General features: G+C 73.0%; 46 protein-coding genes, 2 tRNA genes and 2 pseudogenes (2 of these 50 only partly in view). 36 read left to right on the plus strand and 14 right to left on the minus strand.

The window, feature by feature from the left end:
• A protein-coding gene (locus O7618_RS01575; RefSeq protein ID WP_278109873.1) for a beta-N-acetylhexosaminidase crosses the window boundary here: on the minus strand, positions 1-1,315 show its 5' portion. It extends 437 nt beyond the left edge of the window; 1,315 of the gene's 1,752 nt are visible here — the first part of the coding sequence; the start codon lies at positions 1,313-1,315; the stop codon falls past the left edge of the window.
• Between the two features lie 400 nt (positions 1,316-1,715).
• On the opposite strand from O7618_RS01575, the gene ppdK reads away from it, so the two are divergent.
• The 9 genes and pseudogenes from ppdK to rox all read left to right on the plus strand — a co-directional run.
• On the plus strand, positions 1,716-4,427 hold the full coding sequence (gene ppdK / locus O7618_RS01580; RefSeq protein WP_278104156.1) for a pyruvate, phosphate dikinase: 2,712 nt from the start codon (positions 1,716-1,718) through the stop codon (positions 4,425-4,427).
• A 111-nt stretch (positions 4,428-4,538) separates the two neighbouring features.
• On the plus strand, positions 4,539-4,892 hold the full coding sequence (locus O7618_RS01585; protein WP_278104157.1) for a VOC family protein: 354 nt from the start codon (positions 4,539-4,541) through the stop codon (positions 4,890-4,892).
• A gap of 57 nt (positions 4,893-4,949) precedes the next feature.
• The gene (locus O7618_RS01590; RefSeq protein ID WP_278104158.1) at positions 4,950-6,182 is read left to right on the plus strand and encodes a deoxyguanosinetriphosphate triphosphohydrolase; all 1,233 of its coding nucleotides are present in this window, start codon (positions 4,950-4,952) and stop codon (positions 6,180-6,182) included.
• A gap of 43 nt (positions 6,183-6,225) precedes the next feature.
• The gene (locus tag O7618_RS01595; RefSeq protein WP_278104159.1) at positions 6,226-7,062 is read left to right on the plus strand and encodes a siderophore-interacting protein; all 837 of its coding nucleotides are present in this window, start codon (positions 6,226-6,228) and stop codon (positions 7,060-7,062) included.
• A gap of 68 nt (positions 7,063-7,130) precedes the next feature.
• Positions 7,131-8,317: pseudogene (locus O7618_RS01600) on the plus strand (BCCT family transporter); the annotation flags it as partial.
• Between the two features lie 7 nt (positions 8,318-8,324).
• Complete coding sequence (locus O7618_RS01605; RefSeq protein ID WP_091071236.1) at positions 8,325-8,576, plus strand: helix-turn-helix transcriptional regulator; 252 nt, start codon at positions 8,325-8,327, stop codon at positions 8,574-8,576.
• A gap of 72 nt (positions 8,577-8,648) precedes the next feature.
• The gene (gene dnaG / locus O7618_RS01610) at positions 8,649-10,541 is read left to right on the plus strand and encodes a DNA primase (protein ID WP_278104160.1); all 1,893 of its coding nucleotides are present in this window, start codon (positions 8,649-8,651) and stop codon (positions 10,539-10,541) included.
• Positions 10,541-11,077: a hypothetical protein gene (locus tag O7618_RS01615; RefSeq protein WP_278104161.1), complete on the plus strand. Its 537-nt coding sequence runs from the start codon at positions 10,541-10,543 to the stop codon at positions 11,075-11,077. The genes dnaG and O7618_RS01615 overlap by 1 nt, the downstream gene beginning before the upstream one ends.
• Positions 11,078-11,410: 333 nt before the next feature.
• A pseudogene (gene rox, locus O7618_RS01620) lies at positions 11,411-12,835 on the plus strand (rifampin monooxygenase); the annotation flags it as partial.
• Positions 12,836-12,996: 161 nt separating this feature from the next.
• On the opposite strand, the gene O7618_RS01625 reads toward rox, so the two are convergent.
• From O7618_RS01625 to O7618_RS01645, 5 genes are all read right to left on the minus strand, one after another.
• Entirely contained in the window at positions 12,997-13,971 is a 975-nt protein-coding gene (locus tag O7618_RS01625; RefSeq protein ID WP_278104162.1) for a TAXI family TRAP transporter solute-binding subunit, read from the minus strand.
• Positions 13,968-14,360 carry a roadblock/LC7 domain-containing protein gene (locus O7618_RS01630; protein ID WP_269690432.1) on the minus strand — a complete coding sequence of 131 codons (393 nt, stop codon included), beginning with the start codon at positions 14,358-14,360 and terminating at the stop codon, positions 13,968-13,970. The genes O7618_RS01625 and O7618_RS01630 overlap by 4 nt, the downstream gene beginning before the upstream one ends.
• A complete protein-coding gene (locus tag O7618_RS01635; protein ID WP_278104163.1) occupies positions 14,357-16,747 on the minus strand; it encodes a sensor histidine kinase in 2,391 nt (796 codons plus the stop codon). The genes O7618_RS01630 and O7618_RS01635 overlap by 4 nt, the downstream gene beginning before the upstream one ends.
• Positions 16,748-16,814: 67 nt before the next feature.
• Entirely contained in the window at positions 16,815-17,834 is a 1,020-nt protein-coding gene (locus tag O7618_RS01640; RefSeq protein ID WP_278104164.1) for a TAXI family TRAP transporter solute-binding subunit, read from the minus strand.
• Positions 17,831-19,957 (minus strand): TRAP transporter fused permease subunit, encoded by a 2,127-nt coding sequence (locus O7618_RS01645; protein ID WP_278104165.1) that lies wholly within the window; start codon positions 19,955-19,957, stop codon positions 17,831-17,833. Before O7618_RS01645 ends, O7618_RS01640 begins: the two co-directional genes overlap by 4 nt.
• A gap of 352 nt (positions 19,958-20,309) precedes the next feature.
• Between O7618_RS01645 and O7618_RS01650 the strand changes: the two genes are divergently transcribed.
• Entirely contained in the window at positions 20,310-21,242 is a 933-nt protein-coding gene (locus O7618_RS01650) for an ABC transporter ATP-binding protein (protein WP_278104166.1), read from the plus strand.
• 16 nt (positions 21,243-21,258) lie between these two features.
• Here O7618_RS01650 and O7618_RS01655 read toward each other — a convergent pair whose 3' ends face one another.
• Positions 21,259-21,504: a flavin reductase gene (locus tag O7618_RS01655; RefSeq protein WP_278104167.1), complete on the minus strand. Its 246-nt coding sequence runs from the start codon at positions 21,502-21,504 to the stop codon at positions 21,259-21,261.
• Positions 21,505-21,773: 269 nt separating this feature from the next.
• On the opposite strand from O7618_RS01655, the gene O7618_RS01660 reads away from it, so the two are divergent.
• From O7618_RS01660 to O7618_RS01755, 20 genes are all read left to right on the plus strand, one after another.
• Positions 21,774-22,571, plus strand: a complete 798-nt coding sequence (locus O7618_RS01660) for a helix-turn-helix transcriptional regulator (protein WP_278109874.1) — start codon at positions 21,774-21,776, stop codon at positions 22,569-22,571.
• Positions 22,562-22,750, plus strand: a complete 189-nt coding sequence (locus tag O7618_RS01665) for a DUF397 domain-containing protein (protein ID WP_278104168.1) — start codon at positions 22,562-22,564, stop codon at positions 22,748-22,750. The genes O7618_RS01660 and O7618_RS01665 overlap by 10 nt, the downstream gene beginning before the upstream one ends.
• Positions 22,751-22,858: 108 nt before the next feature.
• Complete coding sequence (locus tag O7618_RS01670) at positions 22,859-23,641, plus strand: ABC transporter permease (protein ID WP_278104169.1); 783 nt, start codon at positions 22,859-22,861, stop codon at positions 23,639-23,641.
• Positions 23,642-23,653: 12 nt separating this feature from the next.
• Positions 23,654-24,460, plus strand: coding sequence for an ABC transporter permease (locus O7618_RS01675; protein WP_278104170.1), 807 nt, complete (start codon positions 23,654-23,656; stop codon positions 24,458-24,460).
• Between the two features lie 65 nt (positions 24,461-24,525).
• Positions 24,526-25,542 (plus strand): YihY/virulence factor BrkB family protein, encoded by a 1,017-nt coding sequence (locus tag O7618_RS01680; RefSeq protein WP_278104171.1) that lies wholly within the window; start codon positions 24,526-24,528, stop codon positions 25,540-25,542.
• 203 nt (positions 25,543-25,745) lie between these two features.
• Positions 25,746-26,924, plus strand: coding sequence for an ROK family protein (locus O7618_RS01685; protein WP_278104172.1), 1,179 nt, complete (start codon positions 25,746-25,748; stop codon positions 26,922-26,924).
• Between the two features lie 53 nt (positions 26,925-26,977).
• Positions 26,978-28,540 carry a sugar ABC transporter ATP-binding protein gene (locus O7618_RS01690; RefSeq protein WP_278109875.1) on the plus strand — a complete coding sequence of 521 codons (1,563 nt, stop codon included), beginning with the start codon at positions 26,978-26,980 and terminating at the stop codon, positions 28,538-28,540.
• Positions 28,537-29,622 (plus strand): ABC transporter permease, encoded by a 1,086-nt coding sequence (locus O7618_RS01695; RefSeq protein ID WP_278104173.1) that lies wholly within the window; start codon positions 28,537-28,539, stop codon positions 29,620-29,622. The genes O7618_RS01690 and O7618_RS01695 overlap by 4 nt, the downstream gene beginning before the upstream one ends.
• A gap of 92 nt (positions 29,623-29,714) precedes the next feature.
• Positions 29,715-30,758, plus strand: coding sequence for a substrate-binding domain-containing protein (locus tag O7618_RS01700; RefSeq protein WP_278104174.1), 1,044 nt, complete (start codon positions 29,715-29,717; stop codon positions 30,756-30,758).
• A 20-nt stretch (positions 30,759-30,778) separates the two neighbouring features.
• Complete coding sequence (locus O7618_RS01705; RefSeq protein WP_278104175.1) at positions 30,779-32,008, plus strand: Gfo/Idh/MocA family oxidoreductase; 1,230 nt, start codon at positions 30,779-30,781, stop codon at positions 32,006-32,008.
• A 226-nt stretch (positions 32,009-32,234) separates the two neighbouring features.
• Entirely contained in the window at positions 32,235-33,383 is a 1,149-nt protein-coding gene (locus O7618_RS01710) for an inositol-3-phosphate synthase (protein ID WP_278104176.1), read from the plus strand.
• A complete protein-coding gene (locus O7618_RS01715; RefSeq protein WP_278104177.1) occupies positions 33,380-34,387 on the plus strand; it encodes an SCO3242 family prenyltransferase in 1,008 nt (335 codons plus the stop codon). The genes O7618_RS01710 and O7618_RS01715 overlap by 4 nt, the downstream gene beginning before the upstream one ends.
• Positions 34,384-35,274, plus strand: coding sequence for a sugar phosphate isomerase/epimerase family protein (locus O7618_RS01720; RefSeq protein ID WP_278104178.1), 891 nt, complete (start codon positions 34,384-34,386; stop codon positions 35,272-35,274). The genes O7618_RS01715 and O7618_RS01720 overlap by 4 nt, the downstream gene beginning before the upstream one ends.
• 36 nt (positions 35,275-35,310) lie before the next feature.
• Positions 35,311-35,916: an EboA domain-containing protein gene (locus tag O7618_RS01725; RefSeq protein ID WP_278104179.1), complete on the plus strand. Its 606-nt coding sequence runs from the start codon at positions 35,311-35,313 to the stop codon at positions 35,914-35,916.
• 1 nt (position 35,917) lies between these two features.
• A complete protein-coding gene (locus O7618_RS01730) occupies positions 35,918-36,769 on the plus strand; it encodes a TatD family hydrolase (protein WP_278104180.1) in 852 nt (283 codons plus the stop codon).
• A complete protein-coding gene (gene eboE, locus O7618_RS01735; RefSeq protein WP_278104181.1) occupies positions 36,769-37,944 on the plus strand; it encodes a metabolite traffic protein EboE in 1,176 nt (391 codons plus the stop codon). Before O7618_RS01730 ends, eboE begins: the two co-directional genes overlap by 1 nt.
• Entirely contained in the window at positions 37,941-39,344 is a 1,404-nt protein-coding gene (locus O7618_RS01740) for a nucleotide pyrophosphatase/phosphodiesterase family protein (RefSeq protein WP_278104182.1), read from the plus strand. Before eboE ends, O7618_RS01740 begins: the two co-directional genes overlap by 4 nt.
• 136 nt (positions 39,345-39,480) lie before the next feature.
• On the plus strand, positions 39,481-42,318 hold the full coding sequence (locus O7618_RS01745) for an RICIN domain-containing protein (protein WP_278104183.1): 2,838 nt from the start codon (positions 39,481-39,483) through the stop codon (positions 42,316-42,318).
• 20 nt (positions 42,319-42,338) lie between these two features.
• On the plus strand, positions 42,339-44,438 hold the full coding sequence (locus O7618_RS01750; RefSeq protein ID WP_278104184.1) for a ThuA domain-containing protein: 2,100 nt from the start codon (positions 42,339-42,341) through the stop codon (positions 44,436-44,438).
• A 174-nt stretch (positions 44,439-44,612) separates the two neighbouring features.
• Complete coding sequence (locus O7618_RS01755) at positions 44,613-45,620, plus strand: sugar phosphate isomerase/epimerase family protein (RefSeq protein WP_278104185.1); 1,008 nt, start codon at positions 44,613-44,615, stop codon at positions 45,618-45,620.
• Positions 45,621-45,858: 238 nt separating this feature from the next.
• On the opposite strand, the gene O7618_RS01760 is transcribed toward O7618_RS01755, so the two are convergent.
• Positions 45,859-47,043, minus strand: a complete 1,185-nt coding sequence (locus O7618_RS01760) for an ROK family transcriptional regulator (protein WP_278104186.1) — start codon at positions 47,041-47,043, stop codon at positions 45,859-45,861.
• A gap of 123 nt (positions 47,044-47,166) precedes the next feature.
• Complete coding sequence (locus O7618_RS01765; protein ID WP_278104187.1) at positions 47,167-47,550, minus strand: hypothetical protein; 384 nt, start codon at positions 47,548-47,550, stop codon at positions 47,167-47,169.
• Between the two features lie 194 nt (positions 47,551-47,744).
• Here O7618_RS01765 and O7618_RS01770 point away from each other — a divergent pair.
• From O7618_RS01770 to O7618_RS01785, 4 genes are all read left to right on the plus strand, one after another.
• Positions 47,745-47,817: transfer RNA gene (locus O7618_RS01770), tRNA-Asn, on the plus strand.
• 160 nt (positions 47,818-47,977) lie between these two features.
• Positions 47,978-50,113: an MMPL family transporter gene (locus tag O7618_RS01775; protein WP_278104188.1), complete on the plus strand. Its 2,136-nt coding sequence runs from the start codon at positions 47,978-47,980 to the stop codon at positions 50,111-50,113.
• A complete protein-coding gene (locus O7618_RS01780; RefSeq protein WP_278104189.1) occupies positions 50,106-51,338 on the plus strand; it encodes an FAD-dependent oxidoreductase in 1,233 nt (410 codons plus the stop codon). Before O7618_RS01775 ends, O7618_RS01780 begins: the two co-directional genes overlap by 8 nt.
• Positions 51,339-51,470: 132 nt before the next feature.
• A tRNA-Ile gene (locus tag O7618_RS01785) sits at positions 51,471-51,547 on the plus strand.
• On the opposite strand, the gene O7618_RS01790 is transcribed toward O7618_RS01785, so the two are convergent.
• Positions 51,548-53,140 (minus strand): tyrosine-type recombinase/integrase, encoded by a 1,593-nt coding sequence (locus tag O7618_RS01790; protein WP_278104190.1) that lies wholly within the window; start codon positions 53,138-53,140, stop codon positions 51,548-51,550. It abuts the tRNA gene before it with no gap.
• 70 nt (positions 53,141-53,210) lie between these two features.
• On the opposite strand from O7618_RS01790, the gene O7618_RS01795 reads away from it, so the two are divergent.
• Complete coding sequence (locus O7618_RS01795; protein ID WP_278104191.1) at positions 53,211-53,429, plus strand: hypothetical protein; 219 nt, start codon at positions 53,211-53,213, stop codon at positions 53,427-53,429.
• On the opposite strand, the gene O7618_RS01800 is transcribed toward O7618_RS01795, so the two are convergent.
• From O7618_RS01800 to O7618_RS01810, 3 genes are all read right to left on the minus strand, one after another.
• The gene (locus O7618_RS01800; RefSeq protein WP_278104192.1) at positions 53,422-53,646 is read right to left on the minus strand and encodes a helix-turn-helix domain-containing protein; all 225 of its coding nucleotides are present in this window, start codon (positions 53,644-53,646) and stop codon (positions 53,422-53,424) included. The genes O7618_RS01795 and O7618_RS01800 overlap by 8 nt on opposite strands.
• Positions 53,647-54,951: 1,305 nt before the next feature.
• The gene (locus O7618_RS01805; protein ID WP_278104193.1) at positions 54,952-55,449 is read right to left on the minus strand and encodes a DUF5956 family protein; all 498 of its coding nucleotides are present in this window, start codon (positions 55,447-55,449) and stop codon (positions 54,952-54,954) included.
• A 113-nt stretch (positions 55,450-55,562) separates the two neighbouring features.
• On the minus strand, positions 55,563-55,700 hold the full coding sequence (locus O7618_RS01810) for a hypothetical protein (RefSeq protein ID WP_278104194.1): 138 nt from the start codon (positions 55,698-55,700) through the stop codon (positions 55,563-55,565).
• 139 nt (positions 55,701-55,839) lie between these two features.
• Here O7618_RS01810 and O7618_RS01815 point away from each other — a divergent pair, with 139 nt between their 5' ends.
• Positions 55,840-57,024, plus strand: coding sequence for an ISAs1 family transposase (locus tag O7618_RS01815; protein WP_278104195.1), 1,185 nt, complete (start codon positions 55,840-55,842; stop codon positions 57,022-57,024).
• On the opposite strand, the gene O7618_RS01820 is transcribed toward O7618_RS01815, so the two are convergent.
• Positions 57,017-57,671, minus strand: partial view of a hypothetical protein gene (locus O7618_RS01820; RefSeq protein WP_278104196.1) — the 3' portion only. Its footprint extends 50 nt past the window's final position; the window shows 655 of its 705 coding nt (coding positions 51-705); its start codon lies off the right edge, out of view; the stop codon is at positions 57,017-57,019. The two genes, O7618_RS01815 and O7618_RS01820, sit on opposite strands and share 8 nt — an antisense overlap.

The following is a 57,671-nucleotide window of genomic DNA, read 5'->3' on the forward strand; positions in this document are numbered from 1 at the left end:
GTGCGCCCCGGCGCACCGCGTCGGCGGTCTGGGGGTCGTCTCCGTCGGTGCCCCACCACTGCAGGACGCGCCCGTGGACGTGCCCGGCCGGGGCGAGCTGGTGCCAGCCCACGACTGTCTTACCGGTGGCCGTGACCAGCGCCTGGGCCCGTTCCACGAAGGCGCGGTAGCTCGCGGCCGGCACCTTGAACGCCTCGTCGCCGCCGAGGTGCAGCCACGGGCCGGGGGTCAGCGCGGCCACCTCGCCGAACACGTCGGCGACGAAGGCGTACGTCCGCTCGTCGGCCGGGTCGACGTAGCTGAACCCGACCTCGGTGCCGGTGTAGGGCGGCGGCGCGGTCTTGCCGGGCGCCAGCTCGGGGTAGGCGACGAGCGCCGCGTTGGTGTGCCCGGGCAGGTCGATCTCCGGCACCACGGTGACGTGGCGGCGGGCGGCGTACGCGACGATCCGCCGGTAGTCGTCCCGGGTGTACCAGCCGCCCGGCGCGCCGCCGACCGCGGTGACGCCGCCGACCTCGGCGAGCCGGGGCCAGGAGTCGACGGCGATCCGCCAGCCCTGGTCGTCGGTGAGGTGCAGGTGCAGGTGGTTGAGCTTGTAGCGGGCCAGGTGGTCGACCACCCGCAGCACGTCGTCCACGCCGAAGAAGTGCCGGGCGACGTCGAGCATGGCACCCCGGTAGGCGAAGCGCGGCCGGTCGACGACGGTGCCGCCGGGCACCGTCCAGCGCGCAGCGACCGGGGTGCCGCCCTCGATCGCCGCCGGCAGGAGCTGCCGCAGCGTCTGCGCGCCGTGGAACAGCCCGGCCGGCGTGGCGGCGGTGATCCGGACGCCGCCGCCGGTGACGTCGAGGCGGTAGCCCTCCTCGCCGAGCGCCGCGTCGGGCCGGGCCGGGCCGGCGGAGGCCGGGTGGTCGGCCGGCGGGCGCGGGGTCGACGCGCCCGGGGCGGGTGAGCCCTCCGGCAGCGTGGGCGCGGTGGCGTAGGTCGCCGCGACGGTGAGCGTCAGCGGGCCGCCCGGCCCCGGGTCGGCCGTGGCGGTCACCGGGAGCGGGAAGCCGGTGGCCGGGCGCAGCCAGCCGGCGAGCTGCTCGGCCACGTCGAGGCCGGCGGCGCTGACCCGGAGGGAAGCGTCCGGCGGCAGCGTGAAGTCGCCCGTCGGGTCGGGCCGGACCTGCTCCGGCGCGGGCACCACGTCGTGCAGGCGGGTCGGCGTGGGCGGGGCGAGCTGCCCGGCGGCCCGGTCGGCGGCGACGCGGGCCAACTCGCCGGCGGCGGCCGGAGTGGCGGGCAGCGCGGCGCCGGCGACGGGCGACAGGTCGGGCGCGTCGCCGGCGGGCGACGGGACGGTGGGGTGGGTCTCGGTCGGCTGCGGCCCGGTCTCGGGGGCTGCGGGGTTGGTCGGCACGGCGACGCTCCGAGGGGTGTATTCGTGCGGGATATGGCAAAGGTCAGGTTCGGCGATATCCGGTGCCGTCAAGGGTACGAGGGGAATCGGAATTGCGTGATCGTGCGCGTGGAAGCGTTCCCAAAAACCCGTACGGACGCGGGCAGTGGTGACTGTTGTGCCGATTGTCACCGAACGGTCCCAGGTCTCGCGAAGTTCGCTTAACCTTCGCCCACCGATCGCTGACGAGCCGGGATTACCGGTGGTCGCTCCCGGGGTATGTCCGAACTGAACCTTCGTTAAGTGTCAATGGCGCGCGTGGGAGGCTCTGGTGGCAGCGCAAGAAGAAACGGTCGAGCACAAGTACGTCTACGACTTCGCCGAGGGCAACAAGGACCTCAAGGACCTGCTCGGTGGCAAGGGCGCCAACCTGGCCGAGATGACCAACCTCGGCCTGCCCGTCCCGCCCGGTTTCACCATCACCACCGAGGCCTGCCAGGCGTACCTGACGACCGGGCGCGAGCCGGACGGCTTGGCCGCGCAGATCGAGGCGCACCTGGAGTCCCTGGAACGCGAGATGGGCCGCCGGCTCGGCGACCCGGGCGACCCGCTGCTGGTCTCGGTGCGCTCCGGCGCCAAGTTCTCCATGCCCGGCATGATGGAGACCGTCCTCAACGTCGGCCTCAACGACCGCAGCGTGATCGGCCTGAGCACCCAGGCGGGAGGGAACGACAGGTTCGCCTGGGACTCCTACCGCCGATTGATCCAGATGTTCGGCAAGACCGTCTGCGAGGTGCCCGGCGAGGAGTTCGAGCACGCGCTCGACGAGGCCAAGCACACCAAGGGCACCCGCGACGACCTCGACCTGGACGCCGACGACCTGCGCGCGCTCGTCGACGCGTACAAGAAGATCTTCGCCAAGCACACCGGGCGCGAGTTCCCGCAGGAGCCGCGGGAGCAGCTCGACCTGGCCATCCGCGCGGTCTTCGAGTCGTGGAACGCGGAGCGGGCCGTGCTCTACCGCCGGCAGGAACGCATCCCGGCCGACCTGGGCACCGCGGTCAACGTGGTCAGCATGGTGTTCGGCAACCTCGGGCCCGACTCCGGCACCGGCGTCGCGTTCACCCGCGACCCGGGCAGCGGCGCGCAGGGCATCTACGGCGACTACCTGGCCAACGCCCAGGGCGAGGACGTGGTGGCCGGCATCCGCAACACCGTGCCGTTGCAGGAGCTGGAGCAGCTCGACAAGACCTCCTACGACGAGTTGCTCGGCATCATGGCCCGGCTGGAGGAGCACTACCGGGACCTCTGCGACATCGAGTTCACCATCGAGCGCGGCAAGCTCTGGATGCTCCAGACCCGGGTCGGCAAGCGCACCGCCGCCGCCGCGTTCGTCATCGCCGGCCAGCTCGTCGACGAGGGCCTGATCGACCTGGACGAGGCGCTGCACCGGGTCAACGGCGCGCAGCTCGCCCAGTTGATGTTCCCGCGCTTCCAGCTCGACCACGACTTCGAGCCGGTGGCCAAGGGCATCGGCGCGTCGCCCGGCGCCGCGTCCGGAAAGGTGGTCTTCACCTCGGCCCGCGCCGTCGAGCTGGCCGCCGGGGGCGAGTCGGTGATCCTGGTCCGCCGGGAGACCAACCCGGACGACCTCAACGGCATGATCGCCGCCAGGGGCATCCTCACCTCGCGCGGCGGCAAGACCAGCCACGCCGCCGTGGTGGCCCGGGGCATGGGCAAGACCTGCGTCTCCGGCGCCGACGAGCTGGAGGTGAACGTCCCGGCGAAGAAGTTCACCGTCGGCGGGCACACCGTCGGCGAGGGCGACGTGGTCTCGATCGACGGCACCACCGGCAAGGTCTACCTCGGCGAGGTGCCGGTCACGCCGTCCGAGGTGGTGCAGTACTTCGAGGGTGAACTCGACCCGGAGGGCACCGAGGACGCGCTGGTCCGGGCCGTACACCGGATCATGACGCACGCCGACGCCGTGCGGCGGCTGCGGGTCCGGACGAACGCCGACACCGGCGCGGACGCGGCGCGGGCCCGGCGCTTCGGCGCCGAGGGCATCGGCCTCTGCCGCACCGAGCACATGTTCCTCGGCGAGCGCCGGGAGCTGGTCGAGCGGCTCATCCTCGCCGGAGGCGGGCAGGAGCGGGACGACGCGCTCGCCGCGCTGCTGCCGTTGCAGCGGGCCGACTTCGTGGAGATCTTCCGCCAGATGGACGGGCTGCCGGTCACCGTGCGGCTGATCGACCCGCCGCTGCACGAGTTCCTGCCCCCGCTGGAGCAGCTCGCGGTGAACGTCGCGGTCGCCCAGGAACGCGGCGAGGACGTGGCCAAGGAGGAGGCGCTGCTCTCCGCCGTGCGGCGGATGCACGAGGAGAACCCGATGCTGGGGCTGCGCGGGGTCCGGCTCGGCCTGGTCATCCCCGGCCTGTTCGCCATGCAGGTCCGGGCCATCGCCGAGGCCGCCGTGGCGGTCGCCCGCGACGGCGGGACGGCCTGCCCGGAGATCATGGTGCCGCTGGTCGGGGCCGTGCAGGAGCTGGAGACGGTACGCGCCGAGGCCGAGAAGATCATCGCCGAGGTGGTCGGGGACAGCGGCGTCGACGTGCTGATCGGCACGATGATCGAGGTGCCCCGGGCGGCGCTCACCGCCGGGCAGATCGCCGAGGCGGCCGAGTTCTTCTCCTTCGGCACCAACGACCTGACCCAGATGGGGTGGGGCTTCTCCCGGGACGACGTGGAGGGCGCGTTCTTCTGGCGCTACCTGGAACTGGGCATCTTCGGCATCTCGCCGTTCGAGTCGATCGACGCCGACGGCGTCGGCCGGCTGGTCCGGATCGCCGCCGAGGAGGGCCGGGCGGCCCGGCCCGGGCTGAAGCTCGGCGTCTGCGGCGAGCACGGCGGCGACCCGGAGTCGGTGCACTTCTTCCACTCCGTCGGGCTGGACTACGTCTCCTGCTCGCCGTTCCGGGTGCCGGTGGCCCGGCTGGAGGCCGGCCGCGCGGCGATCAGCACGACCGGCTCCGACTCCCGCTGAGCGTTCCGGGGCGGGCCGCCGGTGACCACCGGCGGCCCGCCTGGCGCGCCGTTCCGGTCACCCCGGCGTAACCTGAGCTTCCGCCACGTGTTGATCGGGAGGGATGGCCGCATGACCGCCGTCTGGGAGAACCTGGTTGTCGACGCCCGGGACCCGTCCCGGCTCGCCCGCTGGTGGGCCGAGGCGCTGGGCTATCAGGTGATCACCGACAAGCCGGACGAGGTGGAGATCCGCCGGACCCCTGACACGCTCCCCGGCCTGGTCTTCGTTCCGGTCTCCGGGCCGAAGCAGGGGAAGAACCGGCTGCACGTCGACCTGCGCCCGACCGACCAGGAGGCCGAGGTGGAGCGGCTGGTCGACATGGGCGCGCGGCACGTCGACATCGGGCAGGGGGACGTGGAGTGGACCGTGCTGGCCGACCCGGAGGGCAACGAGTTCTGCGTTCTCCGGGAGCGCGAGGAGTGAGCCGGTGTGGCGAGCCCCGCAGTCGCGACCTTCGGTCCCTGCGCCAGCGAAACCCCGTTGCACGCTGACGACGCGGCGCGGCTGGTCGCCGAGGCGCCCAAGGACACCGGGTACGGGCGGTCGCCGTTCGAGCGCGACCGGGCCCGGGTGCTGCACTCGGCGGCGTTCCGGCGGCTCGCCGCGAAGACCCAGGTGCACGTCGCCGGCACCGACGACTTCCTGCGCACCCGGCTGACCCACTCGCTCGAGGTGGCGCAGATCGCGCGCGAGATGGGCGCCCGGCTCGGCTGCGACCCCGACGTGGTGGACACCGCCGGGCTCGCCCACGACCTGGGCCACCCGCCGTTCGGCCACAACGGCGAGTACGCCCTGGACGAGCTGGCCGCCGCCGCCGGCGGCTTCGAGGGCAACGCGCAGACGCTGCGGGTGCTCACCCGGCTGGAGGCGAAGGTGCTCACCCCGGACGGGCGGTCCGCCGGGCTGAACCTGACCCGGGCCGCGCTCGACGCGGTCGGCAAATATCCCTGGGAGCGCCGCCCCGGCGAGCGCAAGTTCGGCGTGTACGCCGACGACCGCCCGGTCTTCGACTGGCTGCGCGCCGCTGCGCCGCCCGGCGACCGGCGCTGCCTGGAGGCCCAGGTGATGGACTGGGCCGACGACGTGGCCTACTCGGTGCACGACGTCGAGGACGGCATCCACGGCGGCTACGTCGACCTGCGCCCGCTGCTCGCCGACGAGGACGAGCGGCGGGCGCTCTGCGCCGACGTGGCGTCCGCCTACTCGGGCGAGGCCCCGGAGGAGCTGGGTGAGGTGCTGGCCGAGTTGCTCGCCGACCCGGTGCTCGCCCCGCTCGCCGCCTACGACGGCAGCCACCGGTCGCTGGCCGCGCTGAAGGCCACCACGAGCGTGCTCACCGGCCGCTTCGTGTCGACGGTGGTGGCCGCCACCGAGGCGCGGCACGGCGCCGGGCCGCACCGGCGCTACGCCGCCGACCTGGTGGTGCCGCGCCGGATCCGGGCGCAGTGCGCGCTGCTCAAGGGCATCGCCCTGCGCTACGTGATGCGGCGCCCGGGCGCGAGCGGGCGCTACGACCGGCAGCGGGAGGTCCTCGCCGAGCTGGTCGCCGCGCTGCTCGACCGGGCCCCGGACGCTCTCGACGAGGTCTTCGCGCCGCTCTGGCGGGACGCCCCGGACGACACCGCGCGGCTGCGCGTGGTGATCGACCAGGTGGCCTCGCTCACCGACCCGGCCGCGCTGGCCTGGCACGCCCGGCTGCTGTCGCCGAGCTGACCGCCCGCCCGGCCGGGCGGCAACTGAGGGTAGCCTAAGCCGCATGACGGAACGCCCGAAGAAGCTCACCGCCGCCACGGTCGTCCGGACCTCGCGGCCCACCCCGCACCTGATCCGGCTCGTGCTGGGCGGCGCGGAGCTGACCGGCCTGCCGGTGGGCGCCTACACCGACCACTACGTGAAGTTCGTCTTCCCGCCGGCCGGGGTCACCTATCCGCACCCCACCGACCTGGCCACCGTCAAGCGCGAGTTCCGCGCCGAGCAGTGGCCGCGGCTGCGGGCGTACACGGTGCGGGCCTGGGACGCGGCGGCCGGCGAGCTGACCGTCGAGGTGGTGCACCACGGCGACGAGGGGCTGGCCGGCCCGTGGGCGGCGGCGCTGCGCCCCGGCGACCGGGTGCTGTTCACCGGCCCCGGCGGCGCGTACGCGCCGGACCCGACCGCCGACTGGCACCTGCTGGCCGGCGACGAGAGCGCGCTGCCGGCGATCGCCGCCGCGCTGGAGCGGCTGCCGGCCGGCGCGCCGGCCCGGGTCTTCGTCGAGGTGGCGGGCCCCGCCGACGAGCTGCCGCTGGCCGGCGCCGGCGGGGTCGAGCTGCGCTGGCTGCACCGGGGCGGACGCCCGGCCGGCGCGGCGTTGGTCGAGGCGGTCCGGGCGCTCGAGTTCCCGCCCGGCCGGGTGCACGCGTTCGTGCACGGCGAGGCCGGCGCGGTGAAGGAGCTGCGCCGCCTGCTCCGGGTGGAGCGCGGTGTGCCCCGCGACGACCTGTCCATCTCCGGCTACTGGCGGCGCGGCCTGGACGACGAGGGCTGGCGCGCCACCAAGCGCACCTGGAACGCCGAGGTGGAGGCCGACGAGGCCACCGCCGCCCCGGCCTGACCCGCCCCGATCGGAGGGGGCGGGGCGTTTCCTCACCCGTGGGTCGGTGGTCCGCTGAGGATGGGGCCATGGCGGATGAACTGGGGGAGCGGGCCGGGACGCAGCGGCCCGACCGGGTGGTGCTCGGCTGGGTGTGGCCGGGGTGCTGGCCGTGGTGGCCTGGGGCGTGTTCGCGCGCGGTTCCCTGGCGTCGTTCGGGGCGGCCGGGCTGAGCTGGACGATCCACACGTTCGGTTGGTTCTTCGTGCTCGCGGCCGACGCGTTCCTGGTGCTGGCGGTGGTGCTCGCCGCCTCCCGGTTCGGGCGGATCCAGCTGGGCGCCGACGACGACGAGCCGGAGTTCGACGCGCTGGCCTGGGTCGCCATGATGTTCAGCGCCGGCATGGGCATCGGGCTGGTCTTCTTCGCGGTGGCCGAGCCGATCCAGCACTACGCGGCGCCGCCGCCCGCCTCCGGCGTCGAACCGCAGACCGGCGCGGCGGCGGCCGCGGCGATGCAGTACACCCTCTTCCACTGGACGCTGCACCCGTGGGGCATCTATGCCATCGCGGCGCTGGCGCTCGCCTACTCGACGTTCCGCAAGGGGCGCGGCAACCGGATCTCGTCGGCGTTCGCCCCGTTGCTGGGTGCCCGCACGGACGGCCCGATCGGGCGCGCCATCGACCTGCTGGCGGTCTTCGCCACCGTGTTCGGCTCGGCGACCAGCCTCGGCCTCGGCGCGCTCCAGGTGGCGGCCGGGCTGGACCTGGTCGGCGGCGTGCGGGACAGTCGGGGTGTCGAGGTGGTGATCATCGGCGCGCTCACCCTCGCGTTCGTGGTGTCGGCCTACTCCGGCCTGCACCGCGGGGTGAAGTGGCTGTCCACCACCAACGTGCTGATCGCCGTGGTGCTGATGCTGTTCGTGTTCGTGGTCGGCCCCACGGTCTACACGCTGGAGGTGCTGCCGGCCTCGGTCGGTGACTACCTGAGCGGCCTGGTGCGGATGTCGACCCCCACCGGGGCGTTCTCCGACCCGGCCTGGCGGGGCTCGTGGACGATCTTCTACTGGGCGTGGTGGATCTCCTGGGCACCGTTCGTGGGCACGTTCATCGCCCGCATCTCGCGGGGCCGTACGGTCCGGCAGTTCCTGGTCGGGGTGCTGCTGGTGCCCAGCGGCGCGAGCGCGGTGTGGTTCGCGGTGATGGGCGGCACCGCGCTGCGGACCCAGTCCACCGGCACCCGGGACCTGGTGGCCGACGTGGGTGCCGGCTCAGAGGGCGTCGATGAGCGAGACCGTGCACAACCGGATCGCGGTGCTGCGCGCCGAGCGGGGCGTCTCCCGTCGGCAGCTCGCCGACGCGCTCGGGGTGCACTACCAGACCGTCGGCTATCTGGAACGCGGTGAGTTCCGGCCCAGCCTGCACCTGGCGCTGCGGATCGCGGCCTACTTCGAGGTGCCGGTCGAGGTGGTCTTCTCCATCGAGCCCTTCCCGCGGATCGGCGACGCCGCGGCCGGGGCGGGCCGCTCGGCGTGAGCCGGGGGGACGGGCGGCGTCCGCCACACGCCCGTCCCCCCGGCCACCGGATCGTCGGTCCGGCAGGGCAGGATGTACGCCGAGGAGGTGGCGGTCATGGCGGGGCGGATCCGGGACGAGGACATCGCGCTGGTCCGCGAGCGCACCGCCATCGCGGACGTCATCTCCGAGGTGGTGACGCTCAAGTCGGCCGGGGGCGGCAACCTCAAGGGGCTCTGCCCGTTCCACGACGAGAAGAGCCCCTCGTTCAACGTCTCGCCCGCCCGCAACGTGTTCTACTGCTTCGGCTGCGGGGTCGGCGGCGACGCGATCAAGTTCCTGATGGACGCCGAGCACCTGGGTTTCGTCGAGTCCGTGGAGAGCCTCGCCGCCCGCGCCGGCATCCAACTGCGCTACGTCGAGGACGACCGGTCGACGCCGCGCGCCCGGCCGCAGCAGGGCCAGCGGCAGCGGCTGGTGGCCGCGCACGCCGCGGCCGTCGAGTTCTACCGCGCCCAGCTCACCACCGCCGGCGCCCGGCCGGCCCGGGAGTTCCTGGCCCGGCGCGGCTTCGACCGGGCCGCCGCCGAGCGCTACGGCTGCGGCTTCGCCCCGGACGGGTGGGACCTGCTCACCAAGCACCTGCGCCAGCAGGGCTTCAGCCACGACGAGCTGGTCACCGGCGGCCTGTCCCGCCCGGCCCGGTCCGGCTCGCTGATCGACCGGTTCCGCCGCCGGCTGATGTGGCCGATCCGGGACATCACCGGTGACGTGATCGGCTTCGGCGCCCGCAAGCTCTTCGACGACGACGACGGCCCGAAATACCTCAACACCCCCGAGACGCCGATCTACAAGAAGTCGCACGTCCTCTACGGCATCGACCAGGCCAAGCGGGAGATCGCCAAGCAGGGCAAGGTGGTGGTGGTCGAGGGCTACACCGACGTGATGGCCTGCCACCTCGCCGACGTCCCGACCGCGGTGGCGACCTGCGGCACCGCGTTCGGCTCGGACCACATCTCGGTGCTGCGCCGGGTGCTCTTCGACAGCGACGAGCGGGCCGGGGAGATCATCTTCACGTTCGACGGCGACGCCGCCGGCCAGAAGGCCGCGCTGCGCGCCTTCGAGGACGACCAGCGCTTCGTCGGGCGTACGTTCATCGCGGTCAGCCCGGACAACATGGACCCGTGCGACCTGCGGCTGGCCAAGGGCGACCTGGCCGTCCGCGACCTGGTGGCCCGCCGCGAGCCGCTCGTCGACTTCGCGCTCCGACACATGATCAACCGGTTCGACCTGGACACCGTCGACGGCCGGGTGGAGGCGATGCGCCGGGCCGCGCCCCTGGTCGCGAAGATCAAGGACCGGGAGAAGCGCCCGGAGTACGTCCGCAAGCTCGCCGGCGACCTCGGCATGGAGATCGAGCCGGTGCAGCGGGCCGTGCTGGGCGCCGCCAACGGGCAGCCCGCCGCCGGTCGCCCCGCGCCGTCGCGCCCGGGGCCTGGCACCCCGGCCGTGGACAGCCCACGGTCCATGGTGGAGCGTGAGGCGCTGAAGCTGGCGCTCCAGGAGCCGGTGCTGGCCGGCCCGATGTTCGACGCCGTCGAGGCCGGCGACTACCAGCACCCGGTGCACGCCGCGGTGCGTGTCGCGGTCGCCGCGGCCGGCGGGGCGGCCGGCGCCACCGGCGGCGCGGTCTGGATCGAGCGGGTCCGCGACGCCTGCGACGACCTGGCCGGCCAGGCCCTGGTGGGCGAGCTGGCGGTGGAGCCGTTGCGCATCGACGGCGAGGTCGACCCGCGGTATGTCTCGGTCACCATGGCCCGGCTCCAGTGGAGTTCGGTCACCGGCCGGATCCGGGACCTCAAGTCGAAGATCCAGCGGATCAACCCGGTGAGCCACAAGGACGAATACTTCGCCCTGTTCGGGGAGCTGCTCTCGTTGGAACAACACGCGCGCGCCCTGCGCGAGCAGGCCGCCGGAGGACTGTGATGGGGCTCTTCCGCCGCCGCCCGAAGCTGCCGCCGGCCGACCGGCCGCCGCTGGCCCCCGACGAGCGGGTGCTCGCCTGGGCCGCCGCCGGCAACGGCGAGGGTGACGGCGTGCTGGTCGCCAGCAACCGCGGGCTCTGGCTGCCCGGTCGCGGTGAGCGTCTCGGCTGGCACGACGTCCTCAAGGCGGTCTGGTCGGGCCGCGAACTCACCGTCACCCCCGCCGAGCCGGTCGCCGAGGGCGACGGCTACCTCGTGGTCGCCGACGCCCCGGCCGAGACCTACCTGCTACTCGACCCGGGTGACCTGCCGCACCAGGTCCGGGCCCGGGTCACCGGTTCGGTGGCGTACACCGCGCACCACCCGGTGCCCGGCGGCGCCGGCCGGATCGCGGCCCGGCGGGTGTCCGGGGTCGACGGTCTGACCTGGACGGTCCGCTACGACCCGGGCACGCCGGTCGACGAGGAGGCGGTGGCCGCCGAGACCGGCCGCCTGGTCGCCGAGGCCCGGGCCGCCACCACGCCCGCCGACGCCTGACCGCGACCGGGCCGGTGCCGCGTCGTGAGCGCACGCGGACCGCCGTACGGCTGTGGCCTCGGCGGCGGACGGTTCGCAGCCTTTCGCGAACCGCGTCATCAAGATCTCTGAGGCTGAGGGCTGCCACCGTGTGCTCCCATCGGAACGGATGAGAGCGATGCCTAGCACTGCGTGGCGGGCGGTCGGCGGCTGTTCATGAACAGCAAAGGCAGGGAGCTACGCTCCCTGCCACTCTCAACCTATATCGCACCCCGGCTCTTGCGGCAAGACCCCGGTGCTGCTGAAGAATCCCCCTCCGATGCCCTGACCTGGCGACATCGAACGGGGGATTTCATGATCGACGTGATTGTCGTGGGCGGCGGGCCGACCGGCCTGATGCTCGCCGCCGAGCTGCGGCTGCACGACGTACGGGTGGTCGTGCTGGAGCGGGATCCGGAGCCGACCACCGTGGTCCGCTCGCTCGGTCTGCACGTTCGCAGCATCGAGGTGATGGCTCAGCGCGGCCTGCTGGAGCGCTTTCTCACGGCTGGGCAGACGGTCCAGCGCGGTGGTTACTTCGCCGGCATCGCCAAGAATTGGCCGCGCCGGATGGACACCGTACACGGCTACATCCTCGCCATTCCGCAGCCGGTCACCGAGCGGCTGCTGGCCGACCACGCCGTCGCGGCCGGCGCCGAGATCCGGCGGGGGAGTGACCTCGTCGGGCTGAGCCAGGACGAGGGCGGGGTGACCGTCGAACTGGCCGACGGCACCCGGTTGCGCTCGCGTCATCTCGTCGGCTGCGACGGGGGCCGCAGCACGGTGCGCAAGCTGCTCGGCGTCGGTTTCCCCGGCGAACCCACCCGGAACGAGACGCTGCTGGGCGTGATGGAGCTGACCGCGCCGGCGGACGAGGTGGTCGCCGTGATGACGGAGGTGCGCCAGACGCAACTGCGCTTCGGCGCCGGGCCGGTCGGGGACGGCGACGGGCTGTACCGCGTCGTCGTACCCGCCGCCGAGGTCGCGGAGGACCGTGCGGTCCCGCCGACCATCGAGGAGTTCCGGCAGCAGTTGCGGGCCACCGCCGGCACCGACTTCGGGGTGCACTCGCCGCGCTGGCTGTCCCGCTTCGGTGACGCCACCCGACTCGCCGAGCGCTACCGGGTCGACCGGGTGCTGCTGGCCGGCGACGCGGCGCACGTCCACCCGCCGCTGGGCGGGCAGGGGCTCAACCTCGGGCTCCAGGACGCGTTCAACCTGGGCTGGAAGCTGGCCGCGCAGATCGTCGGGTGGGCGCCGGCGGACCTGCTGGACACCTATCAGGACGAGCGGCGGCCGGTGGCGGCGGACGTGCTGGACAACACCCGCGCGCAGACGGAGCTGATGTCGCTGGACCCGGGCCCGCAGGCGGTGCGACGGCTGCTGGCGGAGCTGATGGACTTCGAGGAGGTGAACCGCTACCTGATCGAGAAGATCACCGCGGTCTCGGTCCGGTACGACTTCGGCGCGGGCCACGAGCTGCTCGGCCGCCGGTTGCGCGACGTGCGGTTGACGCAGGGGAGCCTGTACGGGCTGATGCACGCCGGGCGGGGGCTGCTGCTGGACCGGACCGGCGGGCTCTCGGTGGCGGGCTGGGCGGACCGGGTCGACCACGTCGTCGACGCCGGCGCGGAGCTGGACGTGCCCGCGCTGCTGCTCCGGCCGGACGGGCACGTCGCGTGGGTCGGTGACGACCAGCGGGAGTTGACCGCTGGGCTGTCCCGGTGGTTCGGGTCCCCGATTGACGGCGCGGTAGCGGCAGCGGTGACCAGGCGTGCTCGAGCTGACGAGCAACCGACCCGGGAGCGATATGCCTGAGAGTCATCATCATGCCTCTCGGGCATGTCACTCAGAAGTGATGCTTCGTCCACCATGGTCACTCGCCGTGACCAGCGGCGTGGTCAGCCGCCGCTGCGGTAGAACCGCTGCGCGCCCGGGTGCAACGGGATCGGCTCGGTCAGCGACGCGCTGGCCCGGGAGAAGTTCGCCGCCTCCGGATGCACCTTGACCAGCTCGCCCTGCCCGGTGAACAGCACCCGGGTCAGGTCGTACGCGAGCTGTTCCGGCATGTCCGCGGCCACCAGGATCACGTTGGCCACCGTGATGGTCGGCGTGGGCGCGGGCGTGCCGTACGTCTCCTTGGGCAGCAGGGCGGTGGTGTAGACCGGGCCGTAGCGCGCACCGAGCGGCTCGATCAACTCGGTCAGCGGCAGCAGCCGGAACTTCCCGGGCGCCGCCGAGAGCAGGTCCTTGATGCCGGGGGTGGGCAGCCCGCCGGAGAAGAACATGGCGTCCAGGGTGTTCGCCCGCATCCGTTTGACGGTCTCCGGAAGCGACAGGTTGAACCGTTGGATGCCCCGGTTCGGGTCGATGCCGCCGGCGGTGAGCAGCCGCCCGGCGATGATGTCCGTGCCGGAGCGCGGCGAACCGGTGGAGACCCGCTTGCCGCGCAGGTCGGCGAAGCTGCCGATCTTGCCGTCGGCCCGGACGATGACGTGGGTGTAGTTGCTGTAGACGCGGGCCAGCGCCCGCACCGGCTGGGGCTGCCTGTCGAAGACCCCCCGCCCGTTGGCCGCGTCGGCGGCGGTGTCGGCCAGGCTGAACGCGATCTCCATGTCGCTGCTCGCCACCCGGGTGATGTTCTCCACCGACGCGCCGGTCGGCTCCGCCCGCGCCTCGTACCCGGGCAGGTGCCGGCTGATCAGGTCGGCGTACCCGCCGCCGAGCTGGTAGTAGACGCCTGTGGTGTTGCCGGTGGCCAGGAAGATCCGCCCGCCGTGCCATGCCGGCGCATCGGTGTCCCCGCCGCCGCAGCCGGTGACCAGCAGCGCGGCCGACAGCACCGCGGCCACCAGTCGCAGCGGGCGGCCGGTCACTGCCGGACCGCCGGCTCCAGCGCCTCCGCCACCCGCTGCACCAGCGTCGCCGTCTCGAAGCCGATCTGGCCCAGGTCGCAGCCGGGCGCGGCGAGCACGCCGAGCAACGCCCGCTCGCCGACCGCCATCACCAGCATCACCCCGCCGTCCATGTCCACGATCTGCTGGCGCACCCGGCCGGCCGACATCAGCCGGGCCGCGCCCACGGTGAGGCTGGCGAGCCCGCTGATCACCGCGGCGAGCTGGTCGACCTGGTCGGCGGAGAGATCGGGGGAGGAGGCCAGCCGGAGCCCGTCCTCGGAGACCGCGAGCGCGTGCGAGACGTCCGGGACCTGCTCGGCGAAGTTCGCCAGCAGCCAGTCGAGTCCGGCGGTGACGGGTGTGGTCATGACGTTCTCCCGGTGGGTGTGATGGGGTTCGGGGCACGGCGGGTCGCGCTGGCCACGCCCTCGGCGAGGGCGGACAGGCGGGCGCGTACCACCTCGGGGTCGAGCAGGTCCGCCGCCGGCGGCGGCGTGGTGGTGTCGGGCATCGGCGCGGGCAGGTGCCCGCCCCGGGTGCGGCGCGGCAGCCCCGCGCCGGTGGTCGCCACCGGCGCCGGGGGCGCGCTCGTCGGGCGGATGCGCGCCACGCTCGGCGCCAGCAGGGCGTTACCGGGTGGGCGTACCGCCGCGACGCCGCGCGCGCCGCGCGCGCCGGGCGGCCGGCCGGTCACCGGCGCGGCGGTGAGCAGGCCGTGCGGGCCGGCCGGGCCCGGCGGCGCCCCCGGCGCGGCGCCGGGCTTGAACCATGGCGCGGTCGGCGCGTGCGGCGACCGGCGGTCGGCAACGGGCCGGCGGGTCACCGACTCGACCCGGGTCAACGCCGACTCGGGCACCTCCACCTGCGCCACCGTCCCACCGCCGGCGTGGTGCAGCTGCACCCGGATGCCGTGCCGGGCGGCCAGGTGGGCCACCACGTGCAGGCCCATGCTCCCGGCCGCGGCGCTGGAGAGCGTGGCCGGCGCGGCGAGCCGTTGGTTGATCTCGGCCAGCCGGCTGTCGCTGATGCCGATGCCCTGGTCGTGCACGCGCAGCACCAGCCCGTCGACGGTCCGCCGCCCGTCCACCAGCACCCGGGAGTCCGGCGGCGAGTAGACGGTGGCGTTCTCCAGCAGCTCGGCCAGCAGGTGCACCAGATTGCCGGCCGCCGCGCCGTGCACCGCGGCGTCCGGCACGTCGATCTCCACCCGGGGGTAGTCCTCGATCTCCGAGGCCGCCGCCCGGGCCACGTCGTCGAGCACCAGCGCGCCCTCGTGTCCCCGGCCGGGCTCACCACCGGCGAGGACCAGCAGGTTCTCGCCGTTGCGGCGCAGCCGGGCGGCGAGGTGGTCGAGCGCGAACAGCCGGGCCAACGCGTCCGGGTCGGTCTCCTCGCGTTCGAAGTCGTCGAGCAGCCGGAGCTGCCGGGTGATCAGCGTCCGGATGCGCCGGGCCAGCGCCTCGGCCATCCGGGTGACGTCCAGCCGCAGCTCGGCCTGCTGGCCGGCCAGCCGCAGCGCCGCCCGGTTGACCGTGTCGAACGCCTCGGCCACCTGCGCCACCTCGTCCTGGCCGCGGCGGATCCCGTCGGTCATCCGGGTCGCCGGGCCCGCCACCGGCCCGCCCTCGCCCGACGCGATCGCGGTGATCCGTTCCGGCAGCTCCCGGTTCGCCATGGTGAGCGCCGCGACCCGCAGCCGGCGCAACCGGCGGCTGGTGCGGACCGCCAGCAGCACGGCGGTCACCAGCGAGCCGAGCGCCACGGCGCTCGTCGCCCCGGCGGTCGCCAGCGCGCGCAGCCGGGCCGAGCCGGCCAGCTCGGCGGCGTCGCGGTCCAGGTCGTCGGAGAGTTCCCGGCCCAGCAGGTTGTACCGGCGGATGGTGCCGCTCTGCGCCACGTACCAGGCGTCGCCGTCGGTGCGCAGCGACTCCGGGCCGCCGTCGGTGTCGAGCACCCCGTCGCGCATCCGCCGGGCCGTCGTCACGTCGGTGCCGTCGACCACCCGGTACCAGGCGTCGATGGCGGAGGCGGAGGCGATCCGGAGGAACTCGGCCTGGCGCTGCTCCCGGGCGCCCCGGAGCCGGCCCAGCCGGGCCAGTTCGCCGCGCTCCAGCGCGCCCCGGACGAAGACCGCGCGCAGCAGGTCGCGTTCCAGCGCGGACAGGTGCTCCTGGGCGGCCACCGCGGCGACCTCGCGAGCCTCGTTGGCCAGGCCCGCGTCGCGGAGCTGGCTGGGCAGCGCGTCCGCGACCGCGAGCAGCGACTCGACCAGGGATCCGTACGCCGGGTCGCCGCGCTCCCCGGCCACCGCGAGCGCGCGGGCCGGGGCGAGCTGGTCGAGGTGGCCGTTCGCGTCGTCGAGCACCCGGGCCAGGTCCGGCGCGGCACGGCGGGCGTCGCCGCCGGCCGAGCGGTACCTGTCGACAGCCGCGTCCACCCGGGCCCGCTGGGCGTCGACGAGCGGCCGGCCGGCGTTGCCGCCGCGCTGGCGCAACGCCGCCGTCTCGCCGAGTTCGCGTTCCAGCTCGTGCACCAGCCGCACGGTCGCGGTGGCGGTGCCGGCCAGCACCCGCGCCCGGTCGGCGTCCGCGGACGCGTCCAGCGCGGCGCCGGCCTGTGCCGCGCCGAGCACCACCAGGCCGGCGGTGGCCACCAGGATCGGCGCGAGCAACTGCACCCGGACCGACCGGAGTTGCCCGGCGCGGTCCGCGGAACGGTGGTGCCGGCGTACGCGGGTGGGGTGGGGCAGCGGCACGGGGCTCTCCGGGTCGGGTGTCGGTGGGCCGGGCCCGGACGGGGAGGTCCGGGCCCGGCCGGTCGGGTCAGCTCGCGCCGAGGTCGGTGAGCGCCCGGTCCGCGCCCCGGTGCAGCGGCACCGGATCGGTCTTGCGGGCGTTGCCCAGCTCGATGCCCTTGGCGGCCGGGTTCGCCTGGGCCAGCGCGTCCTTGCGGTCGAAGACGGTCCGGGTGATCGCGCAGGCCACGTCCGCGTCGAGGTTGTCGCGCACCAGCAGCACGTTGGGCACCACGATGGTGGGCACGTCGGCCGGCGTGCGGTAGACGTCCCTGCCGATGGTGCCGGCCTGGTACGCCGGGTTCAGCTCGGCCATCTTCGGCAGCAGCCCGCCGAGGTCGAGGAACGTCACCTTGCCTCCGGCGGTGGTGAACAGGTCGGTGACCCCGCCGGTCGGGAGGCCGCCGGACCAGAAGAACCCGTCGATGCTGCCGTCCTTCATGCCGTCGACGGTCTTGGTGAGGTCGAGCCGCTGCGCCTGGATGTCAGTGGCCGGGTCCAGCCCGGCGGCGGTGAGCAGCCGGTTGGCGATGACCTCGGTGCCGGACTTGGGGGAGCCGGTGGAGATCTTCTTGCCCTTCATGCCGGCGACCGAGGTGATCCCCGAGTCGGCCCGCACCACCACCTGGGTGTAGTTGTCGTAGATCCGGGCCAGCGCCTTGACCGGCTGCGGCGAGCCGAAGCTGCCCTTGCCCTGGACCGCGTTGACCGCGGTGTCGAACAGCGAGAACGCCACGTCGTACTGGCCGGCGACGAGCTGCTCGACGTTCTGCACGGAGGCGCCGGTCTCGGCGGCCGTCCCGGTGAGCTTGCCGTCGGTGGCCTTGCTCAGCTCACCGGCGAGCGCGTTGCCGACCACGTAGTAGACGCCCGTCGCGTTGCCGGTGGCGATGCCGACCCGGGTGTCCTTGGTGACCTTGCAGGTGATGTCCCGGGCGGCGTCGTCGGTAGCGGCGCCGTCCTGCCGGCCCCCGCATCCGCCGGCGCCGGCGGCGACCAGGGCCAACGCCCCGACGCCGGCGGCTATTCGCGTGTCGATCCTTCTCACTCTCTGTCCTCCCCAGGGTTGACGGACTCCACCACCGACGGGCGCCCGGCGCCGCGTCGGACGTACACGCCCGCGACAGCCAGCGCGGCCAGTGCCACGCCGATCGCCACGGGCATCGGTTCCAGCCAGAGCAGCACCAGCCCGGCGACGGCGCCGAGCAGTCGCTCCGGCACGCCGGCCGGCCCGACGCCGGGCAGCCAGCCGCCGGCCGCCACGGCCAGCACGGCGACGCCGAGCGCGGAGAGCAGCCCGGCCAGCGCGATCCGCCCGGGCCCGCCGATGCCGAGCAGGCCGAGGCCGGTCGGCGTCATCACGAAGGCGAGCGGGATGAGGTACGCCGGCAGCGCGTACCGCAGGGTCTGCCACATGGTCGGCACCAGCCGGCCGCCGGTGACCGCCGCGGCGGCGACCGCGGCCAGCGCGGTCGGCGGGGACACCTCGGACAGCACCGCGAAGTAGAAGACGAACATGGCCGCGGCGGGGGCGGCGACGCCCAGGTGCAGCAGCGCCGGCCCGATGATCACCCAGCCGATCACGAACGACGCGGTGACCGGCACCGCGAGGCCGAGCAGGCTGAGCGCGACGGCGGCGAGGACGGCGGTGAGCGCCAGCACCACGGCCGGTTCCGAGCTGACCGCCTGCGCGCCGCTCACCAGCAGCGCCGCCGCCTGCGGGCCGAGGCCGGTCTTGGTGGTGGTGGCGGTGATGATGCCGGCCGCGGCGCACACCACGCTGACCGCGAGCACTCCGCGTACCCCGTCGCGCAGCGCCGCCACCAGGCGGGCCGGGGTGAGCCGGTGCCGCCGGTCCAGGAAGGACAGCGCGGCGGCGAGCACGGTGGCGGTCACCACCGCCCGCATCGCCGAGGCGCCCAGCGCCAGCACCACCACGATCACCACGAGCGAGAGGAAGTGGTAGCCGAAGCGGGCCAGCAGCCGCCAGGCCGAGCCGGTGTCGACCACCACCGGGCGTACGCCCGAGCGCCGGGCGTCGATCTCGACGGAGAGCAGGATGCCCAGGTAGTAGAGGACGGTCGGCACGGTGGCCCAGCCGAGCACCTGAAGGTAGGACACGCCCAGGTACTCGGCGATGATGAAGGCCGCGGCGCCGAGCGTCGGCGGGGAGAGGATCGCGCCGACCCCGGCGGCGGCGAGCATGCCACCGGCCCGCTCGGCCGGGTAGCCGGCACGGCGCAGGATGGGCCAGGTCACCGCGCCGATGCTGACCGTGGTGGCGGCGCCGGAACCGGAGACCGTGCCGAGCAGGAAGCCGGAGGCGACGGCGGTGCGGCCGGCGGCGGTGCGGGAGCGGCGGAACGCGGCGGCGGAGAGCTCCACGAAGAACCGGCCGGCGCCGGAGAGGTCGAGCACCGCGCCGTAGATGGTGAACAGCACGATGTAGGTGGCGGCCACGTCGAGCGGGGTGCCGTAGAAGCCGCTGTCGGAGTTGTAGAACGCGTCGACGAGCTGCCCGAAGTCGAGGCCGGCGTGCGCCACCGGCCACGACTGCGGGAGCAGCCCGCCGTAGTAGCCGTAGCCGAGGAAGAGCAGGCAGACGGCGGGCAGGATCCAGCCGGTGGCGCGCCGGCACGCCTCCAGCAGCAGGAGGAGCAGCCCGGTGCCGAACGCGACGTCCAGCGGGTCGAGCAGGCCCTGCCGGTCGAGGAACGCGTCGTAGCCGCCGCCGCCCGCGCCGAGCGCGAACGGCAGCACCGGGTAGAGGCAGACGACGAGCGCGGCGGCGGCCAGCACCCAGTCGAGCACCGTCGGCCCGGCCCGCTCCGAGCGCCGCCGCACCCCCGAGGGGTACGCCAGGAAGACCGTCGGCAGCACGCCGGCGAGGAAGAGGACGAGGTAGTACTTGCTGCCCTGTGACAACGGGAAGAACACCTGCCGGAGCGCGAGCAGCGCGACCGCGACGGTGATTCCGGTGAATAGCATCCCGACCGGCCCGGAGAGCACCCGGCCCGGTTTCTCCTCCTCGAAACGCGCGGCGAGTTCGCGGGTGTCGGGGTGTGCCGGGTCCCGCATGTGGTGGTGCGTCTCGCCGGGTCCGTCGTCCGCCCACGCCGGGTCGGTGACGTCGCCCTCGTCCGGCGGGAGCGGCACCGCGTCGGAGTCCACTTCGGACCCGTCGGATCCGCCGGTGGGCGTGCGGGGTGACGGGGGAGTGGCGTCGGAGGGGCGAACGGGTGGCACGAGGGGGCACGATACGCGAATGGTGGACGCGTTGGGAACATTGCCTATCGTGATTGCCATGAGTGACGGAATGAGCCTCGCTCACTCACCGCACACGTTTTCTCTAATCAATTTCGCAATTTTCCGGCCACAAAGGCGAACCGTTCTTCGTCCATCGCTCCACTATGGCGAAGTAGGCCCGCTTCTAACGATGGAACGAGTCGGTCACGGAACGTAGTGGCAATCACGCACCGTGCAGGCCCGGAGGGGTGTCGGACGCTGCGGCTAGGGTCGGCGGGTGACCATCGGGCAACCACTCATCCAGGCCCGGGGGCTGGTGAAGCGGTTCGGCGACTTCACCGCCGTCGACGGCATCGACGTGCAGGTGCGACGCGGGGAGGCGTTCGGTTTTCTCGGTCCCAACGGCGCGGGCAAGTCCTCCACCATGCGCATGATCGGCTGCATCTCCCCACCGTCCGGCGGCGAGCTGCGCATCCTCGGTCTCGACCCGGTGCGCGACGGCCCGGCCGTGCGGGCCCGGCTCGGCGTGTGCCCGCAGCTCGACAGCCTCGACCCGGAGTTGACCGTCCGGGAGAACCTGACGACCTACGCGCGCTACTTCGGCATCCCGCGTCGGGTGGCCCGCGAGCGCGCCGCCGAGCTGCTCGACTTCGTCCAGCTGACCGAGCGGGCGGACAGCAAGGTCGACCCGCTGTCCGGCGGCATGAAGCGGCGGCTCACCATCGCCCGCGCGCTGGTCAACGAGCCGGAGATCGTGCTGCTCGACGAGCCCACCACCGGCCTCGACCCGCAGGCCCGGCACCTGGTCTGGGAACGGCTGTTCCGGCTCAAGCGGCAGGGCGTCACGCTGGTCCTCACCACCCACTACATGGACGAGGCGGAGCAGCTCTGCGACCGCCTGGTGGTGATGGACGGCGGCCGGATCGTAGCCGAGGGCTCGCCCCGGGCGCTGATCGAGCGGCACGCCACCCGCGAGGTGGTCGAGCTGCGGTTCGCCGGCGACTCCCAGGAGACGTTCGCCGGCAAGCTCGACGGGCTGGGCGAGCGGGTCGAGGTGCTGCCCGACCGCATCCTGCTCTACGTGTCCGACGGCGACGCCGCCGTGGCCGAGGTGTCCCGGCGCGGCCTGGACCCGGCCGGCGTGCTGGTCCGGCGGGGCAGCCTGGAGGACGTCTTCCTGCACCTGACCGGCCGCACCCTGGTCGACTGAGGCACGCGCCGGCCGTTCAGCGGCGCCGGGCCCAGAGGACGAAGCGTTCGGCCAGGTGCTGGGGCGCGGTGTCCGGCCGTCCGGCGGTCAGGTCGGCGGTGGCCTCGCACAGGAGCGTCCCGAGATGGATCAGCAACGCGGTCCGGTCCTCGCGAAACTCACCGAGCAGCGCCAGCCGGGCGGGCGAGCACGGCCACGCGGCGCCGCAGACCCGGCAGCGCCAGGACGGGCGTGCCGCGACGTGGGGGCGATACCGGGGCATCAGCGCGTGCCCTCCTCGCTCGGGGTTCGCCGGGGGAGCGTCGCCATGGGTGAGCCTCCGTGCTGGCTGGGATGGGGGCGTCGGCGGACCTCGTGGTGCGCCGACGCCCCCGGCCTGGTTCCGCCCGCCGTCCGATCCCGGGAGCGGTTCCGCTGCGTGACAGTCTGGTCACGGCGCGACTACGGTGGGAGGTCCGGCGCGGCGACGAGCAGCGCGTCCGGCGACCGGCGCACGGGTGTACCGAGGACGTACGGAGGCTGTCCGTGGAGATGTCGTCCATGCTGGAGCACTTCGCGGAGGAGCTGCGGCTGGCCCGCGCCGCCGGCGGCATGTCACAGACCGCGCTGGCCGAGGCGCTGACCTACTCGGGCGCGCTGGTGGCCAAGGTGGAGACCTGCGAGCGCCGCCCGAGCCTGGACTTCGCCCGCCGTTGCGACGCGGTGTTCGGCGCCGACGGGCGCTTCGAGCGCATCCAGCGGCGGATCGGCCGGGAGACCATGGTGCCGTGGTTCCGTGACTGGCCCGGCATCGAGGCGGAGGCCACCGCGCTGCGCTGGTTCGAGCCGATCTGCGTGCCGGGCCTGCTCCAGACCGAGGGCTACGCCCGCGCGCTGCTCCGCGGCGGCCGGCTGTTCGCGCCGGACGAGGTGGAGCAGCAGGTGGCGACCCGGCTGGACCGCCAACCGGTGCTGACCCGGGAGCGGCCCCCGCTGCTCACGTTCGTCGTCGACGAGCACGTGCTGCGCCGGCGCGTGGGCGGGCCGGAGGTCATGCGCGAGCAGGTGCGTCACCTGGTGAAGACCGGCACGTCGCTGCCCCGGGTGCGGATCCACGTTGTGCCGCTCGCCGTCGGTGCCTACCCTGGCGTCAGCGGCCCGTTCGTGATCGCCACGCCGCCGCACGGCGAGGACGTGGTCTACCAGGAGGGCCAGCTCCACGCGCAGGTGATCGACCGCGCCGACCACGTGCGGCAGATGGTCGAGGTGTGGGAGTCGATCCGCGGTGAGGCACTGTCGCACCAGCAGTCGCTGGAACTCATGACGGAGGTGGCGGAGACATGGACATGAGCAATGCCCGCTGGCGCAAGAGCAGCCGCAGCAACGCCCAGGGTGGAGCCTGCGTGGAGGTGGCGGGCGACCTGCCCGGAGTGGTCGCCGTGCGCGACTCCAAGGACCCGGCCGGCCCGGTGCTGGCCTTCAATCCCGACGCCTGGCGCGCGTTCGTCACCGGGGTCGCCCCGCGCTGACCGGAGCCGCTCGGCCGAGGAAGCGGCCCGCCACCTCGGCGGGCCGGCGCGGATCACGCTCGCGCCTGTCGTACCCGGGGAGTAGGACTGTCGACGGGGGTGGTGCGGGTGACGACCGTTCGGGCCGTGGCGCGGGTGCCGGCGACGGCGGTGCTGGCGCACTACCTGGTCGGCTACCGCCGCACCTGGCGGGCGGGCGTCTTCTCGTCGTTCCTGCTGCCGGTGCTGACCGTGGTCGGGTTCGGCTTCGGCGTCGGGGCCTATGTCGACCAGGGCGTCGACGGCGTGCGCTACCTGTGGTGGCTGGTGCCCGGCCTGATCGCCTCGACCGCCTTCCAGGTCGCCGTCGCCGAGTCGACCTGGCCGGTGCACAGCAACTTCAAGTGGATCCGCACCTACCACGCCCAGGTGGCCGCGCCGCTGCGCACCGACGACATCGTGGCCGGTCACCTGGCCTTCGTGCTGTTCCGGGTGGTCACCAGCGCGGTGGCGTTCCTGCTGGTGACCGCCGCGTTCGGGGCGCTGCGGTCGCCCTGGGCGGTGGCGGTGGCGCCGATCGCCCTGCTGCTCGGCCTGGCGGTCGCCGCGCCGGTCTTCGCGTTCAGCGCGCGGGTGCCCAGCGACAGCTACCTCGCCCTGCTGTTCCGGTTCGCGGTGATCCCGATGACGCTCTTCTCCGGGGTGTTCTTCCCGGTCGAGTCGATGCCGGCCGGGCTGCGTCCGGTCGCCTGGGCGGCCCCGCTCTGGCACGGCGTCGATCTGTGCCGGGCCGCCACCCTGGGCGTCGAGCCGCGATGGTCGGTCACCGGTCACGTGCTCTACCTGGTCGCCTGGGCCGGCGTCGGCTGGTGGCTGGCGTTACGGGCGTTCCGTCGTCAACTCGTCGTCTAGGGAAGGGGTGTCGTGGTCGCTCTCCTCCTGCCCCGGCTGGCCGGCGTCACCGGGGCGCGGCGCTCGGCGGCGGTGGCCGAACGCAACCTCACCGCGCTGCGCAGCGCCTACTGGCTGGTGCTGGTCTCCGGCTTCGTGGAGCCGGTGCTCTACCTGCTGTCGATCGGCATCGGGGTCGGCGCGCTGGTCGGCGACCTGACGCTGCCCGGCGGCCGGGTGGTGTCCTACGCGGCGTTCGTCGCCCCGGCCATGCTCGCCTCGTCGGCGATGAGCGGCGCGCTGTCCGAGACCACGTTCAACTTCTTCGGCAAGATGAAATACATGAAGCTGTACGACGGGGTGATCGCGACCCCGGTACGGCCGTTCGAGATCGCGCTGGGCGAGTTGGGCTGGGCGATGGCCCGTGGGTCGCTCTACTCCGCCGCGTTCCTGCTGATCATGGTGACGCTGGGCCTGACCACCGCGGCCCGGGCGCTCGTCGCGTTCCCGGCGGCGGTGCTCGTCGGGTTCGCGTTCGGCGCGCTCGGCATGACCGTCGCCACGCTGCTGCGGAGCTGGCAGGATTTCGACCTGATGGGCTCGGCCCAGTTCACGCTCTTCCTCTTCTCCGGCACCTTCGTGCCCGCCGAGGCCTACCCGGCGGTGCTGCGCTGGCTCGTCGAGCTGACCCCGCTCTACCGCTCGGTGCACCTGATCCGGGGCGTCTGCGTAGGCGGGTCCGGCTGGTCCTGGCTGCTTGATGTGGCCTACCTGGTGGCGCTCACCGGCGTGATGCTGGCGCTGGCGTCCCGGCGGATGGCCAGGTTGCTTTACCCCTAGCGGGGTTACCCGGCCCGGCCTCGGGGCAAGTCTTGCAGTGACGACACGACGACGAGGGAGGTGCGATGGCCGGCGACGAGTCTCCCGTCCGGGACGAGCACGACCGCACCGAGCCGGTGGGGCCGGACGACGGGCCGGACAGCCCGACCGAGCTGCCGGGTCCGGGCTGGGTGGCCACGCTGAAGCGGACCGTCCGGGAGTTCCAGGACGACAGCCTGACCGACTGGGCCGCCGCGCTCACCTACTACGGGGTGCTCTCCATCTTCCCGGGTGTCCTGGTGCTGATCTCCCTGCTCGGGCTGCTCGGCGAGCGGGCCACCAACGGGGTGCGGGACACGGTCAACCAGGTGGTGCCCGAGGACAACATCCAGAAGATCATCGAGAGCGCGATCACCCAGGCCAGCGACGCCGGGGGGTTGGCGAGCATCGCTGCGGTGATCGGTCTGGTCGCCGCGTTCTGGTCGGCGTCCGGCTATATCGCCGCGTTCATGCGCGCCTCGAACAGCATCTACGACGTGCCGGAGGGGCGGCCGATCTGGAAGACGCTGCCGATCCGGCTCGGCGTGACCGCGGTGATCGGCGTGCTGCTGCTGATCAGCGCCGTGATCGTGGTGTTCACCGGCGGGCTGGCCGAGCAGGCCGGCAACGCGATCGGGCTCGGCTCGACGGCGGTCACGGTGTGGAACATCGCCAAGTGGCCGGTGCTGCTGGTGATCGTCAGCCTGATGTTCGCGATTCTCTACTGGGCCTCGCCCAACGCCAAGCACGGCGGCTTCCGCTGGGTCAGCCCGGGCGGCGTGCTCGCGGTGGTGCTCTGGCTGGTGGTGTCCGGCCTGTTCGCGCTCTACGTCAGCAACTTCGGGTCCTACAACAAGACCTACGGCGCGGTGGCCGGCGTGATCATTTTCCTGGTCTGGCTCTGGCTGAGCAACATCGCCATCCTGCTCGGCGCGGAGTTCGACGCTGAGTTGGAGCGCAGTCGGGCGATCGCCGCCGGGCTCCCCGAGGACAAGGAGCCCTACGTCGAGCTGCGCGACGACCGCAAGCTGCGCAAGAAGCGCAACGTACCCAGCCCTCGCTGACCCGACCCGCGCCGCCCCGTCCGGAAACCCGGGCAGGGCGGCGCGTTTTCATGATCCGGGACCTGCTTTTGTTCGTATGGACAAAAGTTTCCATCAGATGTGCCGAAGCTATGGACACGTGACCCGGAAGGCTCCTACTGTGTCGGACACGACACATCGCCATTGCGTCGATGTGAACGACTTCGATGCGGAGGTGACTGCCGGTGCGGACGGTCGACCCCCTGCACGTGCGGCTCCTGCGGCTGCTCCGGGACGAGGGCGCGGTCTCCCGCGCCGAGCTGGGTGACCGGCTCCAGATGCCCCGTCCCCGGCTGCTCGCCGAGCTGGAGCGCCTGGTCGCGCTCGGCTACGTGGCCGAGGCCGGGCTGGCCGCCTCCCGAGGCGGGCGCCGCTCCACCCTGGTCGAGTTGAGCCCGCACCTGCGCTTCGCCTCGGTGGACCTGGGCGCCAGCTCGATAGACGTCGAGGTGGTCGACGGCCGCCTGGAGCCGGTGACCGCCTACACCGAACCGGCCGACATCCGCTCCGGCCCCAAGGTGACCCTGCAACGGGTCAACGACCTGCTGCACAAGGCCAAGGTCGACGGCGCGTACGAGCGGCTCGACGCGGTCGGCATCGGCGTCCCCGGCCCGGTGAGCTTCCGTGACGGGGTGCCGGTCTCCCCGCCGATCATGCCGGGGTGGGACCGCTTCCCGGTCCGCGAGCTGCTGACCCGCGAGCACGGCTGCCCGGCCGTGGTCGACAACGACGTCAACATCATGGCGATCGGCGAGCGGCACGGCGGCGTCGCCCACTCGGTCGACGACTTCCTGTTCATCAAGATCGGCACCGGCATCGGCTGCGGCATCTACCTGCACGGCGAGGTCTACCGGGGCACCGACGGCTGCGCCGGCGACATCGGCCACATCCAGGTCGACCCGAACGGTCCGATGTGCTCCTGCGGCAACGTCGGTTGCCTGGAGGCGGTGTTCAGCGGCGCGGCGCTGGCCCGGGAGGCGACCGCCGCCGCGCGCGCCGAGGTGTCGCCGGCCCTGGTCGAGCGGCTCGCCGCCCGGGGCGCGGTCACCGCGCTGGACGTGGCGCAGGGCGCGATCGAGGGGGACGTCACCTGCATCCAACTCATCCGCGACGGCGGCCGGCGGGTCGGCAGCGTCCTGGCCGGGCTGGTCAGCTTCACCAACCCGTCGATGATCGTGATCGGCGGCGGCCTGGCCCAGCTCGGCCACATCCTGCTCGCCGAGATCCGCAGCGTGGTCTACCGCCGCTCGCTGCCGCTGGCCACCGGCAACCTGCCGGTCGTCCTCTCCGAGCTGGGCCCACGCGCCGGCGTCGCCGGCGCGGCGGTGCTGGCCAGCGACGTCGCGTTCGGGGAAGCCGCATGACCGAACGCACCGAGCGCAGCGAGGGCCGTGAGGGCATGCCCGGTCGGCACAGCATGAAGGGGGTGGAGGTGACCGGGAAGGAAACGCCCGCCGTCGCGGGCGAGGTGGTGCTGCGCCTCACCGACGTGGTGAAGACGTTCCCCGGCGTACGCGCGCTGGACGGCGTGCAGCTTGAGGTGCGGGCCGGCGAGGTGCACTGCCTGCTCGGGCAGAACGGTGCCGGCAAGTCCACCCTGATCAAGGTGCTCGCCGGGGTGCACCGGCCGGATTCCGGCGAGGTGGTGTGGCGGGGCGAGCCGGCCGCGTTCGCCGACCCGCAGGCCGCCATGCGCGCCGGCATCGCCACCATCTACCAGGAACTCGACCTGGTCGACGACCTGTCGGTGGCGGAGAACGCGCTCCTCGGCCACGAGCCGCGCCGGCTCGGCTTCGTCCGGCGCGGGCTGATGGCCCGGCGTACCCGGCAGATCCTGGCCCGGCTCGGCCACCCGGAGATCCCGCCCGGGCGGCTGGTGCGGCACCTGCCGGCGGCCGGGAAGCAGATCGTCAGCATGGCCCGGGCGCTGTCCCACGAGGCCCGACTGATCATCATGGACGAGCCGAGCGCGGTGCTGGCCCACGACGAGGTGGGCAACCTGTTCCGGATCATCCGGGAACTCACCGCGCAGGGCATCGCGGTCATCTACATCTCGCACCGGATGGAGGAGATCCGTGAGATCGGCGACCGGGTCACCGTACTCAAGGACGGCCGGACCACGGCGGCGAGCCTGCCGGCGCGCGACACCCCGACCCGCGACCTGGTCGCCCGGATGACCGGGCGGACCATCGAGTACGTCTTCCCGCGGCGCCCGGCCGACGACGGCGCCGGCGCGGAGCTGCTGCGGGTGGACGGGCTGACCCGGCACGGCGAGTTCGCCGACGTGTCGCTCGGCGTGCGGGCCGGCGAGATCGTCGGCATCGCCGGGCTGGTCGGCTCCGGCCGCTCGGAGCTGCTGGAGACGATCTTCGGGGCCCGCCGGGCGCACGCCGGGACGGTCCGGCTGGACGGGAAGGCGCTGCGCCCCGGCAGCGTGGGCGCGGCAGTGCGGGCCGGCATGGGCATGGCGCCGGAGGAGCGCAAGAGCCAGGCGTTGCTGCTCGGCGAGCCGATCTACCGCAACGTCACGCTCGCCACCTTCGGCCGGTACGCCCGCCTCGGCTTCACCGACGCCGGGCGGGAACTCACCGAGGCGGACCGGGTCGCCGCGTCGCTGGAGCTGCGGCCGCGCGACGTGCGCCGGCCGGTGCGCACCCTCTCCGGCGGCAACCAGCAGAAGGTGGTGGTCGGCCGGTGGCTGCTCGGGGGCACCCGGCTGCTGCTGCTCGACGAGCCGACCCGGGGCGTGGACGTGGGCGCCCGGGCCGAGCTCTACCAGGTGATCCGCGACCTGGCCGCCCGGGGCGTCGGGGTGCTGCTGGTCTCCAGCGAGGTGCCCGAGGTGCTCGGCCTGGCCGACCGGGTGCTGGTGATGCGGGAGGGCCGGGTGGTCCGGGAGGCCCCGGCCGGCGAACTCGACGAGAACACCGTGCTCGACCTCGTCATGGCGGGGTCCCTCATGGAAGGCGCACCGGCATGAGTGATACCGATACCGCACTGCCCGCGCAGTCGCCGCCGGTGGACCGGGCGGAGACCGCCACGGCCGGCCCGGCGGCCCGGCTCTCCTGGTGGCGCGGCGACGGCGGGGAGGGCGCCAAGCGCAACCTCGGCCTGCTGGCCACGCTCGTGGTGCTGGTGGTCATCGGCGTCCTGACCCGTCCCGACCTCTACGGCGACCCGAACTGGGTGTGGGGCAACACGCTCACCATCCTCAAGCTCGCCTCGGTGGTCGGCGTGGTCACCGTCGGCATGACCTTCGTGATCATCGGCGGCGGCATCGACCTGTCGGTCGGCGCGATCGTGGCGCTGGCCGGCGTCTGGTGCACCACGGTCGCCACCCAGAGCTACGGCGCCGGCGGCATGATCTTCAGCGCGCTCACCGTCGGGCTGGCCGTCGGCGTGGTCAACGGGCTGCTCGTCTCGTACGGGCGACTGGTGCCGTTCATCGCCACCCTGGCCATGCTGGTCGCCGCCCGGGGGCTGGCCGCCGAGATCTCCGACAAGCAGACCCAGGTTTCCACCAGCTCGTTCATCAACGGCATCGCCACCACCAACGTGCTCGGCATCCCGCTGCTGGTCTACATCCTGGTCGCGGTGGTCGCGGCCGGTTGGGTGCTGCTCAACCGCACCACCTTCGGCCGTCGCACGGTGGCGGTCGGCGGCAACCCGGAGGCCGCCCGGCTCGCCGGCATCAACGTCCGCCGGCACACCGTGCTGCTCTACGCGCTGTCCGGCCTCTGCTGCGGCATCGCCGCGGTGATGCTGACCGCGCAGGCCACCTCCGCCCAGGCGGCGATGGCCAACCTCTACGAACTGGACGCGATCGCCGCCGCGATCATCGGCGGCACGCTGCTCAGCGGCGGGCGGGGCACCATCGTCGGCTCCCTGCTCGGCGTGATCATCTTCTCCACGATCACCAACCTGTTCGCCATCAACAACCTCTCCGCCGAGGCCCAGAACATGGTCAAGGGCGGCATCATCGTCGCCGCCGTCCTGGTCCAGCAGGTGCAGTTCCGCAGTCTGACCCAGTTCCTCGCCCGAAACCGGGCCACCACCGGCTGATCCCACCGCGCCACCAGGCCGCCGTCGATCCGACGCCGGCCCGGCCCACCACACCCGAAACCACCCCCACCACCTCATCCCAGGAGGTCGTCATGACAAGTGACCTGTCACGCCGCCGGTTGCTCCTCGGCGGGGCCGCAGTCTCCGCCGGGGTGCTGCTCGCCGGCTGCACGAGCAACGAGCAGTCCCCGACCGAGGCGCAGACCAAGGCCGCCGCGAACAACGCCAACACCGAGCCGGGCAAGAAGGTGACCATCGGCTTCTCCGCCCCGGCCGCCGACCACGGGTGGATCGCCGCCATCACCAACAACGCCAAGGCGCAGGCCGGGGCGTACGGCGACGTGGAGCTCAAGTCGGTGGAGGCCGGCGCGGACGCGGCGGCCCAGCGGGCGGCGCTGTCCACGCTGATCTCGCAGAAGCCGGACGTGATCGTGCTGCTGCCGCACGACGGCAAGGAACTCAACGCGTTCGGCCTGGAGGCGATGAAGGCCGGCATCCCGGTGGTCAACCTGGACCGGGCGTTCCCGGACGCGCGCGCCTACCGGCTCCAGATCAAGGGCGACAACTACGGCATGGGGGTGGCCGCCGCCACCTACATCGCCGAGCAGCTCAAGGCCAAGGGCGTGAGCAACGCGGTGATCGGCGAGATCCCCGGCATCGAGTCGCTGGAGCTGACCCAGGAACGTTCCAAGGGCTTCGCCGACACGCTCGCCTCGTACGGGCTGAAGGTGGCCAACCGGCGGCCCGCCGAGTTCACCGTGGACTCCGGCCAGCAGGCCGCCACCGGGCTGTTCCAGGCCCTGCCGAAGATCGACGCGGTCTGGAACCACGACGACGACCAGGGCATCGGCGTGCTGGCCGCGGTCAACCAGGCCAACCGCAAGGAGTTCTTCATGGTCGGCGGCGCCGGCTCGAAGAAGGCCATGGAGGACATCGCGGCCGACAACACGGTGCTCAAGGCCACCGTCACCTACAGCCCGTCGATGGCCTCCTCGGCCATCTCCCTGGCCCGGCTGATCGGGCAGGGCAAGGGCATGTCCGATCTGGTGGAACTCCAGGTGCCGAAGGAGATCGTGCTCTCCTCCGAGACGATCACCAAGCAGAACTCGGGCGACTACCTGAAGCTCGGGTTCTGACACACGGGGGGAGACCCAGCTTGTCCAGTCACGACAGCATCCTGCGGGTCGGCATGGTCGGCTACGCGTTCATGGGCGCCGCGCACTCACAGGCGTGGCGCACCGTGAACCGGGTGTTCGACCTGCCGGCGAAGGTGCGGATGTCGCTCGTCTGCGGCCGGGACGAGCCGAAGGTGGCCGAGGCCGCCGACCGGCTCGGCTGGGACGGGCACACCACCGACTGGCGCCGGCTCGTCGAGTCCGACGAGATCGACGTGGTCGACATCTGCACGCCGGGGGACAGCCACCGCGAGATCGCCCTCGCCGCGTTGGCCGCGGGCAAGCACGTGCTGTGCGAGAAGCCGCTGGCCAACACCGTCGCGGAGGCGCGGGAGATGACCGCCGCCGCCGCGCGGGCCCGGGAGTCCGGGGTCCGTGCGATGTGCGGCTTCAACTACCGGCGGGTGCCGGCGGTGGCCCTGATGCGGCAACTCGTCGCCGACGGGCGGCTCGGCGAGATCCGGCACGTCCGGGCGGTCTACCTCCAGGACTGGATCGTCGACCCGCAGTTCCCGCTGGTCTGGCGGTTGCAGAAGGACCGGGCGGGCTCCGGCGCGCTGGGCGACATCGGCGCGCACATCATCGACCTCACCCAGCACGTCACCGGGCAGTCGATCACCGGCGTCAGCGCGCTCACCGAGACGTTCGTGAAGCAGCGGCCGTTGCCGGCCGGGTCGAGCGGCCTGGCCGCGCAGGCCGGCGGCAACGGCCGGGGCACGGGCGAGGTCACCGTGGACGACGCGGCGGTCTTCGTGGCCCGGCTCGACGGCGGCGGGCTCGCCACCTACGAGGCGACCCGGTTCGCGACCGGCCGCAAGAACGCCCTGCGCGTCGAGATCAACGGCTCGCGTGGCAGCGTCGTGTTCGACCTGGAACGCCTCAACGAACTGGAGTTCCTGGACGCCACCCGACCCGCCGCCGAGCAGGGCTTCAACCGGATCCTGGTGACCGAGCCGGAGCACCCCTACCTGGACGCGTGGTGGCCGCCGGGCCACATCATCGGCTACGAGCACTCCTTCACCCACCAGATGCGCGACTTCGTCGAGGCGGTCGCCACCGGCGCCGACCCGAGGCCGTCGTTCGCCGACGCGTTGCAGGTGCAGTTGGTGCTGGACGCGGTGGCGCGGTCCGCCGCCGCCGCCGCGTGGGTCGAGGTGGAGAAGGAGGGGGCCCCGCTTAACGCCTCCGGTAGAGGAGGGGGCCCCGCTTAACAACCCGCCCACACCGTGCGGCGTGCGAGCGCCGCCGACACCCTTCCGGCGCCGGCCGGCGAGGGCCCGCCACGGTTGCGCCCCGTGGCGGGGACGAGGCCGGCGTCGGGGGAGCGTGCCGCCGGGATCCTCCGGTCGGCACGACCAGCACGGCCCTCCGGTGCGGCCGGACCGGGATTCCCCGGCCGCACCGGCGGGGCCGGCATCGACCTGGGGAGGTAACGCGATGCGTACGGGTGTCTGGCTGGTGGGGGCGCGCGGCTCGGTCGCCACCACCAGCGTGGTCGGGGCGCTGGCCCTGCGGGCCGGGCTCACCCCGTCGACCGGGTGCGTGACCGAGCTGCCCGAGCTGCGCGGTCCGGCGCTGCCCGGCCTCGGCGACCTCGTCTTCGGCGGTCACGACGTGGCCGCCACCCCGCTGACCAAACGCGCCGAGGCGCTCGCCGCCGCCGGGGTGCTGCCCGGCCGGCTGGTCGACGCCGTCGCGCCGGAGCTGGCCGGTGTCGAGGCGGCGCTACGGCCCGCGCCGACCGAGGGCACTCCGGCGGACCGGATCGCCGCCGTGGTCGACGACCTGACCGCGTTCCGCCGACGGCACGACCTGGACCGGGTGGTGGTGGTCAACGTCGCCGCCACCGAGCCGGCGGCCGAACCGCACCCGGCCCACCACGACCTGGCCGCGCTGCGGGCCGCGCTGACCGGCCCCGCCGACGTGCTGCCGGCCAGCTCCCGGTACGCGTACGCGGCGTTCACCGCCGGCTGCCCGTACGTCGACTTCACCCCGTCCACCGGCGCCCGACTGCCGGCGCTGGCCGCGCTGGCCGACGCGCGCGGGCTGCCGTACGCCGGGCACGACGGCAAGACCGGCGAGACGCTGCTCAAGTCGGTGCTCGCGCCGATGTTCGCGATGCGGCACCTGGCGGTGCGTTCCTGGTCCGGCACGAACCTGCTCGGCGGCGGCGACGGCGCGACGCTCGCCGAGCCGGCCGCCAACGCCGCCAAGGTGGGCAGCAAGCAACGGGTGCTCGCCGAGACGCTCGGCTACCTGCCGCAGGGCAGTACCCGGATCGACTACGTCGAGGAGCTGGGCGACTTCAAGACCGCCTGGGACCTGGTCACCTTCGCCGGTTTCCTGGGCACCGGGATGCGGATGGAGTTCACCTGGCACGGCTGCGACTCGGCGTTGGCCGCCCCGCTGGTGCTCGACCTGGCCCGGCTCACCGCCGCCGCGCACGCCGCCGGCCGTCGGGGGCCCCTGGCCGAGCTGGCGTTCTTCTTCAAGGATCCGCTCGGTGCCACCGGCCACGGGCTCGGTGAGCAGTGGGCGGTGCTGCGCGACTTCGCCGCCGGCCTGCACGCCGGGGTGGACCGGTGACCCGGCTGGCCGACCTGGCCGAGCTGGTGCGCGCGCCCGCCGCGCTGTCCGTGCCCGGCGACGTGCTGGCCGGGGCGGCGGCCGTCGGCGCGCTCGGCCGGCGTACCCCCGCCCTGGCCGCCGCGTCGGTGCTGCTCTACTGGGCCGGGATGGCCGCCAACGACTGGGCCGACCGGCGGCTCGACGCGGTCGAGCGTCCGCAGCGGCCGATCCCGTCCGGGCGGGTCCGCCCCGCCGTCGCGCTCGGCCTGGCCGGCGGCCTGACCGCCGCCGGCCTGGCCGTCGCCACCGCCGCCGGGGGCCGGCGCGCGGCGACCGTCGCGGTCGGTCTGGCCGCCACCATCTGGGGGTACGACCTGAGCGCGAAGAACACCGCCGCCGGTCCCGCCGTGATGGCCGCGTGCCGAGGGCTGGACGTGCTGCTCGGCGCAACCACGACCCCGGCGGCCCGGGGATGCGCCCCCGGCGGCGGCCGTTGGCCCGGCGGCGGATCGTCCGGCACGGGCTGCGGTCGGGGTGCCGGCGGATCGGGCGGGGGCGTCGGATCGGCGTTGTCGCGGGCGCTGCCGACGGCGCTGACCGTCGCGGCGCACACCTGGACGGTCACCGCGCTGTCCCGCCGCGAGGTGACCGGCGCGGCCGACCGTCGGCTGCCCGCCTTCACGCTCGCCGGCACCGCGCTGATCGCGCTCGCCGCCCCGCGCCGGCCGACCTTGTTAAGCGGGGCCCCCTCCTCTACCGAATGCGTTAAGAAGGGGCCCTTCCTTCGCCTGCCGGTGGTGCTCGCGGCCGGGTACGCCGTGCGCTACGGGCGGGCGCAGGTTCGGGTGCTCGTCGACCCGTCGCCGGCCCGGGTGCGCGCCGCGGTCGGCGCCGGCATCACCGGGCTGCCCGCGTTGCAGGGCGCGCTGACCGCGCGGGCCGGCGCGGGGCTGCTCGGCCTCGCGGTGGCCGCCGCCGCCCCGCTCGGCCGCCGCCTGGCCCGACTGATCTCCCCGACATGACCGCCGTGACGCCGGCCGCCGCGCCCCGCCGGCCCGCGCCCGCTCCGGGCCGGCTGCGATTCGGGTACGGCACCAACGGCTTCGCCAACCACCGCCTCGACGACGCGCTCGGGGTGCTCGCCGACCTCGGCTACGCGGGGGTCGCGCTCACCCTGGACCACGACCACCTGGACCCGTTCGCGCCCGGGCTGGCCCGCCGGGTGGACGCCGTGCGCCGCCGGCTGGGCGCGCTGGGGCTGGCCGTGGTGGTCGAGACCGGGGCCCGCTACCTGCTCGACCCGTGGCACAAGCACGCCCCGACGCTGCTGCACGACGATCCGTCCCGCCGGATCGAACTCCTCCGCCGGGCCGTGCGGATCGGGGCGGACCTGGGCGCCGAGGCGGTCTCCTTCTGGGCCGGCGTCCGCCCGCCCGAGGTGCCGCCCCGGGTGGCGTGGGAGCGCCTGGTCGCCGGGTGCGCGACGGTCTGCGCCGGGGCGGGCGGCGTGCCGCTGGGCTTCGAGCCGGAGCCGGGCATGCTGGTCGAGGACATCGCCGGCTGGCGGCGGCTGCGCGCGGCGCTCGGTGAACCGCCCGGTTTCGGCATCACCCTGGACATCGGGCACTGCCGCTGCCTGGAGCCGCTGCCGGTGCCCGAGTGCGTGACGGCGGTCGCCGACCACCTGGTCAACGTGCAGATCGACGACATGCGCCGGGGCGTGCACGAGCACCTGGAGTTCGGCGCTGGCGAGATCGACTTCCCGCCGGTGCTGGCCGCCCTCGCCGACGCCGGCTACCCCGGCCTGGTGGCGGTGGAGCTGCCCCGACACTCGCACGCCGCCCCGACCGTCGCCGCCCGCTCGCTGGACTTCCTGCGCGTCGCCGCCCGGCGCGGCGAGGGGCGGTGACCGACCACCTTCCACCACCGGCAGAGGGGAGACGGCATGACACCCGACCGACTGCGCGCCGCGCTGCGGGGCGTACCCGATCCGCAGTGGCTGGACGCGGCGCTGCGCCGCGTCGCGAGCGAACCCGCGGCGATCCCGCGCTACTTCGCCCCCGCCGCCCGGCGGTGCGGACGCGGGCCGGTGCCCGACCCGCCCGGCTGGACCGTCGACGAGGCCGCCCGGGCGCTGCTGCTGACCGCGCTGCCCGGCGGGCACGCCACCGCCGCCGAGACGCTCTACCGGGAGGGCGACGCCGCCGAGAAGCGGGCCGTGCTGCGGGCGCTGCCGCTGCTGCCGATCGGGGCGGAGTGCGTGCCGCTGCTGCACGACGCGATCCGCACCAACGACACCCGGCTGGTCGCCGCCGCGCTCGGCCCCTACGCCCGGCACCTGGAGCAGCCGGCCTGGCGGCAGGCGGTGCTGAAGTGCGTCTTCGCCGGCGTGCCGCTGGCCGTGGTGGACGGCCTGACCGAGCGGGCCGACGGCGAGCTGGCGCAGATGCTCGCCGCGTACACCGCCGAGCGGCACGCCGCCGGACGGACCATGCCCGCCGACGCCACCGAGCTGCTCGACCGGCTCACCATCACCACCACGGAGGCGTGACATGCGCATCTTCGACCCGCACATCCACATGACGTCGCGGACCACCGACGACTACGAGCGGATGGCCGCCGCCGGGGTGCGGGCGGTGGTCGAACCGGCGTTCTGGCTGGGCCAGCCGCGCACCAGCGTGCAGAGCTTCGTCGACTACTTCGACTCGCTGGTCGGCTGGGAGCCGTTCCGGGCCGGGCAGTTCGGTGTCCGGCACCACGCCACGGTGGCGCTGAACCCGAAGGAGGCCAACGACCCGCGCTGCCGCCCGGTGCTCGACGTGCTGCCCCGCTATCTGGACAAGGACGGCGTGGTGGCGGTCGGCGAGATCGGCTACGACGCGATGACCCCGGCCGAGGACGCCGCGCTGGCCGGGCAGCTCGCGCTGGCCGTCGCGCACGACCTGCCCGCCCTGGTGCACACCCCGCACCGGGACAAGGCGCGCGGCGTCGAGCGCACCCTGGCGGTGGTCGCCGAGTCGGGCATCGCACCCGGGCGGGTGCTGATCGACCACCTCAACGAGGTGACCGTGGAGCTGGTCCGGGACACCGGCTGCTGGCTCGGCTTCTCGATCTATCCGGAGACCAAGATGTCGCCGCCGCGGATGGTCGAGCTGCTGAAGGCGTACGGGACGGAGCGGATGCTGGTCAACTCGGCCGCCGACTGGGGGCGCTCCGACCCGCTGCTGACCCGGGCCACCGGGGAGGCGATGCTGGCCGCCGGGTTCGACGCCGACGACGTGGACCGGGTGCTGTGGCGCAACCCGGTGGAGTTCTACGGCCAGTCCGGCCGGCTGGACCTCACCGACCTGGAGGACCCGGCCGCCACGTTCGCCGGCAACTCGATCCTGCGTGGGGGCGCGTGATGCGGCTGCGCCACGCCGACGGCACCACCGTCCACCTCGGCTACTGCACGAACGTCCACCCGGCGGAGGACCTGCCGGGCATCCTCGCCCAGCTCGACACCTACGCGGTCGCGGTGCGCCGGCGACTCGACGCCGACCTGCTCGGGCTGGGGCTGTGGCTGGCCGCGCCGGTGGCCGCCGCGCTCGCCGCCGACCCGGCGGCCCGCCGCCGGCTGCGCCACGAGCTGACCGTACGCGGGTTGGAGGTGGTCACGCTCAACGGCTTCCCGTACGCGGCGTTCCAGGCGCCGGTGGTCAAGGGCGCGGTCTACCGGCCGGACTGGACCACGCCGGAGCGCCTCGCGTACACCCTGGACCTGGCCCGGGTGCTCGCCGACCTGCTGCCCGACGACGCGGCCCGGGGGTCGATCTCGACGCTGCCGCTGGCCTGGCGCACGCCGTGGGGCCCGGACCGGGCCGACACCGCCCGGCGTCGGCTCGACGCGCTCGCCGCCGGGCTGGCCGCGGTGCGCCTCGACACCGGCCGGACGGTCCGGGTCGGGTTCGAGCCGGAGCCCGGCTGCCTGGTCGAGTCGACCGGGCAGGCCGCCACCGCCCTGTCCGGCGTGGACCCGGAGTGGCTCGGGATCTGCCTGGACCTGGCGCACCTGGCGTGCGCCTGGGAGGAGCCGGTCGAGGCGCTGGCCCGGCTGCGCGACGCCGGGCTGCCGGTGGTCAAGGTGCAGGTGTCGGCCGCCGTCGAGGCGCCCGACCCGGCCGGCGCGACCGAGGCGCTGCGCCGCTTCGTCGAGCCGAGGTTCCTGCACCAGACCCGGGCGGCCGGCTGTGCCGGCGCCGCCGACCCGGCCGACCCGGCGTGGGCGGCCGACGACCTGGAGGCGGCGCTGGACGCGCGGCTGCCGGGGGCGTGGCGGGTGCACTACCACGTGCCGCTGCACGCCCCGCCGGAGGAACCGTTGCGCTCGACCGTGCCGGTGCTGCGGGCCACCCTCGCCGCGCTGTACGCCGGACCGGCCGCCGGCTGCGACCACCTCGACGTGGAGACGTACACCTGGGGTGTGCTGCCGGAGGCGCGGCGGCCGCGCGGCGACGCGGAGCTGGCCGCCGGCATCGCCGCCGAACTGGCCTTCGCCCGCGACGAGCTGGGCGCTGTCGGGGTGGGGGTGTCCTCATGAGCCGGCGGCTGGTGGTGCTCGACGTGGTCGGGCTGACGCCGCGGCTGCTGGCGCACATGCCGCGGCTGCGCGCGGTGGCCGATGCCGGTTTCGCCGCCGAGCTGGGCACCGTGCTGCCGGCGGTGACCTGCTCGGCGCAGGCCACCTTCCTCACCGGCGAGCCGCCCGCCGGGCACGGCGTGGTGGGCAACGGCTGGTACTTCCGGGACCTCGGCGAGGTGCTGCTCTGGCGGCAGCACCACGCGCTCGTCGGCGGCGAGAAGGTGTGGCAGGCGGCCCGCCGCGTCGAGCCGGGCTACCGGGTGGCGAACGTCTGCTGGTGGTACGCGATGGGCGCGGACGTCGACTGGACGGTCACGCCGCGTCCGGTCTACCACGCCGACGGGCGCAAGGAGCCGGACTGCTGGACCGACCCGCCGGAGCTGCACGACACGCTCACCGACGCGCTCGGGGTGTTCCCGCTGTTCAGCTACTGGGGGCCGGGCGCGGGGCTGCCGTCCTCGGCGTGGATCAGCCGGGCCGCGCAGCGGATCCTCGCCGACCACGCCCCCGACCTGACCCTGGTCTACCTGCCGCACCTCGACTACGACCTGCAACGCTTCGGCCCGTCCGCGCCGCGGGCCGCCGTCGCGGCGGCGGAGCTGGACGCGGTGCTCGGGCCGCTGCTGGACGCGGCGCGCGAGCGCGACGCCACGGTGGTGGCGTTGTCGGAGTACGGCATCACCGACGTGTCCCGCCCGGTGGACGTCAACCGGATGCTGCGCGCCGAGGGGCTGCTGCGGGTGCACACCCAGGCCGGGATGGAATACCTGGAACCGTGGACGTCGCGGGCCTTCGCGGTGGCCGACCACCAGGTCGCGCACGTCTACGTGCGGGACCCGGCGGACGTGCCGGCGGTGGCGAAGCTCTGCGCCGCGCTGCCCGGTGTGGCCGAGGTGCTGGACGCGGCCGGGCAGGCCGGGTACGGGCTGGACCACGCCCGCTCCGGTGAGCTGGTGCTGGTGGCCGAGCCGGACGCCTGGTTCACCTACTACTACTGGCTGGACGACGCGCGGGCGCCCGACTTCGCCCGGCTGGTCGAGATCCACCGCAAGCCGGGCTACGACCCGGCCGAGCTGTTCTTCGACCCGGCCGCGCCGGGCGCGGCGAAGCGCCGGGCGGCGGTGGCGCTGGCCCGCAAGAAGCTCGGGATGCGCTACCTGATGAGCGTGGTGGGGCTGGACGCGGGCGCGCGGGCGGTGCGTGGTTCGCACGGGCGGCTGCCGGCCGACCCGGCGGACGGGCCGGTGCTGCTCTGTTCCGACCCGGCGGCGGCCCGGGAGCGGGTCGAGGCGACCGAGGTGAAGGCGCTGCTGCTCCACCTCGCCGGCCTAACTTTTGTCGATCCGCGTCAAAAGTAGCTTCCGATCGATCAGAAGCTATGGACATGCCGATCGAAAGGTTTTAATGTCGTGCCCAGCACCAGCTCCCCCCTTTCGGCATCCGGCGCGACGCGCGCCCGATCCTGGCTGCGCGCGTCAGGAAGGACTGCACGGCATGTCCAGCCACCCCCACCACCCACCCGCCCGACGACGACTGGCCGCCGGCGCGGCGCTGCTGCTCGCCGCCACCGCCGGCACGGTCGCCCTGGCCGCGACGCCCGTCCCGGCGTCCGCCCACCCCATCCCGGCGAGCGACTTCCAGCAGGTCGAGCTGGCCCGCGGCGTCGCCGAGACCGGCGAGCCGATGTCGCTCGCGGTGCTGCCCGACCGCTCGGTCCTGCACACCGCCCGCAACGGCACACTGCGCCGCACCGACGCGGCCGGCGTCACCACGGTCGTCGGCACCCTCGCCGTCTACACCCACGACGAGGAGGGGTTGCAGGGCGTCGGCGTCGACCCCGGCTTCGCCGCCAACCGGCACATCTACCTCTACTACGCGCCGCCGCTCTCCACCCCGGCCGGGGACGCGCCGGCCACCGGCACCGACTTCTCCGCCTGGCAGGGCGTCAACCGGCTCTCCCGGTTCACGCTCAACGCCGACTTCACGCTCAACCAGGCGAGCAAGGTCGACGTGCTCGACGTGCCGGCCGACCGAGGACTCTGCTGCCACGTCGGCGGCGACATCGACTTCGACGCGGCCGGCAACCTCTACCTCTCCACCGGCGACGACACCAACCCGTTCGACTCCGCCGGTTACGCCCCGATCGACGAGCGCGCCAACCGCAACCCCGGATACGACGCGCAGCGCAGCGCCGGCAACACCAACGACCTGCGCGGCAAGATCCTCCGGATCAAGGTCAACGCCAACGGCACCTACTCGATCCCCAGCGGCAACCTCTTCGCGCCCGGCACCGCGAAGACCCGCCCGGAGATCTACGCGATGGGCTTCCGCAACCCGTTCCGGATGAGCGTCGACAAGGCCACCGGCATCGTCTACGTCGGCGACTACGGGCCGGACGCCGGGACCACCTCGGCGCGCGGCCCGTCCGGGCAGGTCGAGTTCGACCGGGTCACCGGGCCCGGCAACTACGGCTGGCCGTACTGCACCGGCACCAACACGGCCACCGAGACGTACGCCGAGTGGGACTTCGCCACCGGCACGGCCGGCGCGAAGTTCAACTGCACCGGCGGGCCGACCAACAACTCGTTCCGCAACACCGGCCTGGCGACGCTGCCGGCCGCCAAGCCGGCCTGGATCCGCTACGGCGGCGACGCCGGCACCCCGAGCGAGTTCGGCGGCGGCTCCGAGTCGCCGATGGGCGGGCCGGTCTACCGCTACGACGCGGCCAACCCGTCCACCACCAAGTTCCCGCAGTCCTTCGACGGGCAGTTCTTCGCCACCGAGTTCGGGCGCGGCTGGATCAAGCCGATCCACCTCAACGCCGACGGCTCGCCCGGCACCATCGACGCGTTTCCGTGGACCGGCAAGCAGGTGATGGACTCCGCGTTCGGCCCGGACGGCGCCTACTACGTGCTCGACTACGGCACCGGCTACTTCAACGGCGACGCCAACTCGGCGCTCTACCGCTTCGACTACCTGGGCGGCGGCAACCGCGCCCCGGTGGCCCGGGCCGCCGCCGACCGGACCTCCGGCGCCGCGCCGCTGGCGGTGGCGTTCTCCTCGGCCGGCTCGTCCGACCCGGAGGGGGGCGCGCTCACCTACTCCTGGGCGTTCGGCGACGGCGGCACCTCCACCGCGGCCAACCCGTCGCACACCTACACCGCCAACGGCCGCTACACCGCCACGCTGACCGTCCGCGACCCGCAGGGCGCCACCGGCACCGCGAGCGTGGTGATCACCGTCGGCAACACCGCGCCGACAGTGGTCATCGAGACGCCCGGCAACGGCAAGCTCTTCTCCTTCGGCGACACGGTCCCGTTCCGGATCACCGTCACCGACCCGGAGGACGCCACCATCGACTGCACCAAGGTCAAGATGACCTACGTGCTCGGCCACGACCAGCACGGCCACCAGATCACCTCGGCGACCGGCTGCACCGGCACGATAGCCATCCCGGTGGACGGCGAGCACGACGACGCGGCGAACATCTTCGCCATCTTCGACGCCGAGTACACCGACTCCGGCGGCCTCACCACCCACACCCAGCACACGCTCCAGCCCCGGCACCGGCAGGCCGAGCACTTCAAGACCTCGTCCGGGATCAACACGTTCGACAAGGGCACCGCCGAGGGCGGCAAGACCGTCGGCGACATCCACAACGGCGACTGGATCGCGTTCCAGCCGTACCTGCTCGCCGACGCCACCGGGTTCAGCGCCCGGGTCTCCTCGGCCGGCGCGGGCGGCACGCTCCAGGTGCGGGCCGGCTCGGCCACCGGCACCGTGCTCGGCTCGGCCACCGTCCCGGTCACCGGCGCCTGGGACTCGTTCACCACGGTCACCGGCGCCCTCACCAACCCGCCGGCCGGCACCACCACGCTCTACCTCACGTTCGCCGGCGGCACCGGGGCGCTCTACGACCTGGACGCGTTCACGTTCACCACCTCGGCCGTGCGGACCGGGCCGGTGAAGGGACTGGCCGGCAAGTGCCTCGACGTGCGCAACGCGGCGACCGCCGACGGCACCCAGATCCAGATCTACACCTGCAACGGCACCGCCGCGCAGACGTGGACCGTGACGCCCAACTCGACAGTGCAGGCGTACGGCAAGTGCCTGGACGTGTCCGGCGGGGCGAGCGCGGACGGCACGAAGATCCAGCTCTGGACGTGCAACGGCACCGGCGCGCAGAACTGGTCGGCGCAGGCCGACGGCACGGTGCGCAACCCGCAGTCCGGCAAGTGCCTCGACGTCAGCGGCAACAACTCCGCCGACAGCACGCCGGTGCACCTGTGGACCTGCACGGCCGCCGCCAACCAGAAGTGGACGCTGCCGTGAGGTGGGAAGGAAGAACGACGATGAGACTCCTCCGTATCGCGCTGGTGGCGATGACAGCCGTCGCCGCCACCAGCGCCGCCACCCCGGCGAGCGCCGCCGACGCCCCGTACGACGTGCTGGTCTTCTCGAAGACCGTCGGCTTCCGGCACGACTCCATCGCGGTCGGCACGCAGACCGTCCGCGACCTCGGCGCGGCGAACAACTTCACCGTCACCGCCACCGAGGACGCCGCCCAGTTCACCACCGCCAACCTGGCCCGCTTCGAGGCGGTGATCTTCCTCAACACCACCGGCGACGTGCTGAACGCGACCCAGCAGACCGCGTTCGAGTCGTACATCGGCGCCGGCGGCGGATACGTGGGCGTGCACTCCGCCGCCGACACCGAGTACGACTGGCCGTTCTACGGCAACCTGGTCGGCGCCTGGTTCGCGTCCCACCCGGCGATCCAGCCGGCCACCGTCAAGGTGGAGGACCGGGCGCACGCGGCCACCGCGCACCTGCCACAACGCTGGAACCGCACCGACGAGTGGTACGACTACCGCACCAACGCCCGCTCCACCGCACACGTGCTGGCGAGCCTCGACGAGTCTTCGTACAGCGGGGGTTCGATGGGTGGCGACCACCCGCACGCCTGGTGCAAGTCCTACGGCGGCGGCCGGTCCTTCTACACCGGCGGCGGGCACACCCAGGCGTCGTACGCCGAGCCCGCGTTCCGCGCCCACCTGCTCGGCGGCATCCGCTACGCCGCCGGGCGCACCAGGGCCGACTGCCGGCCGGAGACCGGCTACACCGCGCTCTACGACGGCGGCACCACCGGCTGGTCCCAGGCCGGGCCGGGCAGCTTCACCAACGCCGACGCCACGCTGACCTCGGTCGGCGGCATGGGCCTCTACTGGTACAGCGCGAAGCAGTTCACCAACTACTCGCTCAAGCTGGACTGGCGGCTCGCCGGCGACGACAACTCCGGCGTGTTCGTCGGCTTCCCGCCGTCGAGCGACCCGAACTCGGCCGTGAACAACGGCTACGAGGTGCAGATCGACCCCACCGACTCGGCGGACAAGACCACCGGGGCGATCTACGGGTTCAAGTCCGCCGACCTGGCCGCCCGGGACGCGGCGCTGAACCCGGCGGGGGAGTGGAACACCTACGAGATCCTGGTCGAGGGCGAACGGCTCCAGGTCTTCCTCAACGGCGTGCGGATCAACGACTTCACCAACACCGACCCGGTCCGGTCGCTCGCCGGGCACGTCGGCATCCAGAACCACGGCACCGGCGACGACGCGTCGTTCCGCAACATCCGGATCAAGGAACTGGGCGGCACCCCGCCGCCGAGCGGCAACACCACCGTGCAGGCCGAGTCGTTCAGCGCGGCCAGCGGCGTCAGCGCGTTCACCAAGGCCGGGGCCAACGGCGGGCAGACCCTGGGGTACGTCGACCCGGGCGACTGGGCCGCGTACCAGGGCCTGGACCTGACCGGGGTGACGTCGGTGCGGGCCCGGGTGGTCTCGGGCGGACCGGGCGGCACGATCCAGGTGCGCACGGGTTCGCCGACCGGCCCGGTGCTCGGCCAGGTGGCGGTGCCCAACACCGGCGGCTGGACCACGTTCGCCGACGTCACCACCGCGCTGAGCGGCGTGCCGTCGGGGATCCAGACGGTATACCTGACGTTCACCGGCAGCGGGTCCGGGCTCTTCGACGTGGACGACTTCACGCTGGTCCGTGGTGGTGGCGGCACCGGCGGGACCGGCCCGGTGCGGGGCCTGGCCGGCAAGTGCCTCGACGTGCGCAACGCGGCGACCGCCGACGGCACCCAGATCCAGCTCTACACCTGCAACTCGTCGACGGCGCAGACCTGGACGGTGACGCCGAACGGGCCGGTGAAGGCGCTCGGCAAGTGCCTGGACGTCTCCGGCGGGGCGAGCGCGGACGGCACGAAGATCCAGCTCTGGACGTGCAACGGCACGGGTGCGCAGAACTGGTCGGCGCAGGCCGACGGCACGGTGCGCAACCCGCAGTCCGGCAAGTGCCTGGACGTGTCCGGTAACAACTCCGCCGACGGCACGGCGGTGCACCTGTGGACCTGCACGGGCGCCGCCAACCAGCGCTGGACCCTGCCGTGAGGTAGGCCATAGAGTGGGGACGGCGACCGCGAGGTGGCCGGTGGCCCGTCGGGAGGCGCAACCCGTCGGGCGCAGACGCTCCGGCGTCCACCGGTGCCGAGCCGTCGCCGTCCCCCGGTCACCCTCGCCCCGGTCCGCAACGGAATCCCCCCACCATGACAGGGGAGAAGGACAATGGCGCGACCGATCACGCTCTTCACCGGCCAGTGGGCCGATCTTCCGTTCGACGAGGTCTGCCGGCTCGCCGCCGAGTGGGGGTACGACGGCCTGGAGATCGCCTGCTGGGGCGACCACTTCGAGGTCGACAAGGCGCTCGCCGACGACTCCTACGTCGAGCGCAGGCGGGAGACCCTGGCCAAGCACAACCTCCAGGTCTTCACGATCTCCAACCACCTGGTCGGGCAGGCGGTCTGCGACCACCCGATCGACGAGCGGCACCAGGACATCCTGCCCGCCCGGATCTGGGGCGACGGCGAGCCGGAGGGGGTGCGCCACCGGGCCGCCGAGGAGATGAAGGACACCGCGCTGGCGGCGGCGAAGCTCGGCGTACGCACCGTGGTCGGCTTCACCGGGTCGTCGATCTGGCACACGCTGGCGATGTTCCCGCCGGTGCCGCCCGCCATGATCGAGCGCGGCTACCAGGACTTCGCCGACCGGTGGAACCCGATCCTGGACGTCTTCGACGAGGTGGGCGTGCGCTTCGCGCACGAGGTGCACCCCAGCGAGATCGCCTACGACTACTGGACCACGAAGCGCACGCTGGAGGCGATCGGCCACCGGGAGGCGTTCGGGCTCAACTGGGACCCGTCGCACTTCGTCTGGCAGGAACTGGACCCGGTCAACTTCATCTTCGACTTCGCCGACCGGATCTACCACGTGGACTGCAAGGACGCGAAGGTCCGCACCGGCGACGGCCGGCGCGGCCGGCTCTCCTCCCACCTGCCCTGGGCCGACCTGCGACGCGGCTGGGACTTCGTCTCCACCGGCCACGGCGACGTGCCGTGGGAGGACTGCTTCCGGGCGTTGAACGCGATCGGCTACGCCGGCCCGATCTCGATCGAGTGGGAGGACGCCGGCATGGACCGCCTGGTCGGCGCGCCCGAGGCGCTCCAGTTCGTCCGCCGCCTGGCCTTCGACGCCCCGAGCGCGGCGTTCGACGCCGCCTTCAGCAGCCGCGACTGACGCCTGCCCGTGCCGCTCCCTGCCCGGCGCCGATCGGGCTGATGTCGGTCGGCGGGCGGCGGTCGGCTGGCGTTGGTCGGTCTGACGCCGCTCGGGCGACACGGGTCTCCGGTGGTCGCCTGCAACCTTGATGGCGTAAACGGGTCACCAACCGACCGGCGTGGAGGGCGTCAACGTCCGGTTCAGCGCGGGTGCTGCCGGCGACGCGGGTGCTGCCGGCGGGGCCCCTGCGGCGCGGTCAGCGGGTGGTGAAGACCTGGTCGCTGGTCAGGCGGGCCGCGCCGATCAGGGCGGCCTGGTCGTCCAGGTCGGACAGGACGATCGGCATGCTGCCGGTGGCCAGTGGCGTGGACCGCCGGTAGACCACGCCCCGGATCTCGGCGAGCAGGACCGGCCCGATGCCGGGCGCCGCGCCGCCGATGATGACGATGGCCGGGTTGACGAAGCTGACCAGATTGACGAGCACCTGGCCGAGCCGGCGGGCGGCGTCGCGGACCAGCGTCTGCGCCGCCGGATCGCCCTCGGCCGCCGCCGTGGCCACGTCGGCGACGGTCAGCGCACCGGCCGCCGCGAGCCGGTCCGCCAGCGCCGTCGAGTGCCCGGCCCGCGCGGCCGTCGCCGCCTCCCGCACCAGGGCGGCGTCGCCGCAGTACGCCTCGACGCAGCCGGTGTTGCCGCAGCCGCAGAGCGGCCCGTCCTCGGTGAGCTGGAGGTGCCCGATGTCGCCGGCCCCGCTGGCCGCGCCCCGGTAGAGCGAACCGCCGAGCACCAGCCCGCACCCGACGGCGTCGCCGAGCTTGACGTAGAGGAAGTCGTCGAACGGGCGGCCGGTGCCGGCGTGCCGCTCGCCGAGCGCCATGGCGTTCGCGTCGTTGTCGACGTGCACCGGGCAGCCCAGCTCGGCGGCGAGCGTGTCGCGTACCGGAAACCGGTGCCAGCCGGGCAGCGCGGGCGGGGACACGGGGAAGCCGTCGCGGACCGCGACCGGTGCGGGCAGCGCCACGCCGACGCCGGTCAGCCGGGCCAGCCCGGCCTCGGCCCGCAGCTTGCCGAGCAGCTCGACCGCGCGGCCGACCACCGGCTCCGGACCGAGTCGCACGTCGACCGGCTCGTCGAGGCGGGCGAGCGGGTTCAGCTCACCGTCGGTGAGCGCGACCCGCAGCCGGCCGGCGCCGAGCGCGACCGCGCCGAAGCGCACCTGCGCGCCGATCCGCAGCAGCGACGAGCGGCGCCCGCCCCGGGACGCGGCCGGTCCGGCGGTCTCCACCAGGCCCAGCTCGGTCAAGCGGTCCGCCTCGGCGGCGAACCGGGCCCGGGGCAGCCCGAGGACGTCCACCAGCTCCACCCGTGACCGGGGGCCGTCGTCGCGCAGCAGCCGCAGCAGCCGCGCCTGATCCTCGGTCTCCGGTCCGACCATCGCCATGTGATCGTCCACCTCCCCACCGGAGAATGTGCCACACCGCCGTCACGGCGGCGTGAACGCGTGGGGTGGGCACACGGGAGCGGGCCGGTCACCCGAGGGTGTCCGGCCCGCTGTCCGCTGACGTCAGAGGGTGCTGCTGGTGCCGTTCGGCTTGGTGCTGGTGCCGGTGGTGGTCGAGCCGGTCGCGCTCGTACCGGTGGTGCCGGTCTTGCTGCCGACGGCCGCCGGCGTGCCGGCGAACGGCTTGTCGGCGTCGGTCAGCCCTGACTTGCTGCCGTTGCCGGTGGAGATCTTCTCGCCGAGCTTGCTCTGCCCGAGCTTGTCCTTGCCCTCGGAGTAGAGCCGGGTCGCCTGGGCCTGCGCGACGCCGGCCGCCTCCTGGACGGTCGGGTGGTCGAGCACCTTACGCCCGCGGACCACCAGCTCCTCGTACTTCTCCCGGCCGGCACGGGCGCCCAGGACGAATCCCGCTGCCAGCCCGCCAAGAAACATGATCTTTCCGCGCATGGCGGCTCCTTCCGTACCTGAACTCTGTTGGTGGCTAACTACCCATCCTCCTCTCGGCTCATACCTCCCTGTGCCGAGATGACGATTTGTCCCGATTCTGGGGGGCCGGCAACCCACTGGCGCACCACCCCCCGATGTCCTGTATTCTTTTCCCCGTCGCACGGCACGGAGTGATCGAGCCGGGCGGTGCACGGTCCCCTGTAGCTCAATTGGCAGAGCAGCCGGCTGTTAACCGGCAGGTTATTGGTTCGAGTCCAATCGGGGGAGCTTCGCTCCACCTCACGCCCGCCGGCCCCACCGGCGGGCGTTCCTCGCCGCCGGTCCCGCCCGATTTCCGCCCGCGACCGCCGTTTCGGACGGCAGGATGGTGCGGGTCGACTTAGACTCCCGCTGCGTCGATTGATGCGTCGATTCGAGGGTGGTGGAGATGGCCGCAGGACGCAGCCGCTGGACCGCGACGCTGATCGCGGTGGCGGTGGTGCTCGGCTGGCTGATCGTCGGCGGCGTCGCCGGCCCGTACGCCGGCAAGCTCGGTGACGTCGCCACCAACGACAACGCCTCCTTCCTCCCCGCCGACGCCGAGGCCACCCGCGCGCAGGATCTCTCCGCCGGCTTCGTCGACCGGGAGACCACCCCGGCGCTCGTGGTCTACGAGCGCGCCGGCGGCATCACGCCCGCCGACCAGCAGCGGATCCAGGGCGACGCCGCCCGCTTCGCCCAGGTGCCAGGCGTGATCGGCCCGCTGCCCCCACCGATCGTCAGCCAGGACAAGCAGGCCGCCCAGATCATCGTGCCGATCGACAGCGCGGAGGGCGAACAGATCCGCAGCGTCGTCGACCAACTGCGCGGCATCGCCGGCCCGGACCGCGACGGGCTCAGCGTCGACGTGGCCGGCCCGGCCGGCCTGCTCGGCGACCTGATCGAGGTGTTCTCCGCCATCGACGGGCCGCTGCTGCTGGTCACCCTGGTCGTGGTGCTCGTCATCCTGCTGATCGTCTACCGCAGCCCGGTGCTCTGGGTCTTCCCGCTGCTGGCCGCCGGGATGTCATACTCGCTGGCCGCCGTCGCCGTCTACCTGCTGGCCAAGCACGACGTGGTCAAGCTCAACGGGCAGGCCCAGGGCATCCTCACCGTGCTCGTCTTCGGCGCCGGCACCGACTACGCGCTGCTGCTCATCGCCCGCTACCGGGAGGAACTGCACCGGCACGAGCGCCCCTGGCACGCCATGAGGGCGGCCTGGAAGGGCGCCGCCCCGGCCATCATCGCCTCCGGCGCCACCGTCATCGTCAGCCTGCTCTGCCTGCTGCTCTCCAGCCTCAACTCCAACCGCGCGCTCGGCCCGGTCAGCGCCGTCGGCATCGCCGCCACGCTGCTGGTGATGCTGACGTTCCTGCCCGCGCTGCTGGTGCTCGGTGGCCGGTGGGCTTTCTGGCCCCGGCGGCCCCGGCACGACGACGCCGACCCGCGCACCGAGCACGGCATCTGGGGGCGCATCGCCGGCTTCGTGGCGCGCCGCGCGCGTACCGTCTGGATCGTCACCGCGGTGGTGCTGGCCGCCCTCGCGATCGGGGTGACCCAGCTCGGCGCCACCACCCTCGGCCAGTCCCAGCTCTTCACCCAGCGCACCGACTCGGTGGCCGGCCAGGAGGTCATCGACAGGCACTTCCCGGCCGGCACCGGCAGCCCGGCCACCATCTTGACCGCGCAGGCCACCGCCCAGCGGGTCGCCCAGGTGGCGCAGGGCGTCAAGGGCGTCTCCTCGGTGGCGCCGCTCGGCCAGCAGGGCCAGAACGCGCCGCCCGACCCCAACGTGCCGCCGAAGGTGGTCGACGGCCGGGTGCAGCTCAACGTCACGCTCGCCGACCCGCCCGACAGCAACGGCGCCGAACAGACCATCCGCGACCTGCGCGAGGCGGTGCACGCGGTGCCCGGCGCGGACGCCGTGGTCGGCGGCTTCACCGCCATCAACGTCGACACCGCCGACGCGTCCGTGCGCGACCGCAACGTCATCATCCCGGTGGTGCTGCTGGTCATCGCGATCATCCTGGCGCTGCTGCTGCGCGCCCTGGTCGCCCCGGTGCTGCTGATCGCCACCGTGGTGCTGTCGTTCCTGGCCACGCTCGGCCTCTGCGCGCTGCTCTTCACGTACGTCTTCGACTTCCCCGGCGTCGACCAGTCCTTCCCGCTGTTCGCGTTCGTGTTCCTGGTCGCGCTCGGCATCGACTACAACATCTTCCTGATGAGCCGGGTCCGCGAGGAGTCGGTGCGCCGGGGCACCCGGGCCGGGGTGCTCGCCGGCCTGGCCGTCACCGGCGGCGTCATCACCTCCGCCGGCATCGTGCTCGCCGCCACGTTCTCCGCGCTCGCCGTCCTGCCGCTGGTGGTGCTGGTGGAGCTGGGCGTGGCGGTCGCCGCCGGAGTGCTGCTCGACACCATCGTGGTCCGTTCGCTGCTGGTGCCCGCGCTCGCGTACGACATCGGGCCCAAGGTGTGGTGGCCGAGCCGGCTGTCGAAGTCGCACCGCGACGGCGACCGCGCCGGAGCGGGGGCGGACGGTGCCTGACACCGACGTGGTGATCGTCGGCGGCGGCCTGGCCGGGCTCGCCGCCGCCCGCCGGCTGCACCGCGCCGGCGTGCCGTGGCGGCTGCTGGAGGCCGGCGACCGGCTCGGCGGGCGGGTCGCCACCGACGAGGTCGACGGATTCCTGCTGGACCGGGGCTTCCAGGTGCTCAACACCGCCTACCCCCGGCTCGGCGCGCTGCTCGACCTCGACACCCTCGACCTGGGCTGGTTCACCTCAGGCGTGCTGGTGCGCCGCGGCGACCGGCTGGCACGGCTGGTCAACCCGCTGCGCGAACCCACCGGAGCGCCCGGCGCGCTGACCGCCGGCGTCGGGTCGCTGCGCGACCGGCTGCGCCTGGCCGCGCTCGCCACCGCCTGCGCCACAGTGCCCGTCGGACGGCTGCTCAGCGCGCCGGAGACCAGCACCGAGACGGCGCTGCGCCGGGCCGGGCTCTCCGCCGCGATCACCGAGGAACTGCTCCGGCCGTTCCTGAGCGGCGTGCTGCTCGACCGCGAGCTGGCCACCTCAAGCCACGTGTTCGCGGTCATCCTGCGCTCGTTCGCCCGGGGCCGGATCGGCCTGCCCGCGCGGGGGATGGGCGCGCTGCCCCGGGCCGTCGCCGCGCCGCTGCCCGCCGAGCTGATCGCCCTGCGCACGCCGGTCACCGCTGTCGCGCCCGGCCGGGTCCGCACCGAGGCCGGCGAGATCACCTGCCGCGCCGTCGTGGTCGCCGCCGACCCGCCGGCGGCGGCCACGCTGCTGCCGACGATCGACCGGGTACGCATGCACGCCTACACCACCTACTACCACCGCACCGACTCGGCGCCGCTCGACGAGCCGATCCTGCTGCTCGACGGCGACCGGCGGGAACTGGTCGCCAACACGGTGGTGATCAGCAAGGCCGCGCCCACGTACGCGCCGGACGGCCAGCACCTGGTGGCCACCTCCGTGGTCGGCCCGCAGGCCCCGCCCGAGCCGGTGATCCGGCGCGAGCTGGACCGCCTCTACGGCCGCTCCACCGCCGACTGGACCCACCTGACCACCGTCACGGTGCCGGACGCGCTGCCCGCCGCCCCGCCGCCGCAGGACCGGCTGCGCAAGCCGGTCGCGCTCGGCAACGGCCTGTTCGTGGCCGGCGACCACCGGGACAGCCCGTCGATCCAGGGCGCGCTCGCCAGCGGGTGGCGCACCGCCGGCGCGGTGCTGGACGAGCTTCGTTCCTGAGCCTTTCCGGCGCGTGTCGGTCGGATGCCCGCTGTTATCCTCGCGTTGCCCACCGTGCTGTCGCGGCCGACGTCGCCGCCGGGTCGGTGGTGGCCGGGGATCGATCGGCAGGTTACGATCCGGCGCGGTGACGGGGCGGTAGCTCAGCCGGTTAGAGCAGGGGACTCATAATCCCTCGGTCGCGGGTTCGAACCCCGCCCGCCCCACCACTAGGAAAAACGCTTGACCTGCTGCTTCTTGCTGGTTTTGCGATCCTTTCCATTGTTCGATGCCGATGGAGAGGGGTGTTGTGTGCCCGAGGTGAGCCCGGCGGGGCGCTTGGAGCGCTGGCGAGGCACCAGGCGGGCGGCTGCTTCGGCCGCCTCACGGGCCAGCTCCGGCAGGACCGAGGTGTAGGTGTCGGAGGTCAGCGAGATCGAGGAGTGGCCCAACATCTCTTGGACCACCTTCATTTCCGTGCCTGCCGCGAGAGCGATCGTGGCAGCGCCGTGCCGTAGATCGTGCAAGCGGATCGGCGGCAGACCCGACCGGCGCACCAGCCGATCGAAGTAGTCCGACAGCCAGTCCGGCTCGACCCACGCGCCGGTCGGACGGGTGAACAGACGGCCGCTCTCCACCCACGCCGCACTCGCTTTCTCCCGGGCCTTCTGCTGCCGCTTGATGTGACGCTTCGTCACCTTCAAGCTGCCGGCGTCGAGAGCGACGATGCGGTTTCCGGCATCGCTCTTGGGCTCGCTCTCCTCGATCTCCCCACCGATCTCCACGAGCTGCGTGGCGACCGTCACGGTTCCGCCCTTGAGGTCCAGGTCTTCGGGCCGCAGGCCGCACGCCTCACCTCTGCGCAGCCCGCGCAACGCGATCAGGTGGAACAGCGCGTACAGCTCGTCATCCGCGATGAAGTCGAGGAACGCCCCCGTCTGCTCGGGGGTCCACACCATGACGGGCGACGGCCGCTCGCCGGTAGCACGCCACCGCGCAACACGCTCGTCTGTCCACACCAGGGCCTTCGGGCGGCGCACAGGGTCAAGCTCGACATGGGCCGCCGGGTTGAACGTGATCAGCTCCTGCGTGACCGCGTCGTTCAGAGCCGCCCTCAGCGTCGCCCGGATGTGCCGCCGCGTCGTCGGGCCGACCGTACGCCGAAACGGCGGCATCTCCGCAATGGCAGCACGAGCGGCACGACGCCTGTCACGACCCTTGAGCGCCTTCAGTTCGTCGAGTGCCGCACGCCGCAGAGCATTCGCCTCCTCAATCTCGATGTTTCGTTCAACGATTGCGTTGAACATCTCCGACAGGTGCGAAACACGCAGCCGGTCCAAGCGAACGTCCCCGATGTGCGGCTTGAGGTGTAGCCGGATATCCCGGCCGTACCGGTCGAGCGTATTACGGCGGATCTTTCGGCCAGCAATCCACGTGTCGAGCCATTCCCCGACCGTTATGCGCGCCGTCAATGACTGACCGCTGCGGAACTTGCGGCGCGTCTCCTCCAAGTCCGGCAGCGGTTCCCGGTTGGACGCCGCCCGTTCGAACAGGTCTCCCATGCGCTGGCGGCCGTCGACGTCATCGGTGTCAGGAACGGCCAGCAGCGCGCGGACGCCATCCAGGTCCGCTTGAGCCTCCGTTGCCGACGCGTAGCCGGAGCGGCGGAACGTGCGGCGCTCACCGTCAGCGGTCGGCGGCAGCTCCTGGCGCATGCCCCAGGTGCCGTGACGGCGCTGAGTGAGCTTGGGGCAGGATTGCCCGTACTGCTTGCCGGTCTGCGGATCGCGGCAAGCGCAGCGACGGAACACTGATCCTCGCAAGACTCCTCCTAGAGGGGAAGTGGTATCTATGATGGTACCACTTCTGTCGATGATGAATTGAGGGCACGCTATGCGACGACGCCGGGTAGTCGAGGCTGCTCAGGGCCTGCCGCCGATTCCCAACGACGAGAAGCGGGACCAGCAGGTCAAGATCAGGCTGACGCGCAGCGAAGTTGAGCAACTGATCGCGATGCGGCCCGACCTCACACCGTCCGGCATTGTTGCCGTCATCGTTGACGATGTGCTGTCGGGCCGCTACACACCTGTTTGGGCGGCCAAAGTCAAGTGACAGCTCGGACGCCGAGTAGTTCCAGGATCTCCGGCACCGGCACGACGTAGTTTCGTCCAACGCGCAGCACTCGAACGGGAAACTTCCCGCGCTTGGCGAGTGCGTACGCCTTGCTGCGGCCGATACCGAGAATCGCGCCGGCGGTTTCCACGTCCGTCGTGACGCCGAGAGCACGAATCGCTTCGATGGTCCAAGGGGTGCCAGTCGTGGCGGTCATGTTCGTCTCCAAGGGGTAGCAGGCGGACGCCACGCTCCACGCACGAGGCGTTGCGGCGTGACGGGTTCGAGGTAGGGCCGGCCCGGCGGAGCACCCACGGACGACGGCCGAGAGGAGCGGGGAAGCGCTTGTCCGGGGAGTCCGGGCCAGATCCAGGAGGGCGGCCGTCCGCCAGGTAGCACCAAGGCCGCCAGGCGGGTTGCGTACGAGTTTCCCTACTTGGTCCAGACCCAGGAGGGCGGCCGTCCGCCAGGTAGCACCAAGGCCGCCAGGCGGGTTGCGTACGAGTTTCCCTACTTGGTCAAGAAGCAGGATCGGCAAGGCCGATCCCGCGAGAGGGAGGAAGGGGAGGAGAGGGCGTGGGCGGGGTCGGGGGCTGCGGCCTGGCGGCCGGTCCCCCGCCCCGCCCCAGAGGGAAGCGAGGACGCACCACAGACGACCAGAGCACCACGCATGACGCCACCAGGCAGGGCCGACCCCGCCGCCGCGCTACGCCGACCCCGGCTCATCCGAGTGCACGACGGACAGCCGCCACGAGCCGACCGCCGCGAGCCCTACGGCGAGCACCGCCAGGACCACGCCGCCCGACTACCCGCCCCCGCCGATGCTGCCGGCATCACCGCGGCCGGCTTCGAGGTGCTGCCGCGCCGGCAAGCCGGCTTGCCCCCGAGTGTCGTGGCAGGGCACCGCGATGCCCGCCAGGATCGAGCCCTTTCCTTCCGAAGGCGCACGACCGGCGTCGGTGATCTTCCCTCCTTCCCGGCTGATACCTCGCCGCGTGCACAGGAGCCTTCACCTACCAAGAAGGGACCGCGAATCGCGAAAAAGTGCCTTGATCAACAAAAATCCTTCAAGATTTTTTGCAGGCGCCTCATGAGACGGTCGGCCCGTCAGGGTCACCCGGTCGCCGACGGCGCATGAACCGATGCTCGGGTTCGTGGAGCAGCACGTCATCATCATTCGCGGGCAGAGGCACCCACACCTCATCCGGATCGGCCAGGAGCAAGGTTGCCGCCGGTTGAGCGCGGACCCAGGACAAGACCTCCTCCCGGCTGCCCTCCCGCGTAGCGATACCAACAGCCTCCGCGTGTCGCCAGCCTCGTCGAAGGGGTCCACCCACGTAGCGCTCCAGACCGTGTGACGCTCCCGTTCACCGGCCCCGCTCAGACTCACATAGATGGTGCCGTGGCCCGGACGAGGGACGCCGATACGCTGCTCCGGTGCCGCCTCCGTCAGCTCGGGGTTCCAGTGGCGCTGCACTCTTCGAGGCTCACCCATGTCGGTCACGGTGGCCCCGTCGCCGCCTCATCGGCCGCTGTACAGCTCTGCGAGAGCCGCACGGATGGCCGGCACCGCCTCGGCGGGGTGGTGGTCGAGGGGTAGGTGCTTGATTGCCTCGTAGACCGCTTCATCGATGTCTCTGACGGTGAGGTCGTCGGGTAGGCGTTGGAACCAGCGATAGCCAGCCGGCCGCTCCGGCAATCCCACATCGCGTAGGAACGAGTTCGCGGCCTCATCGATGATCTCTTGGTCATCGGCCGTGCGCGGCTCGAAGAACGTACGCTCTCCGGCGCGGTTGATGATCTTCACCTCCACTTGGTGTTGCCGGGTTTCAGGGAGCCGGGCCAGGGTGGAGGGGTCGGCGAGGTAGCCGAGCATGGCATCCCAGCCGGAAACGCTCAGCTCCCAGTACCTGCCATCAGGAGTGTGGATGGCGTGGCGGCGCTCGGTGATGTCCGGCGGTGAACCGGGAAACGGCGCGGCCGTGTCCCAGGCGTTCGGTGCGGCGCTGGTGTCGCCCATGCTGCTCCTCGGGGGCTTGCTACGGCACGGTCCCGGCCTCCCCGGGGAGAGGTCGGGACCGTGGTCACACATCCGCATTCACCTGTGATGGTACGACTTCGGACCGGACAGGATCAGAACTTGCAGGGGTCGGCGGTCGACCCGTAGCACTTGAAGCGCGCCGTCTCCAGCGGGGGCAGCGTGCGCACGGAGTAGCCGCCGGGGGTGAAGTCGGTGTTGAAGGCCGCGTAGTACGGCTTGGGGTTGACCACAGGGCGTTCGCAAGGTAGCGAGATGACCGGATTGCCGGTTGTGGGGTAGCCACGCCGGTTCCGTCGGGTACGTAGGAGAGCGCGGCCTTCTGGTGATCATTCAGGTGTCTAGACTGGATGATCGAGAAGGACCGCGCTCGTGGAAGCATCATCGTTGATCGGCGGGTTGTCCGCACGTCTGGGTGGTGTGTCGCCGCTGTCGGAGCGGGACACGCCGGGGTTGCTGCAGGTTCTTGCCGAGGTTCCGGACCCGCGTGATGCCCGAGGTCGGATCTATTCGCTGCCGGGGCTGCTCGCGATGGCGATCGCGGCGGTGCTCTCGGGATCCAGCCGGGTCGTGGAGATCGTGGAGTGGGCTGCGGATCTGCCGGACGTGGTGTGGGATCGTCTCGGTGCGGTCCGCGACGCTTTGACCGGGGCCCGGCGGGTGCCTGATGACGGCACCCTGGGTCGGGTGCTGGCCGGTATCGACGCCGACGCGTTGGATGCCGCGGTGGGTCGCTGGCTGCTGGGCCGGGCCGGTCTGGCCGGGCGGGGCCGGCGGGTGATCGCCGTTGACGGTAAGACGCTGCGTGGTAGCGGCCCGGCCGGGTCTCAGGTGCACCTGCTGGCCGCGTTGGACCAGGCCGAGCAGATCGTCCTGGCGCAGATCGACGTCGATGGCAAGACGAATGAGATCAGCCGGTTCCAGCCGTTGCTCGACGGCCTGGACCTGGCCGGGACGGTCATCACGGCGGACGCGCTGCACACCCAGCGCGAGCATGCCCGCTGGCTGGTCGAGGACAAGCATGCCGGTTACGTCTTCGTCGTCAAGCGCAATCAGCCACGGCTGTACCGGCAGGTCAAGGCCTTGCCCTGGGGGAAGATCCCCACCCTGGACGCCACCCGCGAGCGCGGGCACGGCCGCTACGACATCCGGCAGTTGCAGGCGGTCACCTGTCTGGGGCCGCTCGCGCTGGACTTCCCCCACGCGGCCCAGGCCCTGCGCATCCGGCGCCGCCGACACAACCCGCTCACCGGAGGTTGGTCCACCGTCACGGTGTACGCGATCACCAGCCTGACCGCAGCCGCGGCCAGTCCCGCTGACCTGGCCAACTGGCTACGCGGACACTGGGCCATCGAGGTCCTTCACCACATTCGCGACACGACCTACCGCGAGGACGCCGGCCGGCTACGCACCGGCAACGCGCCCCGCGCCCTGGCCACCCTCCGCAACACCGCGATCAGCATGCTCCGCCTCAGCGGCGCCACCTCGATCGCACCAACCCTGCGCCGAAACAGCCGAGACCCACACCGATCCCTACAAATACTCGGACTCACCTAGAACGGACATACCTCAACCTTGCGAACGCCCTGGGGTTGACCAGGAAGTTGCCGTAGGTGAGGGGGCTGTTCCAGCGCCAATTCGTGCCACTGATCCGGCCCGGGTAGAGAGCGTGGTCGCCGCAGTCAGCGTCCGGCCAGTTGTCGATCACCTCGTAGCAGTTGATCCAGGAGTCGCTGAACGTCAACGACGGGCCGAGGTCCCAGATCAAGGAGACGGTCCACCGGCCGCGCCGACCTTGGAGGCTGTTGCGGATGATCACGTCGAAGCTGCCGATGACGCCGCTGCTGTTGCCGTAGACGGCGTTGCCCTTCGTTTCCCCGATGAAGCGCGAGGGATCGATGATGCGGTGACAGGTGCCGCTGCTCTCGCACCAGGTGTCGTAGTCGTCCGCGAGAACCGACACCGCGTCGGGGGCCGGGACGGTCGTGGCGGCGACGGGCGTGAAGGTGGTGACGGGGGTGCCGTTGGCGTCGCGGCGGGTGCTGGCCAGGCCGGCGCTCGTGCAGACCCACTCCGGCGACTTCTGCTGCATGGCCAGCCCGGTGCACGGCGCGAGCACCTTCTGAGCGCCGTCGTAGGTGTTCTTCCCGCTCGCGCCGGCCACCGCCGGAGCTTCCACCGCCGTGACGCCGAGCACGACAGCG

The organism is Micromonospora sp. WMMD980 (genome assembly GCF_029626035.1).
Taxonomy (GTDB): Bacteria; Actinomycetota; Actinomycetes; order Mycobacteriales; family Micromonosporaceae; genus Micromonospora.

Coding starts and splice junctions, on each gene's coding strand:
- O7618_RS01585 (WP_278104157.1), top strand. CDS start 4,539: ATGACCGCCGTCTGGGAGAACCTGGTTGTCGACGCCCGGGACCCGTCC.
- O7618_RS01595 (WP_278104159.1), top strand. CDS start 6,226: ATGACGGAACGCCCGAAGAAGCTCACCGCCGCCACGGTCGTCCGGACC.
- O7618_RS01605 (WP_091071236.1), top strand. CDS start 8,325: ATGAGCGAGACCGTGCACAACCGGATCGCGGTGCTGCGCGCCGAGCGG.
- dnaG (WP_278104160.1), top strand. CDS start 8,649: ATGTACGCCGAGGAGGTGGCGGTCATGGCGGGGCGGATCCGGGACGAG.
- O7618_RS01615 (WP_278104161.1), top strand. CDS start 10,541: ATGGGGCTCTTCCGCCGCCGCCCGAAGCTGCCGCCGGCCGACCGGCCG.
- O7618_RS01630 (WP_269690432.1), bottom strand. CDS start 14,360: ATGACCACACCCGTCACCGCCGGACTCGACTGGCTGCTGGCGAACTTC.
- O7618_RS01655 (WP_278104167.1), bottom strand. CDS start 21,504: ATGCCCCGGTATCGCCCCCACGTCGCGGCACGCCCGTCCTGGCGCTGC.
- O7618_RS01660 (WP_278109874.1), top strand. CDS start 21,774: ATGTCGTCCATGCTGGAGCACTTCGCGGAGGAGCTGCGGCTGGCCCGC.
- O7618_RS01665 (WP_278104168.1), top strand. CDS start 22,562: ATGGACATGAGCAATGCCCGCTGGCGCAAGAGCAGCCGCAGCAACGCC.
- O7618_RS01680 (WP_278104171.1), top strand. CDS start 24,526: ATGGCCGGCGACGAGTCTCCCGTCCGGGACGAGCACGACCGCACCGAG.
- O7618_RS01690 (WP_278109875.1), top strand. CDS start 26,978: ATGAAGGGGGTGGAGGTGACCGGGAAGGAAACGCCCGCCGTCGCGGGC.
- O7618_RS01695 (WP_278104173.1), top strand. CDS start 28,537: ATGAGTGATACCGATACCGCACTGCCCGCGCAGTCGCCGCCGGTGGAC.
- O7618_RS01700 (WP_278104174.1), top strand. CDS start 29,715: ATGACAAGTGACCTGTCACGCCGCCGGTTGCTCCTCGGCGGGGCCGCA.
- O7618_RS01710 (WP_278104176.1), top strand. CDS start 32,235: ATGCGTACGGGTGTCTGGCTGGTGGGGGCGCGCGGCTCGGTCGCCACC.
- O7618_RS01720 (WP_278104178.1), top strand. CDS start 34,384: ATGACCGCCGTGACGCCGGCCGCCGCGCCCCGCCGGCCCGCGCCCGCT.
- O7618_RS01725 (WP_278104179.1), top strand. CDS start 35,311: ATGACACCCGACCGACTGCGCGCCGCGCTGCGGGGCGTACCCGATCCG.
- O7618_RS01730 (WP_278104180.1), top strand. CDS start 35,918: ATGCGCATCTTCGACCCGCACATCCACATGACGTCGCGGACCACCGAC.
- eboE (WP_278104181.1), top strand. CDS start 36,769: ATGCGGCTGCGCCACGCCGACGGCACCACCGTCCACCTCGGCTACTGC.
- O7618_RS01740 (WP_278104182.1), top strand. CDS start 37,941: ATGAGCCGGCGGCTGGTGGTGCTCGACGTGGTCGGGCTGACGCCGCGG.
- O7618_RS01745 (WP_278104183.1), top strand. CDS start 39,481: ATGTCCAGCCACCCCCACCACCCACCCGCCCGACGACGACTGGCCGCC.
- O7618_RS01750 (WP_278104184.1), top strand. CDS start 42,339: ATGAGACTCCTCCGTATCGCGCTGGTGGCGATGACAGCCGTCGCCGCC.
- O7618_RS01755 (WP_278104185.1), top strand. CDS start 44,613: ATGGCGCGACCGATCACGCTCTTCACCGGCCAGTGGGCCGATCTTCCG.
- O7618_RS01760 (WP_278104186.1), bottom strand. CDS start 47,043: ATGGCGATGGTCGGACCGGAGACCGAGGATCAGGCGCGGCTGCTGCGG.
- O7618_RS01765 (WP_278104187.1), bottom strand. CDS start 47,550: ATGCGCGGAAAGATCATGTTTCTTGGCGGGCTGGCAGCGGGATTCGTC.
- O7618_RS01775 (WP_278104188.1), top strand. CDS start 47,978: ATGGCCGCAGGACGCAGCCGCTGGACCGCGACGCTGATCGCGGTGGCG.
- O7618_RS01795 (WP_278104191.1), top strand. CDS start 53,211: ATGCGACGACGCCGGGTAGTCGAGGCTGCTCAGGGCCTGCCGCCGATT.
- O7618_RS01800 (WP_278104192.1), bottom strand. CDS start 53,646: ATGACCGCCACGACTGGCACCCCTTGGACCATCGAAGCGATTCGTGCT.
- O7618_RS01805 (WP_278104193.1), bottom strand. CDS start 55,449: ATGGGCGACACCAGCGCCGCACCGAACGCCTGGGACACGGCCGCGCCG.